59 protein-coding genes (2 of these 59 cut by a window edge) are annotated in these 54702 nt (G+C 65.5%); 23 read left to right on the top strand and 36 right to left on the bottom strand.

What is annotated here, in order from left to right; translation table 11 throughout:
- The 3 genes in view from GLR48_RS05785 to fliP are tightly spaced (at most 1 nt apart) and all read left to right on the top strand, a layout consistent with a single transcriptional unit that may run on beyond the window.
- A protein-coding gene (locus tag GLR48_RS05785; RefSeq protein ID WP_237059563.1) for a hypothetical protein crosses the window boundary here: on the top strand, positions 1–477 show its 3' portion. Its footprint begins 90 nt before the window's first position; 477 of the gene's 567 nt are visible here — the last part of the coding sequence; its start codon lies beyond the left edge, outside the window; it ends in the stop codon at positions 475–477.
- Positions 470–754, top strand: coding sequence for a FliM/FliN family flagellar motor switch protein (locus GLR48_RS05780; RefSeq protein WP_237059556.1), 285 nt, complete (start codon positions 470–472; stop codon positions 752–754). Before GLR48_RS05785 ends, GLR48_RS05780 begins: the two co-directional genes overlap by 8 nt.
- A 1-nt stretch (position 755) precedes the next feature.
- A complete protein-coding gene (fliP, locus tag GLR48_RS05775) occupies positions 756–1499 on the top strand; it encodes a flagellar type III secretion system pore protein FliP (RefSeq protein WP_237059552.1) in 744 nt (247 codons plus the stop codon).
- Between the two features lie 440 nt (positions 1500–1939).
- On the opposite strand, the gene GLR48_RS05770 is transcribed toward fliP, so the two are convergent.
- From GLR48_RS05770 to GLR48_RS05715, 12 genes are all read right to left on the bottom strand, one after another.
- On the bottom strand, positions 1940–2995 hold the full coding sequence (locus tag GLR48_RS05770; RefSeq protein ID WP_272911502.1) for a flagellar basal body P-ring protein FlgI: 1056 nt from the start codon (positions 2993–2995) through the stop codon (positions 1940–1942).
- Between the two features lie 47 nt (positions 2996–3042).
- A complete protein-coding gene (locus GLR48_RS05765) occupies positions 3043–4050 on the bottom strand; it encodes a flagellin (RefSeq protein ID WP_237059545.1) in 1008 nt (335 codons plus the stop codon).
- 3 nt (positions 4051–4053) lie between these two features.
- Positions 4054–5499 (bottom strand): flagellar hook-associated protein FlgK, encoded by a 1446-nt coding sequence (gene flgK, locus GLR48_RS05760; RefSeq protein ID WP_237059543.1) that lies wholly within the window; start codon positions 5497–5499, stop codon positions 4054–4056.
- 23 nt (positions 5500–5522) lie between these two features.
- A complete protein-coding gene (locus GLR48_RS05755; protein WP_237059542.1) occupies positions 5523–6824 on the bottom strand; it encodes a flagellar hook protein FlgE in 1302 nt (433 codons plus the stop codon).
- A gap of 78 nt (positions 6825–6902) precedes the next feature.
- On the bottom strand, positions 6903–7697 hold the full coding sequence (locus GLR48_RS05750) for a flagellar motor protein MotB (protein ID WP_237059541.1): 795 nt from the start codon (positions 7695–7697) through the stop codon (positions 6903–6905).
- A gap of 87 nt (positions 7698–7784) precedes the next feature.
- Positions 7785–8558: an FkbM family methyltransferase gene (locus GLR48_RS05745; protein WP_237059540.1), complete on the bottom strand. Its 774-nt coding sequence runs from the start codon at positions 8556–8558 to the stop codon at positions 7785–7787.
- Positions 8555–8956 carry a DUF6165 family protein gene (locus GLR48_RS05740; RefSeq protein ID WP_237059538.1) on the bottom strand — a complete coding sequence of 134 codons (402 nt, stop codon included), beginning with the start codon at positions 8954–8956 and terminating at the stop codon, positions 8555–8557. The genes GLR48_RS05745 and GLR48_RS05740 overlap by 4 nt, the downstream gene beginning before the upstream one ends.
- Complete coding sequence (locus GLR48_RS05735) at positions 8953–10308, bottom strand: tetratricopeptide repeat-containing glycosyltransferase family protein (protein ID WP_237059537.1); 1356 nt, start codon at positions 10306–10308, stop codon at positions 8953–8955. The genes GLR48_RS05740 and GLR48_RS05735 overlap by 4 nt, the downstream gene beginning before the upstream one ends.
- Positions 10309–10313: 5 nt before the next feature.
- On the bottom strand, positions 10314–11099 hold the full coding sequence (locus tag GLR48_RS05730; RefSeq protein ID WP_237059536.1) for a hypothetical protein: 786 nt from the start codon (positions 11097–11099) through the stop codon (positions 10314–10316).
- Positions 11100–11176: 77 nt separating this feature from the next.
- A complete protein-coding gene (locus GLR48_RS25920; protein ID WP_237059535.1) occupies positions 11177–12853 on the bottom strand; it encodes a glycosyltransferase family 4 protein in 1677 nt (558 codons plus the stop codon).
- Positions 12850–13908 (bottom strand): Gfo/Idh/MocA family protein, encoded by a 1059-nt coding sequence (locus tag GLR48_RS05720; protein ID WP_237059534.1) that lies wholly within the window; start codon positions 13906–13908, stop codon positions 12850–12852. The genes GLR48_RS25920 and GLR48_RS05720 overlap by 4 nt, the downstream gene beginning before the upstream one ends.
- Positions 13905–14690, bottom strand: coding sequence for a ThuA domain-containing protein (locus GLR48_RS05715; protein ID WP_237059533.1), 786 nt, complete (start codon positions 14688–14690; stop codon positions 13905–13907). Before GLR48_RS05715 ends, GLR48_RS05720 begins: the two co-directional genes overlap by 4 nt.
- Before the next feature lie 143 nt (positions 14691–14833).
- Between GLR48_RS05715 and chlG the strand changes: the two genes are divergently transcribed.
- The 5 genes from chlG (at position 14834) to GLR48_RS05690 (ending at position 19878) form a co-directional block, all read left to right on the top strand.
- Positions 14834–15736 carry a chlorophyll synthase ChlG gene (gene chlG, locus GLR48_RS05710; protein ID WP_237059532.1) on the top strand — a complete coding sequence of 301 codons (903 nt, stop codon included), beginning with the start codon at positions 14834–14836 and terminating at the stop codon, positions 15734–15736.
- 1 nt (position 15737) lies between these two features.
- Positions 15738–17021, top strand: coding sequence for a BCD family MFS transporter (locus tag GLR48_RS05705; protein WP_237059530.1), 1284 nt, complete (start codon positions 15738–15740; stop codon positions 17019–17021).
- Between the two features lie 2 nt (positions 17022–17023).
- Positions 17024–18205, top strand: coding sequence for a geranylgeranyl diphosphate reductase (locus tag GLR48_RS05700; protein ID WP_237059528.1), 1182 nt, complete (start codon positions 17024–17026; stop codon positions 18203–18205).
- Positions 18202–18732 carry an isopentenyl-diphosphate Delta-isomerase gene (gene idi / locus GLR48_RS05695; RefSeq protein ID WP_237059526.1) on the top strand — a complete coding sequence of 177 codons (531 nt, stop codon included), beginning with the start codon at positions 18202–18204 and terminating at the stop codon, positions 18730–18732. Before GLR48_RS05700 ends, idi begins: the two co-directional genes overlap by 4 nt.
- Before the next feature lie 144 nt (positions 18733–18876).
- Complete coding sequence (locus tag GLR48_RS05690) at positions 18877–19878, top strand: HWE histidine kinase domain-containing protein (RefSeq protein WP_237059524.1); 1002 nt, start codon at positions 18877–18879, stop codon at positions 19876–19878.
- 77 nt (positions 19879–19955) lie between these two features.
- Here GLR48_RS05690 and GLR48_RS05685 read toward each other — a convergent pair whose 3' ends face one another.
- From GLR48_RS05685 to GLR48_RS05675, 3 genes are read right to left on the bottom strand one after another with little or no spacing between them, the layout of a single operon-like run.
- On the bottom strand, positions 19956–21068 hold the full coding sequence (locus GLR48_RS05685) for a CaiB/BaiF CoA transferase family protein (RefSeq protein ID WP_237064392.1): 1113 nt from the start codon (positions 21066–21068) through the stop codon (positions 19956–19958).
- Positions 21065–21730: a DsbA family protein gene (locus GLR48_RS05680; protein ID WP_237059521.1), complete on the bottom strand. Its 666-nt coding sequence runs from the start codon at positions 21728–21730 to the stop codon at positions 21065–21067. The genes GLR48_RS05685 and GLR48_RS05680 overlap by 4 nt, the downstream gene beginning before the upstream one ends.
- 10 nt (positions 21731–21740) lie before the next feature.
- On the bottom strand, positions 21741–22256 hold the full coding sequence (locus GLR48_RS05675) for a DUF721 domain-containing protein (RefSeq protein WP_237059519.1): 516 nt from the start codon (positions 22254–22256) through the stop codon (positions 21741–21743).
- A gap of 58 nt (positions 22257–22314) precedes the next feature.
- Here GLR48_RS05675 and mutY point away from each other — a divergent pair, with 58 nt between their 5' ends.
- Together mutY and GLR48_RS05665 are read left to right on the top strand one after the other, a co-directional pair.
- Positions 22315–23367 carry an A/G-specific adenine glycosylase gene (gene mutY, locus GLR48_RS05670; protein ID WP_237059517.1) on the top strand — a complete coding sequence of 351 codons (1053 nt, stop codon included), beginning with the start codon at positions 22315–22317 and terminating at the stop codon, positions 23365–23367.
- Positions 23368–23412: 45 nt separating this feature from the next.
- Positions 23413–24555: an alkane 1-monooxygenase gene (locus tag GLR48_RS05665; RefSeq protein WP_237059516.1), complete on the top strand. Its 1143-nt coding sequence runs from the start codon at positions 23413–23415 to the stop codon at positions 24553–24555.
- Between the two features lies 1 nt (position 24556).
- Here GLR48_RS05665 and GLR48_RS05660 read toward each other — a convergent pair whose 3' ends face one another.
- The 4 genes from GLR48_RS05660 to GLR48_RS05645 all read right to left on the bottom strand — a co-directional run bounded on the left by GLR48_RS05660 (position 24557) and on the right by GLR48_RS05645 (position 28137).
- Entirely contained in the window at positions 24557–25588 is a 1032-nt protein-coding gene (locus GLR48_RS05660; protein WP_237059515.1) for an NADP-dependent oxidoreductase, read from the bottom strand.
- Positions 25589–25773: 185 nt separating this feature from the next.
- The gene (locus tag GLR48_RS05655; RefSeq protein WP_237059514.1) at positions 25774–26886 is read right to left on the bottom strand and encodes a site-specific DNA-methyltransferase; all 1113 of its coding nucleotides are present in this window, start codon (positions 26884–26886) and stop codon (positions 25774–25776) included.
- 89 nt (positions 26887–26975) lie between these two features.
- Positions 26976–27614 carry a ribonuclease HII gene (locus tag GLR48_RS05650; RefSeq protein WP_237059513.1) on the bottom strand — a complete coding sequence of 213 codons (639 nt, stop codon included), beginning with the start codon at positions 27612–27614 and terminating at the stop codon, positions 26976–26978.
- 106 nt (positions 27615–27720) lie between these two features.
- Positions 27721–28137, bottom strand: a complete 417-nt coding sequence (locus tag GLR48_RS05645; protein WP_237059512.1) for a hypothetical protein — start codon at positions 28135–28137, stop codon at positions 27721–27723.
- A gap of 166 nt (positions 28138–28303) precedes the next feature.
- Between GLR48_RS05645 and GLR48_RS05640 the strand changes: the two genes are divergently transcribed.
- Together GLR48_RS05640 and GLR48_RS05635 are read left to right on the top strand one after the other, a co-directional pair.
- Positions 28304–28585 carry a hypothetical protein gene (locus GLR48_RS05640; protein ID WP_237059511.1) on the top strand — a complete coding sequence of 94 codons (282 nt, stop codon included), beginning with the start codon at positions 28304–28306 and terminating at the stop codon, positions 28583–28585.
- Positions 28586–28610: 25 nt separating this feature from the next.
- Positions 28611–29261: a winged helix-turn-helix domain-containing protein gene (locus GLR48_RS05635; protein ID WP_237064390.1), complete on the top strand. Its 651-nt coding sequence runs from the start codon at positions 28611–28613 to the stop codon at positions 29259–29261.
- Between the two features lie 7 nt (positions 29262–29268).
- Here the strand turns inward: GLR48_RS05635 and lpxK are convergent, their stop codons facing one another.
- The 6 genes from lpxK to GLR48_RS05605 all read right to left on the bottom strand — a co-directional run bounded on the left by lpxK (position 29269) and on the right by GLR48_RS05605 (position 35358).
- The gene (gene lpxK / locus GLR48_RS05630; protein ID WP_237059509.1) at positions 29269–30246 is read right to left on the bottom strand and encodes a tetraacyldisaccharide 4'-kinase; all 978 of its coding nucleotides are present in this window, start codon (positions 30244–30246) and stop codon (positions 29269–29271) included.
- Positions 30247–31320: a 3-deoxy-D-manno-octulosonic acid transferase gene (locus GLR48_RS05625; protein ID WP_237059507.1), complete on the bottom strand. Its 1074-nt coding sequence runs from the start codon at positions 31318–31320 to the stop codon at positions 30247–30249.
- Between the two features lie 18 nt (positions 31321–31338).
- Positions 31339–31584 (bottom strand): DUF4170 domain-containing protein, encoded by a 246-nt coding sequence (locus GLR48_RS05620; protein ID WP_237059505.1) that lies wholly within the window; start codon positions 31582–31584, stop codon positions 31339–31341.
- Positions 31585–31681: 97 nt separating this feature from the next.
- The gene (locus GLR48_RS05615; RefSeq protein WP_237059504.1) at positions 31682–32455 is read right to left on the bottom strand and encodes a 3'(2'),5'-bisphosphate nucleotidase CysQ; all 774 of its coding nucleotides are present in this window, start codon (positions 32453–32455) and stop codon (positions 31682–31684) included.
- Entirely contained in the window at positions 32442–33785 is a 1344-nt protein-coding gene (locus tag GLR48_RS05610; RefSeq protein WP_237059502.1) for a TldD/PmbA family protein, read from the bottom strand. The genes GLR48_RS05615 and GLR48_RS05610 overlap by 14 nt, the downstream gene beginning before the upstream one ends.
- Positions 33786–33867: 82 nt before the next feature.
- Positions 33868–35358 carry a DUF2125 domain-containing protein gene (locus tag GLR48_RS05605; RefSeq protein ID WP_237059500.1) on the bottom strand — a complete coding sequence of 497 codons (1491 nt, stop codon included), beginning with the start codon at positions 35356–35358 and terminating at the stop codon, positions 33868–33870.
- 119 nt (positions 35359–35477) lie between these two features.
- On the opposite strand from GLR48_RS05605, the gene GLR48_RS05600 reads away from it, so the two are divergent.
- Positions 35478–36236 carry an SDR family oxidoreductase gene (locus tag GLR48_RS05600; protein ID WP_237059498.1) on the top strand — a complete coding sequence of 253 codons (759 nt, stop codon included), beginning with the start codon at positions 35478–35480 and terminating at the stop codon, positions 36234–36236.
- Positions 36233–36838 (top strand): enoyl-CoA hydratase/isomerase family protein, encoded by a 606-nt coding sequence (locus tag GLR48_RS05595; protein WP_237059496.1) that lies wholly within the window; start codon positions 36233–36235, stop codon positions 36836–36838. Before GLR48_RS05600 ends, GLR48_RS05595 begins: the two co-directional genes overlap by 4 nt.
- Here GLR48_RS05595 and GLR48_RS05590 read toward each other — a convergent pair.
- Both GLR48_RS05590 and GLR48_RS05585 read right to left on the bottom strand, forming a co-directional pair.
- A complete protein-coding gene (locus GLR48_RS05590) occupies positions 36829–37143 on the bottom strand; it encodes a DnaJ family domain-containing protein (protein WP_237059494.1) in 315 nt (104 codons plus the stop codon). The genes GLR48_RS05595 and GLR48_RS05590 overlap by 10 nt on opposite strands.
- A gap of 69 nt (positions 37144–37212) precedes the next feature.
- Positions 37213–37509 (bottom strand): HNH endonuclease, encoded by a 297-nt coding sequence (locus tag GLR48_RS05585; RefSeq protein ID WP_237059487.1) that lies wholly within the window; start codon positions 37507–37509, stop codon positions 37213–37215.
- Between the two features lie 61 nt (positions 37510–37570).
- Between GLR48_RS05585 and GLR48_RS05580 the strand changes: the two genes are divergently transcribed.
- Together GLR48_RS05580 and GLR48_RS05575 are read left to right on the top strand one after the other, a co-directional pair.
- On the top strand, positions 37571–38743 hold the full coding sequence (locus tag GLR48_RS05580; RefSeq protein ID WP_237059485.1) for a TIGR03862 family flavoprotein: 1173 nt from the start codon (positions 37571–37573) through the stop codon (positions 38741–38743).
- A gap of 396 nt (positions 38744–39139) precedes the next feature.
- The gene (locus GLR48_RS05575) at positions 39140–39343 is read left to right on the top strand and encodes a hypothetical protein (RefSeq protein WP_237059477.1); all 204 of its coding nucleotides are present in this window, start codon (positions 39140–39142) and stop codon (positions 39341–39343) included.
- A gap of 104 nt (positions 39344–39447) precedes the next feature.
- Here GLR48_RS05575 and holA read toward each other — a convergent pair whose 3' ends face one another.
- From holA to GLR48_RS05555, 4 genes are all read right to left on the bottom strand, one after another.
- Positions 39448–40470, bottom strand: a complete 1023-nt coding sequence (holA, locus tag GLR48_RS05570) for a DNA polymerase III subunit delta (RefSeq protein ID WP_237059475.1) — start codon at positions 40468–40470, stop codon at positions 39448–39450.
- A 10-nt stretch (positions 40471–40480) separates the two neighbouring features.
- A complete protein-coding gene (locus GLR48_RS05565; RefSeq protein WP_237059473.1) occupies positions 40481–40966 on the bottom strand; it encodes a hypothetical protein in 486 nt (161 codons plus the stop codon).
- Complete coding sequence (leuS, locus tag GLR48_RS05560; protein ID WP_237059471.1) at positions 40956–43517, bottom strand: leucine--tRNA ligase; 2562 nt, start codon at positions 43515–43517, stop codon at positions 40956–40958. Before leuS ends, GLR48_RS05565 begins: the two co-directional genes overlap by 11 nt.
- Positions 43518–43589: 72 nt before the next feature.
- Positions 43590–44099 carry a DUF3576 domain-containing protein gene (locus tag GLR48_RS05555; RefSeq protein ID WP_237059468.1) on the bottom strand — a complete coding sequence of 170 codons (510 nt, stop codon included), beginning with the start codon at positions 44097–44099 and terminating at the stop codon, positions 43590–43592.
- Between the two features lie 194 nt (positions 44100–44293).
- Between GLR48_RS05555 and GLR48_RS25635 the strand changes: the two genes are divergently transcribed.
- The 4 genes from GLR48_RS25635 (at position 44294) to GLR48_RS05540 (ending at position 46902) form a co-directional block, all read left to right on the top strand.
- Positions 44294–44842 (top strand): porin, encoded by a 549-nt coding sequence (locus tag GLR48_RS25635; protein WP_272911374.1) that lies wholly within the window; start codon positions 44294–44296, stop codon positions 44840–44842.
- Between the two features lie 40 nt (positions 44843–44882).
- Positions 44883–45491, top strand: a complete 609-nt coding sequence (locus GLR48_RS25630; RefSeq protein ID WP_272911373.1) for a porin — start codon at positions 44883–44885, stop codon at positions 45489–45491.
- Positions 45492–45592: 101 nt separating this feature from the next.
- Positions 45593–46246: a YggS family pyridoxal phosphate-dependent enzyme gene (locus GLR48_RS05545; protein WP_237059466.1), complete on the top strand. Its 654-nt coding sequence runs from the start codon at positions 45593–45595 to the stop codon at positions 46244–46246.
- An 8-nt stretch (positions 46247–46254) separates the two neighbouring features.
- Positions 46255–46902, top strand: coding sequence for a pseudouridine synthase (locus GLR48_RS05540; RefSeq protein ID WP_237064388.1), 648 nt, complete (start codon positions 46255–46257; stop codon positions 46900–46902).
- A gap of 21 nt (positions 46903–46923) precedes the next feature.
- Here GLR48_RS05540 and GLR48_RS05535 read toward each other — a convergent pair whose 3' ends face one another.
- Positions 46924–48363, bottom strand: coding sequence for an aldehyde dehydrogenase family protein (locus GLR48_RS05535; RefSeq protein ID WP_237059464.1), 1440 nt, complete (start codon positions 48361–48363; stop codon positions 46924–46926).
- 124 nt (positions 48364–48487) lie between these two features.
- Between GLR48_RS05535 and GLR48_RS05530 the strand changes: the two genes are divergently transcribed.
- Positions 48488–49138 carry a peroxiredoxin gene (locus GLR48_RS05530; protein WP_237064386.1) on the top strand — a complete coding sequence of 217 codons (651 nt, stop codon included), beginning with the start codon at positions 48488–48490 and terminating at the stop codon, positions 49136–49138.
- Positions 49135–50349 (top strand): capsular polysaccharide export protein, LipB/KpsS family, encoded by a 1215-nt coding sequence (locus GLR48_RS05525; RefSeq protein WP_237059462.1) that lies wholly within the window; start codon positions 49135–49137, stop codon positions 50347–50349. Before GLR48_RS05530 ends, GLR48_RS05525 begins: the two co-directional genes overlap by 4 nt.
- Here the strand turns inward: GLR48_RS05525 and GLR48_RS05520 are convergent.
- From GLR48_RS05520 to pncA, 4 genes are all read right to left on the bottom strand, one after another.
- Complete coding sequence (locus GLR48_RS05520; protein WP_237059460.1) at positions 50346–50924, bottom strand: L,D-transpeptidase; 579 nt, start codon at positions 50922–50924, stop codon at positions 50346–50348. The two genes, GLR48_RS05525 and GLR48_RS05520, sit on opposite strands and share 4 nt — an antisense overlap.
- A 146-nt stretch (positions 50925–51070) precedes the next feature.
- A complete protein-coding gene (locus tag GLR48_RS05515) occupies positions 51071–51904 on the bottom strand; it encodes an NAD-dependent epimerase/dehydratase family protein (RefSeq protein ID WP_237064384.1) in 834 nt (277 codons plus the stop codon).
- A gap of 17 nt (positions 51905–51921) precedes the next feature.
- Positions 51922–53103: an NAD(P)/FAD-dependent oxidoreductase gene (locus tag GLR48_RS05510; protein WP_237059457.1), complete on the bottom strand. Its 1182-nt coding sequence runs from the start codon at positions 53101–53103 to the stop codon at positions 51922–51924.
- Entirely contained in the window at positions 53100–53705 is a 606-nt protein-coding gene (pncA, locus tag GLR48_RS05505; protein ID WP_442915760.1) for a bifunctional nicotinamidase/pyrazinamidase, read from the bottom strand. The genes GLR48_RS05510 and pncA overlap by 4 nt, the downstream gene beginning before the upstream one ends.
- 124 nt (positions 53706–53829) lie before the next feature.
- On the opposite strand from pncA, the gene GLR48_RS05500 reads away from it, so the two are divergent.
- Positions 53830–54702, top strand: the 5' portion of a protein-coding gene (locus GLR48_RS05500) for an Hsp70 family protein (protein ID WP_237059456.1). The gene runs 354 nt beyond the window's last position; the window shows 873 of its 1227 coding nt (coding positions 1–873); it begins with the start codon at positions 53830–53832; its stop codon lies beyond the right edge, outside the window.

Here is a 54702-nt window from a genome sequence, read left to right as displayed (position 1 = left end):
GCGGGCCATGCAGCGGCCCTTGCGGACTGCGCCCGCACCCAGTCTCAACTGTCACAAGAGACGATCCAGGCGCTGAGCGACATCACCTTCGGCTTTGCAGAAGCGCGGCTGCACCTTCTTGCGGGCCTCGCGCCGTTGTTTCGCAACCTCGTGAACCGGATCCTCCCCGCGGCACTGGCGGACGGGTTTCCCGCCCACGTCGTCTCGCGCCTGCTGGCCGCCGCAAAGACCGACATTTCCCAGCCCTTTCGCGTGACGCTCCACCCCACGCAGGTCGCGGCCATCAGCAACGTGCTGCCGGACCAACTCGCCACGCTGCTGACGCTCGAGGCGAACAGCGCCCTGTCGCCGCACACCGCGATGATCGACGGTCCCACGGCCGAGACGGCGCTCGATCACGACGCCCTGCTGGCGGACCTGTCAAACAGCCTCTCCGCCCTCTTCGACCACATCACAGAAAGCAGATCCCATGGATGACATGACCACCACGCCGCGCGGCACACGGCTTTTGCAACAGATCCCGATCGAGGTCATGGTGTCGGTCGGCAAGGCCCGCCCCCTGGTTCAGGACCTGCTCAATCTCAGCCAAAGCGCCGTCCTCACGCTGGACCGGCGCATTGACGACCCGGTTGAGATCTACGTCGGCGACAAGCTGATCGCCCGTGGCGAATTGCAGGAACTGGAAGGCGCCGACGCAGGGCAACTGGCCGTGCGCCTGACCGAGGTCATCAGCGACGCCCGTGATCTTGCGTAACATGGCAAGATTGCTGGCGACTGTGGCGCTCTGCGCCGTCGCCGCGCTTTTGCTGGCCACACCGGCCGCGGCGCAGCAGGTCACACTCGATCTGGGCGGAGACGGCGCACTTGCCACCCGGTCGATCCAGTTGATCGCACTGATCACGGTGCTAAGCCTCGCACCCGGCATCGCGATCACCGTGACCTGTTTTCCGTTCATCGTGACGGTCCTTGCGATCCTGCGGCAGGCCATCGGCCTGCAGCAATCGCCGCCCAACATGCTGATGGTCAGCCTCGCGCTGTTTCTGACCTATTTCGTGATGGAGCCTGTGTTTACGGCCGCCTACACGGACGGAATCGCCCCCCTGATGGAAGGGTCGGTCCAGATCGAGGAAGGCTTCAACCTGACGATCGCGCCGTTCCGCACCTTCATGATCGCACGCGTCGACCCTGACACTCTTTCCGATCTCGCCAGCCTGCGCCCGGGTCTTGATCCGCAAGTCACGGCCGAAGATGCGCCGCTGTCCGTGATCGTGCCGTCTTTCCTGCTGTCGGAAATCGCACGCGCCTTTCAGGTCGGGTTCCTGATTTTCCTGCCCTTCCTGATCATCGATCTGATCGTCGCAGCTGTGCTGATGTCGATGGGCATGATGATGGTGCCGCCAGCCATCGTGTCGCTCCCGTTCAAGCTGGCCTTCTTCGTCGTCGCGGACGGATGGTCCCTTGTCGCCGCCAGCCTGGTGCGCGGATACACCGGCGGCTGACGCTACGATTGTTCGGAATGAGACAAGTTCTGAACGGCCCACCACAGGTGGCGAATAGCGCCCGCCGCGGTATCTTTACTGAACAGGCAACAAACGGGACACAGCCTGCCACCGGCAAAGCAGCGGCGCCTCTTCCCGCGATATTCAGCCCCGACAGACGACACCCGACCGCACGTCTAAGGCACCCAACAGATCTCTCTCTTCAGCCCCGCGATCCGCAAGGCCCGGTGCTGCAAAGATCCTGGCATGGTGTCCGACGACACACCCTTCATTTGGCGTCGAAGGCGCCGCCGCGCCACCGGGCGGCGCGTCGCCCGGACACACCCGACCCAAGGTTGAGCAAGGCAGGTCGTGACGCCGGCGCTGGCCTCACGACACATAAAAAACGGCGGGCGGTGCCGCGCACCACCCGCCTTCTTTCGCGTGCCGTTTGCCATCGGTTACCGGACGATAAACTCGGCGTGCAGCGCGCCACTGGCCTTGATGCTTTTCAGGATGTCGATCATGTCACGCGGTGCGACGCCCAGCGCGTTCAGGCCCGCCACGACTTGGCTAAGGGACGTGCCATCCGGCACCTCTGCCAGCCCAATTCCCGGATTCTGCTGGATGCCGACATTTGTTCTTGGCACCACGACCGTTTCGCCTGGCGCGAAGGGATTGGGCTGCGACACCAGCGGCGCTTCCTGGATCCGCAGGGTCAGGTTGCCCTGACTGACGGCCACACGGCTGATCCGCACGTCGTCACCCATGACGATCGTGCCGGACGCCTGGTCGACGACGACTCTGGCCCTCCGTTCGGGTTCGACCATCAGATTTTCGATCCGCCCCAATGCATGGGCCGGGGACGGCATATGCGTGGCGGAAATATCAAGATAAACCGTGCCGGAATCCATCATCCGCGCCACCGGCCGCCCGAAATCCTTGTTGATCACGGCTTCGATACGGCCGGCCGTGGTGAAATCCGGCGTCCGCAACGCCAGCCGCAGCGATGTGAGCGATCCGAAGTCGAAGTCGACCTCGCGTTCAGCCGTCGCACCCGACGGAATTACTCCCGCCGTCGGCACACCCTGCGTGACGCTCGCCCCCTCACCCTTGACCGAGACGCCACCGGCGATGATCGTGCCCTGTGCCACCGCATAGATGTCACCGTCCGCCGCGTTGAGCGGCGTCATGATCAGCGTGCCGCCCAGCAGGCTGTTGGCGTCCCCGATGGCAGACACCGTCACGTCGACCGGGCTGCCGGCCCGCGAAAAGGGCGGCAGGCTGGCCGTGACCAAGACGGCTGCCACGTTCTTGGGCCTGAACTGCTCTCCGGTCACATTCACCCCGAGCCGTTCCAGGATATTGGTCATGATCTCTTCGGTGAAGGGCGAATTGCGCAGGCCGTCGCCGGTCCCGTTGAGGCCCACGACCAGACCGTAGCCCACCAGATCGTTGGTGCGCACTCCGTCGAATTCGACCAGATCCTTCAACCGGATCGGCGCAGCGGTCGCCATATGCGGCAGCAGCAGCGCGCCGATGGCCAAGGTCAGCACGCGTAATATCACAGGTAATTCGCCAGGCTCAGGCGCGACAGGCGCGCGGTTGCGGTGTAGTGCAGCTCCAGTTGTTGCTGGACGCTTTGCAACAAGGTGGCCGTGTCGAAGGGATCCGCCGTGACAAGCGCGTTGCGCGCGGTCGCAAAGGTTGTGCGCTGGGCCGTCCTGCGGGTCGCGCCTTCGTCCAGGCGCTGCTCTTCCTCGCCGATTCGCGCCGCGATGGCCGTCACGGCTTTGGCCGCGCCAAAGCCCCGCTCGGCGCCGGTGCGCATCAGGGCCGCGCGGGTCGGCTTGTCCAACGTGCCCGAGAGCGCGTCGCTGACCGCGGTCAACGCCGCCGCCTTCAGCATGTCGCGAAATCCCTGATCATCCGCGCGTCCCGTCAGTGTCAGCACATCCTGAGAGCCCACCCGCTGGGTCGGCGCGGGACCCGTATCGCCGGTGTAGCCCAGTGTCACAAAGCCGCCGGCGGGATCGTCGAACCAGGCGTCGATGGACGCGGTGATCGACGCTGCATCCGTAGCGCCTCCGATCGACGTCAGGATGTCGGCCAGCATGTCCGCCCCACTGGCCACGGCCGGTCGGTCCACCGCCGCGCCTGCAAAAAGGGACCGATCGCCCAAACGGGCATTCAGCAGGTCGGCAAAGGCATCGAACCCTGCCCGCCCCGCCGCTTCGGCCGCACGAATTTCCGTGTCGCTGGAGGAGGACGAGATGCCCAGCTGCTGTGTGGCAAGGTCGATCTGTTCCGTCGTCATCCGCGACAGCACGATTTGTTTCTGTGCCAATTGTTGCTGCAATTGCCCGGCCGTCAGATCGAACCCGTCGATCACGGCGATTTCGCGGTCCAAGACCGCCAGCTGGCCGATATTGCCCTGCAGATGCGACGACAGGTCCGCAATGCGTCCCGACGACAGCTCTTGCGTCAGGGTGTTCATCCGGGTCTTGATGGCACTGCCTTGACGCAGGCTTTGAAAATGTTGCGACAGGTCGCCGATCGACTGAAAGCTCATGGCCTAGATCTCCATCAAGCGTTGAATGAGAGACTGGATCGTGTCCAGCACCTTGGCGTTCGCGGCATAGGCCTGTTCAACCCGCAGCAGCGTCTGCAATTCCGCGTCGCTGTCCACACCGGTGGCCAGTTCAGCCGCTTTCAGGCTGTCGTGGCGGGCTGCGGCAAACCCCTGTGCCTGCTCGCCGTTCAACCGTGCGGTCGCGAACAGATCCGCCACGCGCGAGACCTGTCCAAGGGCCGAGCCTGACACGATGGCCGGGTCGATGGAACGCTGCGCCTGCAGCGCGTCGGAAAACCGGTTGAGTTGCGCTGACTGACCGATCGCACCCGCGGCAGTGGCCTGCACCCCGTCACGCAGCCGCGACAAGGCGCCGCCACGCCCCGGATCGACGGACGCATTGACACTGATTCGTTGTGACAGGCCGACGATGTCGGCAGGATCGTGGGCCGCTCCACGATCGGTCAGCAGGCCCGGATCGCCCGCCGCGAGCGTCGGATCGACCGCCGGATCGGCAAACCGCGTGATTAGATCGGCCGCGACCTGATCAAGTCCGGTCTGCGCCGTCACCAGTTGGTCGTCGCGCAGCGCAAGAGAGGCACCAAGCGATCCGCCCGCCAACCGACCCAAACCATTCGGTCCGGCGGAGAGTCCGTTGAGTGTCAGGCCCTGCAGCCCGCCACTCGCAAGGGTCATGTCGGCCGTGATCGTCGGCGTCGTGGCAAAGCCGATCTGCGCGGCTTTGCCGTCCAGCAATTGCGCGCCGCTGGTGGTCCAGAGCGCCACCTTGCCCTGCGGTTGCTGGACCTCCCGGATGGGGACGATCGTGCCGATCCGGTCGATGACCTGCTGGCGCTGGTCCATCAGCGCAGAGGGATCCTGCCCCAGCGTGCCCATTCTGGAAATGTCCGCGTTCAGCCGTTCGACCTGCTGCAACGAGGCATTCAGCGTCGCCACATCGCGCCCGACGTCTGCATCCGCCTGTTGGCGCAGGGACTGCACGGTGCGGGCCGCTTGTGACAGCGTCGTCGTCACTTCGTTCAGCCGCGTCAGGACCAGTCCCAGCCGCTGGTCGGATGCCGGATCCGCGGCAGCGGCATTCATCGCCGTTTCAAGCGCCACCAGACGCCCGCCCAGCCCGGACGGATCGTCCGGCGGGCTGAAGGCCGCCTCGACCTTGGTCAGCGTCGCAGCGGTCCGGTCCGCACTGGCCATCCCTGCATCCGCAAGCCTGCGTTCCGACATCAGGCCGCGATCCACGTGACGCTGGATCCCGTCCACCTTTACGCCCGCGCTGGACCCGCCGATGGTCTGCGCCGACAGTTCGACCGACCGGCGGCCGTAGCCGTCGGTCAGCGCGTTGGACAGGTTCGAGGAGACGACTTCCGCCATGCGGGCGTTGGCGGTCAGGCCGCTCAATGCGTTCGTCAGGGATTGCGAGATACTCATGGCTCAGGTCCTTTTGATCAGGCTCAACGCTTGATGTTGGTTGTTTCCTGCAACATCTCGTCCACGGTCTGGATCACCTTGGCGTTGGAGGAATAGGCCCGCTGGGTCTGGATCAGCGCGGTCAACTCGCCCGCCACATCGGTTGTCGATTCTTCCCTGGCAAAGGAGATGACATCACCGGTGGGTCCATCACCGGCATCCCACATGAAGAATGACCCCGATGCAGGCGTCACGCGATAGGATTGCTGGTCCAGTGCCTCCAGCCCGTTGATGTTGGGCACATCGATCAGCGGGATTTGATACAGGATCCGGTTGATCCCGGTGTCGAAGGAGGCCCGGCAAAAACCGTTCTGGTCGATCTCGATCGCGGTCAGAATGCCGATCTGCGTTCCGTTCTTGGAGATGTTGACCGGGGCGAAGCTGTCGCTCAGCTGGGTCATGCCCTGCGGACTGCCGTATGTGCCGATCGTCACATTGATCGGTCCACCGGCCACGGCGACGTCGAACGTGCCGGTCGCGGCGTTGTAGGGGCCACCGGACACATCCGTGACGTTCAGCAACGTTCCGCCACCGCCGCGCGAGTCGTCGAATGTCAGATCGTATTCCCCGACGATGGCGCCGCCGCTGGCGCTGTCGGTGATGGTCATGCGCCAGGCATTCGACGATCCGGTGGCTGGCACCGTCGGCGAGAATGTGACGGTCAGGTTGGCCGATTTGCCCAGATTGTCGAAATATTCGATCGACAGCGGCTCGTCACCGGCCGTCGACCCCGCCTCGGTGCTGGTTGCGGGCAGGTTCACCGCCAGCTTCATTTCGGTCGTCGGCTCACCTGCGAACTGGTTGGCGTTGATCCGGACCGGTTTCAAACCCACGGTCGAATCCCGCGGATAGGGCGGGATCGTGCCGTCGGGATTGGCCGGCCACCCCATCAGCACCAAGCCGGAAGAGCTGCGCAGATACCCCTTGTCATCGGGCCGGAACGATCCTGTCGTCTGCAACAGCATCGGCTTTTCGCCGTTGGCGATGTTCACCGCGGCCTCTGTCGTGACGGGGAACATGCCGCGCCCCCGGACGGCGATGTCGGTCGGATTGTCCGTCGCCACCAGCGATCCCCGCTGGTCGATCATCCGCTGGGTCGTGGCGCGCACGCCGCCCGCCGAATAGCGGCCCTTGGAATTGGCGATCACCAGCGAATGAAAATCCGTTTCCGCGCGTTTGTAGCCGAAGGTGGATGAGTTCGAGATGTTGTCCGAAATCGTGGCCAGACGCGTGGCATTCGCGGCCAGGCCGGCGACGCCAGCGTTGAGCGAGGAGGAAATGGTCATGCGGGTGACGCCTTTCTAGACGGAACGGATTGCGTTGTTACTCATTAGAGCGCTGCCCTTAACGCCAGCCTAACGGCGTCACGTGTCAGAGCGCAGGACGATGATTTCCAGCCGGTTGTTGCGCTCTGACGCCGCGTCGGTGACGGCCTGATCGCGGTCCGCCTTGCCAGTGACGCGCAACAGGCGTGACGCATCCAGACCGCCCTGTTCCAGCAGCATCCGCATCCGCGCGGCCCGCCCGGTCGACAGGTCCCAGGCCACCGTATCGTTCGCGCCGGTTGCGACATGGCCGGTCACGGCAACACCGTTCGTCACCACGGCCAGAACCCGCGCCAGCATGCCTGCAATCGCCACGGTGACCGGGTCCGGCACTTCGCTGTTCGCGCGGAACAGGGGCGCGCCGGGCAGGTCGAAGACCTCGACCACCAGCCCTTCGTCGGTCAGCCGCGTGATGACATGGCGCATCGCGTTTTCCGTCAGAAAGGATTCGCCCCCCATGCCCATCAGCGCGCTTTCAATGTCGCGCAGCGCCTGTGTCTCTGCCGCCCCGGCGCTCAGCCCTCCGGTCATGTCGGCGATGCCGCCGGTGCCTGTCTGGGCCTGCGTGTCCTTGGTCATCAACGAGTCGCCGTTCAGCGACCCGGCCCCGCCAGAGGTCTGCTCCATAAAGGGAATCGCGGGCGAGAAGTAGTCGGCCAGCCCCAGCTTCTGTTCCTCGGACGCGGAACTCAGCAGCCACATCAGCAGAAAGAACGCCATCATCGCGGTGACGAAGTCCGCATAAGCGACCTTCCACGCACCGCCGTGGTGGCCACCGCCCTTCACGACCTTCTTGCGTTTTATGATGATCGGTTGGTTGGGGTGGCCTGCCATGGGTCTGATCCTCGTGTTGACGTGACACGAGGGATGGGTTCAGGCCCGTGAACGTGGCCTTAACCGCGCAATCCGAGGCAACCCGGTTTACAGATCCTTACGGACATAGATGTCGTCGACACCGCAGAATTCCGCCAGAGTATAGCCTTTATTGCGCATCAGCGCCGGCAGCTCTGAACTGCCGGTATTGTTCTCGATCGCCCAGACATCGACCGGGTGGACCACGTGATCGAACGCGGCCAGCGCCGCCAGCTCGCCGCCCTCGATATCCAGCGACACGAAGTCGACCCGGTCCAGCCCGCTTTCGCGGAAAATCGCGTCCAGCGTGCGTGTGGGCACGGTGATGCGGTCCTCTGCATGGCGCGGATCGGCCCGGACGCGCGACAGCATCGCGTCGTCGTATTCGGCTTCCAGACCGCTCATCTGGGTATAGCCGCGGGTCACGGCGATAAAGGATGCGGTGCCGTCCGCATCGGCCACCGCATAGGGCAGGCAGGGGCTGCTGCGCCACAATTCCGCCATCTCGCGGTGCTGTTTCACCGGTTCGACCAGCACCCCGGTCCACCCCAGAACCCGTTCGAAATACAGCGAATTTGATCCAGTAATCCCGTCATAGGCGCCGATATCCAGAAACGTGCCACCGCGTTTGCCGCCCAGAAGACGCTCTACCACCCGGTCCTGCCCGGCCTGGGACGCATAGGCGAATCCCGGCGTCAGCATCGCCTCGACCTCGTGCATCATCCGCATCAGGGGGCCGCGACGTCGCGACCGTTCGGTCTGCAGCGCTGCGGCAAGGTCGGCGCGCACGCCAGCCAGATCGCGGCGGGCCGTCGCGATGCGCTCTGGCAGCGTGGCCGTCATCCGTCAGACCCCGGCGCGTAATAGGACTTCTCCTCGACGATCGTGGACCCCAGCAGCAGGTTGATCTGCTTCTTGATCGCGGCGCGTTCGTCGTTGGTGACATAGACCGCGCGCGCAAGGGCCACGAAGGCGGGACCGAAATCGTGGCGCGCCTCGCAGGCGCGTATGTCGTCCTCGATCGCCCACAGGTCCGCGTTCACCTCGAACAGGGCCTCCCACAGCGTCGCCAGCGCCGCAGTGCGCGGCAGGGCCGCATCGGCGATCTGCGTCAGCACCTGCTGTTCGTGGCGCACATGTGCCAGCTTGGCCGGATCGGTCATCTGTTCGGCCTTCAGCCGCAGGATCGTCAGCTTGTCGATCAACTCTCCGGGCGAGGTCGGGACCATGATTTCGGTCACGCTGCGGCCTTCCGGTCGTGCAACGCCCGGCCAACGTCCGCCATGACCCCGTCCCAGTCCAGCGGGCGGTGCTGCCGGAACAATCGCATCTGTGGATACCATGCCGTGCTGTCTCCTGTGTGGGAATAGACCCAGAATGCGTCCCAGTGCAGGACGCACCAGACCGGCACGCCCAGCGATCCCGCGATATGGGCCGTGGCCGTGTCGGACGTGATGACCAGATCGCAGGCCTGCATCATCGCCGCCGTATCGGCAAAGTCGCGTTCCGTGCTGCCGGTGTCGACGATGAAGGCATCCGCGCCGTCCGCATGATACGCCGCAATCTCCGGCCCCTTGTAGAGAGAGAAGAGCTGGACGCCCGCAATGTCCGTCAGCGGCAGGAAATCCCGGTGACTGAACGACCGGAAGGCATTGCCGCGATAAGTGACCGACCCGGTCCAGACCACGCCGACCTTCAGCCGGTCCGCAAAAGGGGCCACCAGCGCGCGCGCGCGGTCCTTGCTGTCGTCGGGGATGTGCAGCACCGTGGGCGCCGGGATCACGGGATCGGTGGCGAAATGCAGCGCCGCCAGATCCATCATGTTGATCCAGTAGTCCACCTGCATGTCCGGGCGCAGCGCGCCCACGATCAGATCGACACCCGCCATGTCCTGCAACAGCCGCAGCAGGGCTGGCTTCACGGCCATCACGACGCGGCAGCCCCGGTCGCGCAGCACCGGCATGAACCGCCCGAACAGCACCGCATCGCCAAAGCCCTGTTCCGGCAGCACCACGACAGTCTTGCCCTCCAGCGGCTCGCCCTGCCATTCGGGAAACGGCAGATCGCGCGGCTGCAACTCGCCCGCCTCCCAGCGCGCCTTGTAGCTTTGCAGCCCCGCCGCATAGTCGCCGGCCCCCAGCTGCGCAAAGGCCAGCTGCATCCGCAGCTCCGGATCGCCCGGCAGGCGCTGCAGCGCGTCCTGCGCACAGGTTATGGCCTCGCCGTACGCACCCTTGCCCCGCAGACAGCGCACGACCATCGCCAATTGCGCAGGGTCGTCAGGTTGCAGCGCCAGCAATCTGCGCCGCAGCGCGATGCTGTCGTCATACATCCCGATGTCCGACATGACGTTGGCGGCGTTGTTCATCGTGCTGGCCCCATCCGGGTCCAGCGCCAGCGCCCGCCTGTGCGCCCGCAGCGCCATCAGATGCTGCCCAGCCCGGCGATGCAGCACGCCCAGGTTCGACCACATCCCCGCCTCGTCGGGCGCCAACGCCAAGTAGCCGGCATAGGCGGCCAACGCCTCGGCCGTCCGGTCGGCGCTGTGCGCCTCGGCCGCGGCCTTGCGCAGGGTGGCACGTTGGTCCGCCATCGCCCTCAATCGGTCCTGTTACGCTTGATCGGCTGCACCAGCTTGGCAGGGCGGCGCGCCTCTGCTGCCTCGAACAGCGAAAACGTCTGGTTGACGTAGTTCACCGCGCCCGAGATCAGGTCCATGTACTCCGTCAGCTCCTCCGTCACCTCGACCTCCGACACCACGACCGACCGATCCTGCGGCGCCACCTCGAAGGTGCAGTAAAACAGCGGATCGCCCCGGTTCACCTTCAGCGGCTTGTCCGGATCGGCCCATTCGAAGGCCCACATCAGCGGGCGCGGCCAGACGTTGATCGGGAACCGCCCGCCAAAGATCGTGCCCGGCAGCGGCGTCTTGCTGTAATGCAGAAAGGGTGCGACCTGGCTCATGTAGACCGGCTCGTCCGCGATGAAGACGTAAGGCAGCTCCAGCTGGATCGTCGGCACACCCGGATAGCGCCACTCGTGCTCTGCGGTGATATGGATCTTTTCGCGCAGCTTGTTGGCGCGGATGCCCGACATGTCGCCGTTCAGATTGCGCATCGCGGGCTTGCCGTCCTTATCGCGCATGAATTCAAGGTTCAGGTCGAACGGACAGCGCACCATGAAATAGCGGCTTTCCATGTTGATGACCGCCGGACAGCGGCTGGCGCTTTTGGCATGGGTCTTGTTCATGTCGGCGGACCGCACCCGCTCTGGCGGGAAATAGACGATCCCGGCCTTGCGCTGGTTCAGGAACCAGCCGACCTGCACCGGACCGCGCCCCGGCTCTGCGCCTTGGGTATTCTCGAACTTGACCGATAACTGCATCGCCATAACCCTTTGCCGTTCACATGAAGTCGTGTCGGCGCACTGTCCGGATTGAACCGTCCGTGGTCAATATGCGGTTAATTGGGGCCTGAATTTGTTCGGGATGGCGCAACAATCAGATAATCGTACTTCGCCAGAAACAATGCCGCACCAATCGCCAGATCGACCCGCAGGCCCGTCAGCCGGGCGGCATCCGCAAGGCTCAGCGGTCCGTGATCGGCGATGATCCGGGCATAGGCCGTTATCCGCTCTGCCGGCAGCAGCGACCGCTTGTACAGCGCGCGCCCGTTCAGCGCATCCAGCGTCGCAAGGCCTGCGGCATCCAGCGGCCGCCTGCTCTGGACGATCCAGTCGCCGTCGGGCCGGTCCGTCGGGTAGCGGCCGTACAGGTCGAACGGGTCGATCTGCATCGGCGACAGCGGCGGCCGCACCGCCACCCCCCTGCGCCGCGCGGCCAGATCATCGCCCAGCGCCAGATACTGCGGGATGACCGCCGACCAATCCAGCGTCGCCGCGACATGCGCTTGCCCGGCGCGTCCCATCCGCGCCCGCAGCGCGGGATCGTCCAGCGCCACAAAGGCCGCGACATAGGCCGCGATGTCGATCTGCGTCTGTTGCTGCATCAGCACCAGATGCTGCAGATAGCCGTCCGTGCCATCCGCAAAGCGGGCCGCCAGATCGGCCCCGATCCGGTGGCCGCCACCGGTCATCCGCGTCGGGATCAGGAACCCCGTTTCACCGTGCAGCACCGTATCGCGAAACCCGTCCCAGTCCGGCATCACGACGGGCAAACCCGCCGCCATCGCCTCGACCGGCACAAGGCCGAAGGTTTCCTGAATATTGTCCACCGGCAGCGTGAACACATCGGCCCCCGCCCAGATGTGCCGCCGCACGTCCGCCACGCGCCCGTCGATGATCTGCATCGCGACAGAGGGGCACAGCGCCGCCGCCCCGTCGCGGTGCAACGCCTCCTCCTCGGGCCGCGTGGCATAGCCCACCATCCACAGGTGCACCGGCCGCCCGATCTGCGCCGCCACCTGTTCCAGCGCGATGAACAGCGGCGCGGGGTTCGCCTTTTCGACGCTCGTCAGACGCCCCATCGTCATCACGACCAGCGCCTGTTCCGGTGCACCGAACTGCCCGCGCATCCGGTCGCGCGCCCCCGGCACCGGCGCGAAATCCGCCGCATGAATCCCCAGCGGGATCACCGGCAGCTGCGGCAGCGGCACGCGGGTCGCCCCGAACCGGTCGCGGATAAAGGCGACCTCTTCTTCCATCTGCCGCGCCACCACACTCTGGACCGCGCGAGAGGTGCAGATGATCGCGTCCCAGTCCTCGACCGGGTTCAGCATCAGGTTATGCAGCCCCTCGATCACCCGCCGTGTGGACACCGTATGCGTGATCCCCACCAGACTGCACCGGTCCGCGCCAAAGCGTTGCCGCCGCCACGCCGCCGTAAGGTACCCCGGTCCGGGAAAGAACACCGTGCCGACTGCGGTGAAATCCGCATCCCCGCGCAGGGGCCATGTCTGCACGGGCCGTGCCTCGCCCAGCGCCTTGACCGTCTCGGCAAAGGCATCCCCCGCCGCCTTGTTTTCGACGACGGCGCTGACGCGCGGGCCGGGGACGTGGGTTAGAAAACCGCGCAGGAACGACTGACCCGCCGACCGGCGCCCCACCAGGTCCTTGCCCTCGCCTTCGATCGCATCCGCGTGAAAGAAGATGGCAGGCCCGTCGCGTCCCGTATCCGTCACCCGACGGCCACGTCGCGGCAGGCGTCCATATCCGACGCGACCGCCGCATCCAGCGCCTGTTGCAGCACGGCACCGCGCGCGAAATCGGGCAAGGCCCCCTGCCCCGCCCGCACCGCCGCGATGAAGCGGACGTAATTCGTCTCGACCGGCGGGACGGGCATATCCTGCCAAGTCCCCGCCGTCAGATCCGCCTCAAGACAGGCGCGCAGGATCGACTGGTTGTTCTCCCACCGCACATCCAGACCGCCTTTCGTGCCGAAGATGCGCAGCCGCAGGTCGTTCAGATGCCCGCTGGCCATGCGCGAGGCGTGGACGACCCCGACCGCTCCACTGGCCAGTTGCACCTGCATCGTGGCCGAATCGTTGGCATCCAGATCGTATTCCCCGATCCGCCCGCCCGGCGCCTTGTCGAAGGTCCGCAACCGGCACGACATCTGCGCCGTATCCGCCCCCGCCACGAAGGTCGCAAAATCAAGGATATGCACACCCACGTCGCCCAGCACGCCAAGGCTGCCGTGCTTGCTGCTCAACCGCCACAGCCACTGCGCCTCTTCGTTCCACTTGCCCCATGCCGGCTGCGTCAGCCAGCTTTGCAGGTAGGACGCCTCGAAATGGCGCACCGCACCGATGGCACCGCTGTCCACCAGCCGCGCTGCCTCCATCACCGCGGGCACGTTGCGATAGGTCAGATTGATCATGTTCACGACACCCGCGCGACGGGCGGCCTCGGCCATCTCTGCCGCTTCGGCGTAGTTCACGGCGAGTGGTTTTTCGCACAGCACATGCTTGCCCGCCGACAGCAGCGGCAGCGTCGTCGGGAAATGCACGGCGTCCGGCGTCACGTTCGACACCGCGTCGAATTCCCCCCATTGCAGTGCGTCGATCACCGAATCAAAGGCATGGGTGATCCCGTGCCTGGCGTTGAAACTGTGCAGGTTCTCGGGGTTGCGGTCCACGCCGCCGACCAGTTCGACCCCCTCCATCGCGGCATAGGCTTCGGCGTGGGCGTTCGCCATGCCGCCTGTGCCGACGATCAGAACGCGGACCGGCGTCAACGAAAACCCTCTTCGCCGTCCGCGTGCAGCTTCAGCCCGCGCTGCTCCAACGGCTCCAGCGCCTCCTCGATCGGCACGTTCGGCGCATCGGTCACGTCCTGCACGCGGACGGCCGGGTTATGCGCCCACTTCACTGCGTTGCGCAGCACCCGCTTCACGTTCTCGTCGAAATAGGTGGGATAGGTTTCGTGGCCGGGCCGGAAGTAAAACACGTTCCCCGCCCCGCGCCTGTAGGTCAGACCGGACCGGAACACCTCGCCGCCCTGAAACCAGCTGATGAAGACCGTCTCCAGCGGCTCCGGCACGCCGAAAGGCTCGCCGTACATCTCCTCGTTCTCCAGCTCGAAGAAATCGCCCAAGCCCGCCGCGATCGGATGATTGCGCGCCGTGACCCACAGCCGCTCGCGCTCGCCCGCCTCGCGCCAAATCAGGTTGCAGGGCGTGCCCATCAACCGCTTGAAGATCTTCGAGAAATGCGCCGAATGCAGCAGGATCAGACCCATGCCGCCCCAGACCGCCTCGGCGACACGCTCCACCACCGCGTCATCGACATCGCCGTGCGCCGCATGGCCCCACCACAGCAGCACGTCCGTCTCGGCCAGCCGTGCGGCAGTCAGGCCATGCTCCGGTTCCTGCAGGGTCGCGGTCGACGCGCTGATTCCCTTGCCTGCGTTCAGCGCCGCCGCGATCGCGCCGTGAATGCCCTCTGGATAGAGTTTTCCCACCACCTCATTATGGGTTTCATGGACGTTCTCGTTCCAGATGACCGCGCGTATCGCCATGTCAGACGCCTTTTTTCAAATCATTCCGGCGACACAGTGCATCGCGCCCGAAAAGCATGCAATGCCGACCTGCCCCGCACCAATATGTGTCAGCTCAAGTTTACACTTGCCGAACGCGTAACTGTCTAACTAAACTGACACTCATGAGCATCACCGTCCACACACCTGTCGCGTCCCGCCGCTTTCCCGCGCCCGCTGCCGTCGCGCGCCTGCTCAAGCCGTGGACATGGTTCCCGCCGATGTGGGCCTACCTCTGCGGCGCGGTCTCGGTCGCGGCCAGCGCCGACTGGGGCCTGATCGCGCTGGGCGTCCTGCTGGCGGGTCCGATCACCTGCGGCATGAGCCAGGCCGCCAACGACTGGTGCGACCGCCACGTCGACGCGATCAACGAACCGGACCGGCCCATTCCGTCCGGCCGCATCCCCGGCCGCTGGGGCCTGTGGATCGCGCAGGGCATGACCGTCCTGTCGCTTGCCGTCGGCTGGTATCTCGGCCCCTTCGTCTTCGGTGCCACGATCCTCGCCTGCGCCGCCGCCTGGGCCTATTCGGTCGAGCCTGTCCGCGCCAAACGGTCTGGCATCTGGGGCCCGCTGCTGTGCGGTCTTGCCTATGAAACGCTGCCATGGGTGACGGGGGCCGCCGTCCTCGCGTCGGGCACGCCATCGCCGCAGGTGATAGGCGTCGCGACACTCTACGGCCTTGGCGCTTACGGCATCATGACCCTCAACGATTTCAAGGCGATCAAGGGCGACCGGCAGATGGGCCTGCGGTCCCTGCCCGTCATGGTTGGCCCCGACCGCGCCGCCCGCATCGCCTGTGCCGCGATGATCGTCCCGCAACTCGCCGTCATCGCCCTGCTGACCCTCTGGGACAAACCGCTGCATGCGCTTGCCATCGCCGCCCTGACCGCCATCCAGATCGCCGCCATGCGCACCCTGCTCCGCGACCCCGAAGGCAAGGCGCAGTGGTATCAGGGCATGGGTATCCTCTTCTACATCAGCGGCATGATGATCGCCGCTTTTGCCTTGCGCCAGATCGGAGCCTGACATGCAGCTTTCATGGTTTCAGATCGTCCGCCTCGGCCTCGTGCAGATGTGCCTTGGCGCGATCGTCGTACTGACGACATCGACCCTGAACCGCCTGATGGTGGTGGAACTCTCGCTCGCCGCCGTCGTGCCGGGGATGCTGGTCGCCCTGCATTACGGCATCCAGCTCTCGCGCCCGAAATGGGGCTTCGCCTCTGACGCGGGCGGCCAGCGCACCCGATGGATCATCGGGGGAATGGTGGCGTTGGCCTGCGGCGCGCTGATGGCCACGGGCGCGATCCTGATCTTCCCGCAATCCTTCGCGCTGGGCATGGGCGTCTCGATCATCGCCTACGCCCTGATCGGCCTCGGCGTCGGTGCCTCGGGCACATCCCTGCTGGCCCTGATCGCGACCACCACCGCCCCCCACCGCCGCGCCGGGGCCGCCACGGTCACATGGCTGATGATGATCTTCGGTATCGCCGTCACCGCCGGCACCGTCGGCGCGCTTCTGACCCCCTACACCCCCGCCCTGCTGCTGGAGGTCGTCTTTACCGTCACCTGCGCCGCGATCCTGCTGACCATCCTCGCCGTCTGGGGGGTCGAGCGTCGCCTGATCGCGGTCACGGAGCCCGACCCCACCCGGTTCCGCGACGGCCTGCGCGAAGTCTGGTCCGAGCGGCGCGCGCGCAATTTCACCCTCTTCGTCTTCCTGTCGATGACCGCCTACTTCATGCAGGAACTGATTCTGGAGCCATACGCCGGCCTCGTCTTCGGCTTCACGCCAGGCCAATCGACCTCGCTGTCAGGCGCCCAGAACGGCGGCACCTTCATGGGCATGCTCTGCGTCGGCATCCTCGCCACAGGCTTCAAGATCGGCGGATTGCGCGGCTGGGTCGTGGCGGGCTGCATCGGGTCCGCCTTATCGCTCGCCGCCCTCGCGCTGATCGGCCCCATGGGACCGGGCGCACCGCTGGTCCCTGTCACCGTCGCACTCGGCTTTTTCAACGGCGTCTTTGCCGTCGCCGCCATCGGGTCGATGATGGCACTGGCGGGTCAGGGCCGCGACCGCCGCGAAGGCACGCGCATGGGCCTTTGGGGCGCCGCACAGGCCCTTGCGGCGGGCTTCGGCGGGCTGTCGGGTGCCGCCCTCGTCGACGTCCTCCGCCTGACCACCCAAGACACCTCCGCCTTCGGCAGCGTCTTTCTGTTCGAGGCCACCCTCTTCCTCGCCGCCGCCGCCATGGCGGCCCGCATCATGGACCGCAAGCCGGTCATCACAGCCAACCTCGTTCCGGGAGAATAACCATGCAATATGATGTCGTCGTCGTGGGCGGTGGCCCGTCCGGTGCAACAGCCGCTGACGATCTGGTCCGGTCCGGCCACCGGGTGGCCCTGCTGGACCGCCTTGGCCGGATCAAGCCCTGCGGCGGTGCGATCCCGCCCCGCCTGATCGCGGATTTCTTCATCCCCGACAGCCAGATCGTGGCGAAAATCACCACCGCCCGCATGGTGTCCCCCTCGGGGCGTCACGTCGACATCCCGATCGAGGATGGCTACGTCGGCATGGTGGACCGCGAACACTTCGACGTCTTCTTGCGCGACCGCGCGGTGGCCGCAGGGGCTGACCTGATCGCAGGCACCTTCGTCAGGATCACCCGCGATGCAGACGGCACCCATGTCGTCTATCGCGACAAGGCGGACGGCACGGAAAAGACCCTGTCTGCCAAGCTGGTCATCGGCGCCGACGGCGCCCGGTCCAAGGTCGCGGCCCAATGCGTGCCCGGCGGCGACAAGATCCCCTACGTCATCGCCTACCACGAGATCGTGGTGGCGCCGACCAAGACGGCCACCTACGACCCCACCCGCTGCGACGTGATCTACGACGGCAAGATTTCCCCCGACTTCTACGGCTGGATCTTTCCGCACGGCGGTCAGGCCAGTATCGGTATGGGATCGCTGGTGAAATCCGTCGACGTGAAACAGGCCACCGCCGACCTGCGCGCGGCCCACGGGCTGACCGACTGCAAGACGATCCGCCGCGAAGGCGCGCCGATCCCGCTGAAACCGCTGGACCGCTGGGACAACGGCCGCGACGTGGTGCTGGCGGGCGATGCGGCAGGCGTTGTGGCACCGTCCTCCGGTGAAGGGATTTATTACGCCATGGTCGGTGGCCGGGTCGCTGCGACAGCGGCCGCAGCAAAACTGCGCACCGGCCGGATCAAGGATCTGCAACTCGCCCGCCGCCTGTTCATGAAGGAACACAAGCAGGTGTTCCGCGTCCTTGGCGCGATGCAGAACGCCTATTACAAGTCCGACGAGCGGCGAGAGCGGTTTGTCTCGCTCTGTCACGACGTGGATGTTCAAAAGCTGACGTTCGAGGCCTATATGAACAAATCACTGGTAAAGGCACGACCCATGGCGCACCTCAAGATCGGCATCAAGAACCTCGCCCACCTCTCTGGGCTGGTGGCCGTCACCCGCACATGACCGTGATGATCCCCGCATGGATCGACGGCACGCTGACGCCCGTCGAAAAGCTGGAGGCCCACGTCAAGGGCCTGCGGCACAAGGCAATCAGCGTTTTCGTCATGCGGGGCGATCATGTGCTGATCCAGCAGCGCGCGTTGTCGAAATACCACACCCCAGGCCTTTGGGCGAACACCTGCTGCACCCATCCCGCCTGGGGCGAGGACTCGGCGGCCTGCGCCGCCCGGCGTCTGGACGAGGAACTGGGCATCACCGGGCTGACCCTGACCCACCGGGACCGGATTGAATACCGCGCCGATGTGGGCGGTGGCCTGATCGAACACGAGGTGGTCGAGGTCTATCTGGCGCAGGCCCCCGCCCGCCTGCCCCTCGCCCCCAATCCCGATGAAGTCATGGCAACCCGCTGGGTGTCCCTCTCGGACCTGCGGCGCGAGATTACGACGACACCAGCGCTTTTCACGCCATGGCTGCGCATCTATCTGGCCGAGCATGCCGCTGCGATCTTCGGCGAGGCTCTTGCGACCTGACACCACGGCCTTTGACCGGTCTTGAAGTCTTGCCGTTTCGATGGGACACAGTGATTGACGTCGTTGCAACCGGAACTGGTGCAGACGACGCCCATCAATGCCAGTCCAATTGATCGGTCGGGCAGCAGGAGAGTCTAGAAAGCGATGCCAGAGACCACGATGGAATGGGACGCGCTGTTCCGGCAATTGCCAGCGCCCTGTCTGGTGCTGGACCGAGACATGAACATCGTGGCCGCGTCATCGCAATATCTGGCCTCCGTGAACAGGCAACTCGATGACATCAAGGGCAAATATGCCTTCGATATCTTTCCCGAGGATGACGACCGGCTGGCCATGTTCAAGGACGCCATACAGCGTGCCCTCGACGGCGAGGCGAACGCCCTTGTCGCGGTGCCCTATGCGATTCCCGTCCTCGATTCCGACGGTCAGCCGACCGGCCAGACGCGAGAGATCTGGTGGACCTGCCAACACAATCCCGTGGTCTCGTCCGACGGCAAGATCCGCTACGTCGTGCAGAACGCGCAGGACGTCACCCAGCAGGTGATGGCAGAGCAGCTGAAGGACACGGTGGCCAGCGAACTGCACCACCGGGTCCGCAACATCTTCTCCTTGATCTCTGCCACCGTAAAGCGGACGGCCGCCCATTCCGAGGATCTTGCGGATTTCGAGGCCAAGTTCGAAGGGCGGCTGATGGCCCTGTCGCGCACCCATGCCTACCTGACCGGAGACAACTGGGACGGCATCACCATCGACCAGATCGTTGGGCGCGAACTGGCGGAATACCACGACCTTGGCAGTGAACAGGTCAGTGTCAGCGGCACACCGATCGTGATGAACGCGACAGAAGCGCAGATCCTGACCCTCGCGGTGCACGAGCTGACCACCAATTCGGTCAAATACGGGGCGCTGAAATCCCCGACCGGACGGTTGGATATCGTCTGGACGGTGGCGGATACGGGCGGATACGACTTTGAATGGCGCGAACATGGCATCCGGATAGACCAGCAGCCCGATCGCAAGGGATTCGGGTCGTTCATCCTCGACAGTGTCGTGCCGGCGCAGTTGAAGGCCAAGGCGCGGCGGGACTTCCAGCCGGAGGCCTTCACCTACCAGCTGTCAGTGTCGGAGCGGACGACCTCGCGCTAGCGCCGGCCCCCGCGAATACATTTCAGACTCCAAATGTTTCGCACGCGATACATATTATGTAAAACGAGGGGTATTTGTTAACTATCCCCACCTTGCCGCGGCGCGGGTCCGCGCGGTGACGTGTCCGCGTCCGAGAACCGGATCGGCGTCCGCATCCCCGGCACCCCATCCAGATCGACCTGCATGCCGCGATGCACGATCTGCGGGTCGGCAAAGACCTGTGCCATGTCGTTGATCGGACCGGCGGGAATCCCGTGCGCCTCGCAGGCGGCCAGCAGGTCGTCGCGGGTGCGCAGGATCGTCTTCGCCGTCAGCAGGTCCGTCAGGCTGTCGCGGTGGGCGACGCGGTCCGGGTTGGTGATGAAATCCGGATGTTCCGCCAGATCGGGCAGGTCCAGCACGGCGCAGAGCCTGCGGTATTGGGAATCGTTGCCGGTGGCGATGATGATATGGCCGTCGGCACAATCGAAGACCTGATAGGGTGTCAGGTTGGGATGCGTATTGCCCGTCCGCGTCGGTGGCGTCCCGGTCGTCAGGTAGTTCATCGCCTGATTGGCCATCACGGCCACCGCGCAATCGAACAGCGCCATGTCGATCTGCTGGCCCTTGCCCGTCGTCTGCCGCTGGTGGACGGCGGCGAGGATCGCTGTGCTGGCATACATGCCGGTGAACAGGTCCGCCACGGCGACACCGGCGCGTTGCGGCTGTCCGCCGACCTCTCCGGTGATCGACATCAGGCCGGACATACCCTGGATGATGTAATCATAGCCCGCACGGTGGGCGTAGGGGCCGTCCTGACCGAAGCCGGTGATGGAACAGTAAATCAGGCGCGGATTGATCTCCGACAGGCTGGCATAATCGAGGCCGTATTTCGCAAGACCACCGACCTTGAAGTTCTCGATCACGATATCGGCTTTGGCGACCAGATCGCGGACCTGCTGCTGCCCTTCCGACGTGCGGAAATCGGCGGTGACAGAGGTCTTGCCCCGGTTCGTGCCGTGGAAATAGGCCGCCGTCCGCTCGCCGTCGTGGTCCACCCAGGGCGGGCCCCAGCGACGGGTATCGTCACCTTCGGGGCTTTCGACCTTGATGACCTCTGCCCCCAGATCCGCCAGCGTCTGACCGGCCCAGGGGCCGGCCAGAATGCGCGCCAGTTCGATGACGCGCAGACCTTCGAGGGGCCGCATCAGGCTGGCATCGCGTCGTCGATGATCTTCTTCATGTCGGCGTAGGACATGTTTGAATACTTCGTACCGTCGATCAGGAAGGACGGGGTGGAGTTGATGTCGTCCGCCTTGGCGTTCGCCTCGTACCAGGCGACGAGGTTCTGCGCCGTGGCCCCGTCGTTCAGGCAGGTATCCAGCATCTCGTCGGTCAGGCCGGCGGTCTTGCCCAGCTTGCGCAGGTTCTGCGCGATATTCGCGGGATCGCCACCGGCGGTCCAGTCGCGTTGCTTGTCGTACAGCATGTCGGCGATGCCGAAGAACCGCATTTCCCCGCCACAGCGCGCGATCATCGAGGCCCAAAGGCCGAAGCGGTCGAAATAGACCTCGCGGTAGGTGAACTGCACCTTGCCGGTGTCGATGTAGTCGGCCTTGAGCTGCGGCCAGACGGTGTCGTGGAATTCGGCACAGTGCGGGCAGGTGAAGCTGGCGTATTCGGTGATCTTGACCGGCGCGTCGGCGGACCCGATCGTCATGTCGGCGATGGCAGAGGGGTCTGCCGGCGTGTCGGTCTGGGCGTTGGCCATGCCGACCAGCAGGCTGTTCTGCGGGCTGTTCAGGTTCAGCGCGAAGGCGCTGCCAAGGACCAGCGTGGCGCCACCGGCGGTGAGAAGGGTTCTGCGTTTCATGTCACTTACCTCAGGTTCGGTTTTTGTGTTTTGACAGGACGTTGGCGGCCAAAGCCTCCAGTGCCGTCCTCAGATCGTCATTCGCGACGCCGCTTGCAACCGCGCGGGCGCGGTCCTGTGTTGCGGCGTCGGGCTGTGGGGGTGCTTTCGGGGCGGGCGAAAAGGCCACGCGCCCTTCGGCAAAGCCGGTGGGTGCCGTCTGCGTGATGCGCACCCGCGCGATGGCACGGTAGCCGTAGCAGGCGTTCACCTTTTCGAGGATCTGCAGCTTCTGCATCTCCAGCATCGGGGCGTTCGCGCCCGTCGTCAGCAAGGTCAGGGTCGCGCCCAGCGCGCCGCGGCCGTAGCTGACGCTCACCGGGGTTGCCACGCTGGACACCTGTTCGCCCACGAATTCGGCCCAATGGGTCAAAAGACGCGTCTCGGCAAAGCCGCGCCCTTCGCTGCCCGCGCGGATGCGCGACTGCATCAGCGTGACGGCGCGGGAAAAGCCGCGGGTGGAAGAGGTGCGGTGTGGCTGTTTCATGGTCACGGTCTAGTCTATGTCGTGCCGCACGCCAAGTCAGCGCGAGGGGGCATGAATTATGCGTGACCGATCATTGCAACTGCTGGACTGGTACGATGTCCATGCGCGGTCCATGCCGTGGCGCGTGCCGCCCGGCGATCGCAAGGCGGGGGCCTTGCCTGACCCCTATGGCGTCTGGCTGTCAGAGGTCATGCTGCAACAGACCACCGTGGCCGCCGTGCGCGATTACTGGCGCAAATTCATCGGGTTGTGGCCGACCGTTGCCGATCTGGCAGCGGCAGAGGATGCCGATGTCATGGCCGCCTGGGCGGGGCTTGGCTATTACGCCCGCGCGCGCAACCTGCTGAAATGTGCCCGCGCGGTCGTGGCGGATCATGGCGGGGTATTTCCGTCCGATCACGCGACGCTGCTGACGCTGCCGGGGATCGGGCCCTATACCGCCTCTGCCGTGGCGGCGATTGCCTTTGACCGACCCGAGACGGTGCTGGACGGCAATGTGGAACGTGTGATGGCGCGGCTTTACGATGTGCATACGCCCTTGCCTGCGGCAAAACCGGAGTTGATGACGCTGGCCGCCGCCCTGACACCAGACGAGCGGCCCGGCGACTATGCGCAGGCGGTGATGGACCTGGGTGCGACGATCTGCACGCCGAAGTCGCCGGCCTGCGGGATATGTCCGTGGCGCGACGATTGTGCGGGCCGGATCGCGGGGACGGCACCGATGCTGCCAAAGAAGACGCCAAAGAAGGCGGTGCCGGTGCGGCGCGGATTCGCTTACGTCGTGCGGCGCGCCGATGGGGCGTGGTTGCTGGAAACGCGGGCCGAAAAGGGTCTGCTGGGGGGCATGCTGGGGTTTCCGGGGTCGGACTGGTCGGATGATCCGCAACCTGCGCCCCCGGTGCAGGCCGACTGGCAGGTGCTGGACGCCACGGCACGGCACACATTCACGCATTTCCATCTGGAACTGGTGATTCTCTGGGCCGTCGTGGCGACGGATGCAGTCCCCGACCGGGGGCAATTCGTGGCTGCAGGGGCCTATTCACCGGCGTCATTACCCACCGTCATGCGCAAGGTGCATGATCTGGTCGCGGATTCTTTACCAATTCGCTGATAAAAAGGCTTAATCTGCGGGTATGACGCTGGCAGAGAGGACGCCATGACCGCCACCGCCACCACACCTGTCATCAGCCGCCTGTCGGCAGCGCTGCCGTTCTGGCTGTCGCTGCTGCTGATTCCCATCGCGTGGATCTCTGCGGTCTGGGGCGGCTGGGCGGTGCTGCTGTTGCCGGTCTGCACGTGGTACCTGTTTGGCGTGATCGACATCTTCGCGGGCCTGAACGAGGCGAACGAGGACCCCGACACGCCCGACGACCAGTTATGGTGGTATCGCATCATCACCATCGTCTGGGCGCCGGTGCAGGCGATATCCCTGTTCGGGATGATCTTCTACGCGACGCGGGCCGATCATCTGGACGGCTGGGAACTGACGGGGCTGTTCTTTGGCATGGGCGTCATCACCGGGACCATCGGCATCAACTATAGCCACGAGTTGATGCACCAGCGCCCGAAGATCGAGCGCTGGATGGGGGATATCCTGCTGGCGATGGCGCTGTATTCGCATTTCCGGTCAGAGCATCTGCTGGTGCATCACCGCTATGTCGGCACGCCGCGCGATCCGGTGACGGCGCGGTATAACGAAGGATTCCACCGTTATTTCCCGCGTGTGCTGGCGCAATGCTACGGCTCTGCCTTCCGGGCAGAGGCGGCGATGCTGGCCCGCAAGGACCGGCTCTGGCACGACCGCAGCAATCCGTTCTGGCGGTATTGGGCGCTGCAACTGGTGTTTCTGGCGCTGGCGCTGGCGGTCGGCGGCTGGCTGGGGGTGGCGCTGTTCCTGTGGCAGGCCTTTATCGCGGCGTGGCATCTGGAACTGGTCAATTACATCGAACACTACGGTCTGACGCGGGAACATCTGGGCGACGGCAAGTATGAATACGTCAAGCCGCACCATTCGTGGAACTCGGCCCAGAAGGCGTCGAACTGGTTGCTGATCAACCTGCAGCGCCATTCGGACCATCATTACAAGCCCGACCGCCGGTTTCCCCTGCTGCAGACCTACAGTGCCGAGGATGCGCCGCAATTGCCCTACGGCTATTCGATCATGGGGATCGTGGCGATGGTGCCGCCGGTCTGGCGGCGCATGATGAACCCGCAGGTGCGGGCGTGGCGGCAGAAGTATTATCCGCAGATCACGGATTGGTCGCCCTACAAGAACGCGACCAATCCGTGGCCCCGCTGACTTAGGTCGGATCAGCGCCGACGCGGACCAGTTGCTTGCCGAAGTTGCCGCCCTGCAGCATTTCGAGGAAGGCATGCGGCGCGTTTTCCAGCCCCTCGGCGATGTCTTCGCGGTAGGTGATGGTGCCGTCGCCGACCATCGGGCCGACCTGATCCATGAAGTCGCCGAACTTGTGGAAGTGTTCGAAGATGATGAAGCCTTCAACCAGCAGACGCTTTGTCAGGATATTGCGCCAGACGGCGGGCAGGGGCTGCGCATCCTTGATGCCCTGACCGGAATACCAGGCGATCATGCCGCAGACGGCAATGCGGCCGTGGATGTTCATGTTGGCCAGCACTGCCTCCAGCGTCTTGCCGCCGACGCTTTCGAAGTAGACGTCGACGCCGTCGGGGGCGGCCTGCGCGATCGCCTTGCCCAGCGATTTCGCGTCGTGGGCGTGGTGGTCGAGGCAGACGTCGTAGCCCAGCTCCTTGACGGCATAGTCGCACTTTTCGGGCCCGCCGGCGACGCCGATGACGCGCATGTTCTTGGCCTTGGCCAGTTGCCCGACCATGCCGCCGACGGCGCCGGTCGCGGCGGAAACGACGATGGTCTCGCCATCCTTGGCGCGGCCGATGTCATTCAGGCCGACCCAGGCGGTGATGCCGGGCATGCCCAGCACGCCCTGCGCGGTCGAGATCGGGGCCACGGCGGGATCGACGATCCGCACGCCTTCGCCATCGCTGATCGCGTGGGACGTCCAGCCGAAGGACCCGGCGACGATCTTGCCCACGGGGAAGTCGCTGTTCTTGCTTTCCATCACTTCGGCCACGGTGCCGCCTTCCATGACGTCGCCCAGTTCCACCGGCTTGGCGTAGGATTTGGCGTCGTCCATGCGGCCGCGCATGTAGGGGTCCAGCGACAGCCAGATCACGCGGACGAGGATTTCGCCGTCCTTGATCGCGGGCAGGGTCGCGGTTTCCGTGCGGAAGTTTTCGGTGGTCGGTTTGCCGTCGGGGCGGCTGGCGAGCACGATCTGTTTGGCTTCGGTCATCGGTCTTCTCCTTGCGATTTGTGCAGGTTCTAGCACTCAACGCATCGTCTGACAGGATGACCCCAAGGGAATCCGCATCAAAAAAAACCCCGCATGTCCTTGCGGACAGCGGGGCAAAGTTAGTGCCTGCACGTCAGCCCATGTGGGGCTGACGCGTCGATGGCACCGGCGGTAACTGTGAAATTCTAGGCGTGCTTGGCCATTTCGGCGCGGACCTGCTGGCGCAGCAGGTCGATGGGCACACGCTGCCCTTCGCGCTTGAACTGCCAGTAGGTCCAGCCGTTGCAGCTGGGCGCACCTTCCAGATGGGCGCCGACCTGATGGATCGACCCCTTGATGTCGTCGCTGGACAGGGTGCCGTCGGCGCGGACCTTGACCGTGTGACGCCCGTTGAGGGAATAGAGCTCTTCCCCCGGACGCAACATGCCGCGTTCGACCAGCACGCCAAAGGCGACGCGGGGTTCGGCGCGTTTGGACGTGCTGACCTGCAGCGCCTCGTTATCGAACTTGCGGACCTTCGCGATGCGCTTCTTCGCGACCTCGCGGTAGGCCTCCTCACGCTCGATTCCGATGAAATCGCGGCCCAGCATCTTGGCGACGGCGCCGGTGGTGCCGGTGCCGAAGAACGGGTCGAGCACGACATCGCCGGGGTTCGTGGTGCCCAGCAGAACGCGGTGCAGCAGGCTTTCGGGCTTTTGCGTCGGATGCGCCTTGTCGCCGTTGTCGTCCTTGATGCGCTCGTGACCCGTGCAGATCGGCAGCATCCAGTCGCTGCGCATCTGGATGCCTTCGTTCAGCGCCTTCAGCGCCTCGTAGTTGAAGGTGTATTTGCTGGCCTCGGACTTGCCGGCCCAGATCAGCGTCTCATGCGCATTGGTCAGCCGCTTGCCGCGGAAGTTCGGCATCGGGTTCGACTTGTGCCAGACGACGTCGTTGAGGATCCAGAAGCCCTGATTCTGCAGCTCTGCCCCCATGCGGAAGACGTTGTGATAGCTGCCGATCACCCAGATCGCGCCGTTCGGCTTGAGCAGGCGGCGCGCCGCCTTGAGCCAGTCGCGGGTGAATGTGTCGTAGGCGGCGAAACTGTCGAACTGGTCCCAATGGTCATCGACGGCGTCGACCTTGGAGTTGTCGGGGCGATGCAGATCGCCGCGCAGTTGCAGGTTGTAGGGCGGATCGGCGAAGATCAGATCGACTGATGCTTCGGGCAAACTGTTCATCCGTTCAATACAGTCGCCGTCCAGAATTTGGTTAAGCGGTAGCGTGAGGCCCTTTTGGGCCTTTGTTTTTATTGTCATGCTCTGCCTCTATCCCGGTGGATTTTTCCACTCGTTGATTGGGGACAGGATGACCGTTTGCGCCTTTGAGAGGCAATAAAGAAATTGATTTACGGCGTCTGGTTTTTTTCTTGCCACAACATCTTGTGGATAGGGGCGAAGGTCCTGCGGTGATGTGGTGACACACCGTGACATTTCAGCCCTTCATGATGTTCGCGCGTCGGATAACCGGCGTTTCTCTCCCAGCCGTAGCCGGGATGCTGTTGCGCCAATCCCACCATCCAGTCGTCCCGCCACACTTTGGCCATAATTGAGGCCGCGGCGATGGACAGGGACCGGGTGTCGCCCTTCACGATTGTCCGGGCGGGGCATGACAAGGCCGGCGGCAGGCGGTTGCCGTCGATCAGCGCGAAATCGGGCGGTTGCGGCAGATCGGCCAGGGCACGGGTCATGGCAAGGTGGCTGGCGGCGAGGATGTTGATGTCCTCGATCTCGGCCACGGTCGCCATGCCGTAACCGACTTGGGCCACCTGCGGAATCAGTGCGAACAGCGCGCGGCGGCGCGCGGCGGTCAGGGCCTTGCTGTCGGCGATGCCGGGCGGAATGCAGTCGGGGTCGAGGATGACGGCGCAGGCCATGACAGGCCCCGCCAGCGGGCCGCGACCGACCTCGTCCACGCCGGCGATCCGGGTGAAGCCTGCCGCGCGGGCGATGCCTTCGAAGGACAGGTCTGGGGGTGGATTCGCCATGCGGCCACCTTGCCGCATCGGGCGGCGCTGGAAAAGGGCGGCCGGGACGATCCCGACCGCCCGATGACGGACGTGGCAACAGGGGCAATGGCCACGCCCGAACTGGTCAGTACCGTGAACGCAGATCCGCCCGGCGCAGACAGGCGGCATCATAACCGTCGCGGATGCCGCCCCAGGTCTCGACCCGGACGCGGCAGGCCTGCGGCAGGCGTCCGGCAAGGCGCGGGTCATCGCGCAGGCAGGCCGCACCGTAGATGTCCTGCGGGCCATAGCGCGTGTCGACGCGGGCAAGGCAGCGCGCGGGCAATGCGGGCGGTCTGTCGTCGTACCGGGGTGCGACGATGACCGGGGGTGCTGTCAGCGGTCCAAGCCCGCCGTCGTGCCAGCGGTCGTGGCCGCCCTGCTGGAAAAGGCCGCGCCAGTCCGGCTCTGCCCCGGTGTAGTGGCGCCCCTCGGCCACGGACGCCGTCGGGGCGATCAGGACGGCGAGCGACAGGATGGTTGCAAACAGCGCTTTCAGCATGATGTATCACTCCTGCGGGCGACCCGGTGTGCGGGTGGCATTCAGGCCGCAGGGTCGCCGCTTTGCCCTGCGTCAGGCAATAACATCCGCTGGCGTCCCCCACCCCGAACCGATAGCATTGGCGGATATTGCATAACACGCAGGATTGCGGTCAGCCTTTCTTATGATGAAACAGCTTCTTTCCCTGATCCTGATCGGCCTGCTGGCCGGAACCGCCGCACAGGCGGACTGCTATGCCGACTACAAGGCCAAGCGCGACGCGCCGCTGCGCCTGCATTACGGTGTGGCACAGGTGAACGGAGACTGCTCCAAGTCGAATGCCGCAGCGGAACTTGCGCCGCGGTTGCAGGCGGACGGGTGGGCGCTGCTGACGGTCGTGGGCGTGTTCGATGCAAACGGTCTGGACAGCAGAAAGGGCAGCGCAGGTGAGTATTTCCTCCGCTACTGAAGCGCGAGAAATCGGCAATCGCATCATCGTCGGCGGAATCATCGGCATCGTGGTCATCCTTGCGGCGGCGGCGGTGCTTCTGTTCGTCAACCTGCCCGATGCCAACGCGTTCAATGCGCGGGTCGAACAGTTGTTCGTCGCCAACGACAACCTGACCACCGGGGCCGAGATCAAGTTGCTGGAGATTCTGGCAGGGTCCGGCACGGCGTTTTCCGACACGCTGTCGTCCTACCGATTCGTGATCTTCGTGCTGCTGGTGTTCGCGACGGCCCTGCTGGTCGCGGCGATTGCGTTTCTGGTCATGCTGATCGGGCTGACCCGGCGCATGGGCCAGATCGAGCGCAAGGGGATCGAGGTGAACAGCCTGCTGATCAGCCGCGATCAGGGGTCGGTCTATCTGAACAATTTCGAATTCAAGCTGACGGCGGCGGCGATCGAGACGCTGTCGGTGCTGGCAGAGGCGCGGATGGACGACGAGGTGCTGTCGGGCGCCGAGATCGAAGGCGTGATTTCTGGCCGCGATCCGTCGGACTGTGACGAGGCGGCGGGGGCCACGCGGATCAAGCGGTTGCGCGATACGCTGGGCAACCAGATGGTCAGCGAGTTGCTGGTCAAGAACATCGCGCGCAAGGGCTACATGCTGGCGATCGACAAGGACGTGATCCGGATGGTCTGAGCGGCTGTCAGAGGCCGAGCCGCGACAGGGCGCTGTCGAGCGGCACGGTGTCCGCGATTTGCAACCGCACCGGCAGGGTCAGCACCTTGGACCGGAACGCGTCCGGCAGGCGGACCGCATCCTTTTCGGTGGTGACAAGCTGGGCCACGCGGACCTTGGCTTCGACCTCCAGCCTTGTCATCAGCGCCTCTGTCAGGGGCTGGTGATCTTCCAGCGCCTCGGCGCGGATGACGTCGGCGCCCATGGCGCGCAGGGTGGCAAAGAACTTTTCAGGATGGCCGATCCCGGCGAAGGCGAGCAGGCGCAGGCTGTGCCACGGCATGCCGGTGACGAGCGGCACCAGTTCGCCGGTCAGGTCGGGGGGTTGCCAGCGTGTCGCAAAACCCGCCTGCGCTGCGGCGTCACCGATGGCGAGCAGCAGGTCGGCGCGGGCAAGGCCGGTGGCGACCGGTTCGCGCAGGGGGCCTGCGGGCAGCACGCGCCCGTTGCCGAAGCCGCGCTGCGCATCCACCACGACGATGGACAGATCCTTCACCACGCTGGGATTCTGAAAGCCGTCGTCCAGCAGGACGACGGATGCGCCCGCTGCCTGTGCCGCCTGCACGCCGGCGGCGCGATCGCGGGCGACCCATGTCGGCGCGAAAGAGGACAGCAGCAGCGGTTCGTCCCCGGTTTCGGCTGCGCTGTGACGGCGTTCGTCGACGCGGACCGGGCCGGTCAGGCTGCCACCATAGCCGCGGCTGACGATATGGGGGGGCTGGCCCCGGGCCGTCAGGATCTGGGCCAGCGCCATGGCGGTCGGCGTCTTGCCGGTGCCGCCTGCGTTGATGTTGCCGATGCAAATGACGGGGATGCCGGCGCGGTAACCGTCCTGCCGCAGGCGGCGTGCAGTGGCCATCGCATAGGCGGACCCCAAGGGGGCCAGCAGGCGCGCGCGCCAGTCGGGGGCATCGGGGGGCGTGAACCAGAAACCGGGGGCGCCCATCTAAAGCCCGGCCTCGTCCAGACGCGCGCGGATCAGGGTGACGATGCGGTCCGTCGCCTCTGCCCCGCGCGAGGTCACGTCCCACCCGGCGGTCGCCATGGCGGCGACCCGGTCGGCAGAGAGCAGCGCCTCGACCGCGCGGCCAAGGGCTGCGGCGCCGTCGATCTGCAGCGTCGCCCCGGCGCGCACGAGGCGGTCGTAGCGGGTGCCATAGGGCGTCGTGCGCGGGCCGTGGATCAGGACGGCACCCAAGGCCGCGACCTCGAACGGGTCCTGGGCTGCGGACTGGGTCAGGGTGCCGCCGGCAAAGGCGACCGTGGCCAGACGCAACCACAGCCCCAGTTCGTCGGCGACATCGACGACATGGACCTGCAACCCTTCGTCCGGGGCCGCGCCTTGTGACCGGAGGCTGGCGGGCAGGCCAAGGGTCTGAAAGCGATCGACGAGTTCCTGACCATCGGCCGGGTTAGCGGCGACGGCGACCAGCAGCAGGCGGTGCGACCGCCGCGCGGCATGGCGTTGGGCGGCGGCGAGAGAGGGGACATCGGCGCGTTCGGTCTGCGTCGCCAGCCAGACGGGGCGGTTGCGCAGCGCCTCTGCCAGTGCGCGGCGGTCATCCTCGACATGGCGCAGGACGGCGGGGGGGTCTTCGAGGACGCCGACGGCAAAGGTGCGGTCGGCCGGCGCACCGGCATTCACGAAGGCCATGCGACCGGCCTGATCGCGGGTAAAGGCGGTGTGAAGCCCGCCGAGTGCGGCCTTGCGGCGCGAGCGGAACCAGAGCGAGCCGAAGTCCGCCACGTCGGCGGCCTCTGCGTCGATGACGATGACGGGGACCTGCGCCTCTTGGGCGGCGCCGAGGGTCTGCGCATCCAGCGTACCGCCGACCCAAAGCAGCATCATCGGGTCGATCTGCGCCAGATGGGCGCGCACGGCGCGGCGGCCGTCCGGTTGCGGATCGGTGGTGGCCACGAAATGCACATCCTCGCCGCTCGCCTTCAGGCGCGCGTCAAGGGCCGCGACCACCGCGAGATGGGCAGGTGTGGCACAACGCGCCCAGACGACGGCCTCCATGCGCCTGCTGTCCGGGGCCTAGACGCCGAGTTCTTCGGTCGGGGAGGCGGGCGTTTCCTCGTCCCGCAGGCGGTGGATATGCGCGATGAAATAACGGGTGTGCGCGTCGTCGACGGTCCGCTGGGCGTTGGCCTTCCATGCGTTGTAGGCGCTGGCGTAGTCGGGGAACATGCCGACGATGTGGATATCCTTGACGTCCTTGAACGCGTTCTTCGTCGGGTCGATCAGTTCACCGCCAAAGACGAGGTGCAGGCGCTGGGTCATGGGAGACTCCTTGGGACAGGGTGACGATGGCGGCAACTTACGCAGGGGACCGGGGCGATACAACCGGCGGCGTGCTGCGGGTGCAGCATGGATGCGGTCAGATCAGCGCTGCCAGCAGTGCTGCGTGGACCGCCCCCGCAGCCAACACGCCGTTCACCTGCGGATGCGGGTTGTTGAACATCAGGGGCTGGCCGTTGCGGTCGCTGGCGGTGCCGCCTGCCTCTGTCACGATCAGCGCACCTGCGGCGATGTCCCATTCCCACGACGGGCGCAGGGTCAGCATCGCGTCAAACCGCGCCTCGGCCACGAGGCAGAGGCGGTAGGCGAGCGAGGAGCGGAAGCCTTTGGTGAATGCAGGGACCACGCCGCCCTGCCAGTGCTGGGGCGCGAGGTTGGGTTTCGTCGTCAGGACGTGGGCCTGCACCGGGTCGGCCGTGTCGGTCACGCGCAGGGGGCGGCCGTTCAGGGTGGCGCCGTTGCCGAGGACGGCGGCAAAGGTCAGGCCGCGCGCTGGTAGCGTCACGACACCGGCGATCACGCGGCGATCCTCGACCACGGCGATGGCGTGGGCCCAGTCCTGAGAATGATTGATGAAGGCGCGGGTGCCGTCGATGGGATCGACGATAAACTGCCGCGTCGTGGTCAGGCGGGCGGTGTCGTCGGGGGTTTCCTCTGACAACCAGCCGTAATCGGGGCGCGCGGTGCGCAGGCGGTCGGTCAGCATAGCGTTGACGGCCAGATCCGCCTCGGTCACCGGGCCCTGATCGTCGCCCTTGTCCCAGACCTGCGGGTCGGCCTTGAAATAGTGCAGCGCGATCTCGCCTGCCGCGGCGGCGGCGTCGAGGAGCAGGGGCAGGTCAGTCGCCGGCAAGGGTCAACCCTTCGACCAGCAGGGACGGCACGACGCGGGACAGGTGGGCGCGGCCGTCGTTGGCGGCGATCATGCTGCGCCACATGTCGCGCAGATTGCCCGCGATGGTGCATTCGTTGACCGGATGACTGATTTCGCCGTTCTGCACCCAGAAGCCGGCTGCACCGCGGCTGTAATCGCCGGTGTTGGGATTGATCGTCGAGCCGATCATCGAGGTGACGAGCAACCCGGTGCCCATCTGCGCGATCAGGTCGGCGCGGCTGGCGGTGCCTTGGGTCAGCGCAAGGTTCGTCACGCTGGGCTGCGGCGGCGAGGATGTGCCGCGTGCGGCATTGGCGGTCGAGGGCAGGTCGAGCTTGCGCCCCGTCGCGAGGTCGAGCGTCCAGCCGGTCAGCGTGCCGTCGTCGATCAGCGCGCGGGCTTGCGTGGGCAAGCCTTCGGCGTCGAAGACGCGCGAGCCGAACGCGCGGGGGCGGTGGGGGTCCTCGATCAGGCTCATGCCCGCGGGCAGCACCTGTTCGCCCAGCGCGCCACGCAGGAAGGACGCGCCGCGGGCGATGGCGCTGCCGTTGATGGCGCTGACCAGATGCCCGATGAGCGAGGACGCGACACGTTCGTCGAAAAGGACCGGATAGGCCCCGGTCTTGGGCCGGCGCGATCCGGCGCGTTCCACCGCGCGGGCGGCGGCGCTGCGGCCGATCTCGGCGGGGTCGCGCAGGTCGGATTGAAAGATGCGGGTGTCGTAGTCGTAGTCCCGTTCCATCCCGGTGCCGGTGCCGCTGATCGCCACACAGGACAGACCGATGTCGGACCGGGCGTAGCCACCGGAAAAGCCGTTGCTGGCGGCCATGTGGACCTGACGGCGGGAATAGCCCGCGCTGGTTTCCGAGACCTGAGAGATGCCGGGATTTTCCTGCGCCGCGGCCTCTGCCCGCATCGCGGCGTCCTGCAGGGCTGCGGGGTCCGGTTCGGGGGACGCGTCATAGAGTTCGAGGTGTGCGCTGTCGGTAGACCGTGTCAGCTGGTCGGGGTCCGCCAGACCGACGGTGGGATCCTCGGGTGCCTCGCGCGCCATGGCGACGGCGCGTTCGGCCATCGCCGTGATCGCGGCGGGGCGGTTGTCGGAGGAGGACACGCAGGCCTGCCGCTGACCGAGCAGCACGCGCAGGCCGATGTCGACGCCTTCGGAGCGTTCCGCCTTTTCCAGCTGCCCCAGACGCACGTCGATCGAGATCGAGGTCCCCTGCACCGCGATCGCATCGGCGTCACCGGCACCGGCGCGGCGGGCGGCGTCGAGGATCTGTTGGGTCAGCGCGGCAAGGTCGGTCATGGATGAGGCTTTCTGAAATATCCCCTCCGCAGGTAGTCCGGTCGGGGCCGCGCTGCAAGGTCGCGGCCCGCAGACCAAGGGGTCAGCGGATGCGCTGGCCGTTGGCCAGCACCTGCCCGTCCTTGACCTCGATCGTGGATTCCAGCGTATCGTTGCCGATATCCTTGGCGAACATGCCCAGCATCATGCGCCCCATCATCGCCTGATCGGCGGGGACCAGCCCCATGGCGATCAGCTTGTCGATCAGGCCGTTGGCGCCCATCACGGTCAGGTTGATCTGGCCGTCGGGGCGCGGCATGCCGGGGAATGTCGTGGTATCGGTGTTGCCGAAGGTGAACTGGCCCTTGCCGTCGACGGAAGCGCCGACCGCCTTGATCGTCAGCTCGTTCAGGGTCAGATCCTGCAGCTTGCCCGGAAAGCCCTGCCCCACTGCAGCCATCTGCGTGGGATCGGTCAGGGCCACGTCCAGTTGCGCGGACCCGGACACATCCAGCCGGACCGTTGCGGGGTCGCGCGGCAGGTTGGCGGCGGGGTCGATCATGGCCCAGACCTCGTCATTCACGGCAACATCCGTGAGATCGACCTTCAGGCTGAAGGGCGCGGGGGCGTCGGTGGGTGCGACGGGCGCCGAGAGGCCGAAGCCGTAGGAGGCGGCGGTCAGCTTGAAGGGGAACGGCATCTCGCTGCCGGTGACATCGGCGGCAAGATCGCTGACGGCGACGTCATAGGCCACGCCCTGTGGTCCGACCGAGGTCATCACATTGACCGGGCCGTTGGTGGTGGTGCCATCGATGGTCATGTCGCCAGAGGTCGAGAAGATGTAGGCGGACGATCCCGTCGTCAGGGTCGATTTTCCGGTGAAATCCCCGCCCAGCATCGCGGCGGGGTCGCTGACGTCGAGGTCTGCCGGCGCGCTGCTGTCGCCGGCAAAGGCGAGGCCGTCGATCTTGCCCGACAGCATGACCTTGCCGGCCTCTGGCGGGGTCACGTCGATCAGCAGGTCGAGGGCGTTCGCCTTGACGTCGTAGCTGGTCTCTCGCGTCTCGCCGGTCGATTGGTGGGTCGTGCCCGTGAGGTTGTTCAGGGTCAGACGGATGTCGCCGGTGATGTCGCCCTTGGGCGAGGTCATCTTGTCAACGTTGACGACATACTGGTCCGCCGCGACGTCGTATGTCAGATCCTCGGGCGCGCCGCTGGCGGTGATGCTGGACCCGGTGGTCGTCACGGTGAGGGCGATTTCCTTGCCGTCAGGATAGGTGATCGTCAGCGGGATCTGGGCCGTAGGCGTGATCGCCACGGTGCCGTCGGCGGCCCCCGCAAAGACGATCTGCGGGATGGTCGCGGTGACGGTCGCCGTGTCGGAGGTGCTGTTGAGCGCGAAGTCCGTGACCGTGACGGTATCGCCATCCGTGGTCACGTCGCCGGTGGTGACGTCCGCACCGGAGGCGGCATTGGCGATGCTGGACTGCCAGGCGTCCCACACCTGCTGCGCCGTCACGTCGGCCCAGGCGGCGGGCGCGATCATCAGGGCAGTGAGGCAGGCACCGGTGCGCAGGGCGAAGGTGGCTTTCATCGGGCAGATCCTTGTGTCAACGGCGGGTCATCGGTGCCGGCGGCCTTGCCGTTCCGGCCCAAGTGGGGAATTCTGGCGCCAACGCTAAAGCGTCCCGTGCGGGACGGAAAGGGAGTGCGATGAAAAACTTTGACCTGAGCGGGCAGACCGTCCTGATCACCGGGGCCAGCCGCGGCATCGGGGCCGCGGCGGCGCAGGCCTTTGCCGCGGCGGGGGCGAACGTGGCGCTGGTCGCGCGGTCGCGGGAACGGATCGCGGAACTGGCTGGCGAGATTGGCAAAACCGCGCTGGCGATCCCCTGTGACGTGTCGCGGTACTGGGAGGTCGAGCAGGCGGTCTCTGCCACGGTCAAGACCTTTGGCCGCATCGACGTGATCGTGAACAACGCGGGCGTCGTCGACCCGATCGGCGTGTTGTCGCACACGGACCCGGAGGCCTGGGGCAAGACGATCGACATCAACCTCAAGGGCGTGATGCACGGCATGCGTGCGGCGATGGGGCCGATGATCGCGCAAGGGTCCGGGACGATCCTGACCGTGTCGTCGGGGGCCGCGCATAACCCGCTGGAAGGCTGGTCCGCCTATTGCGCCAGCAAGGCGGGCGCCTTCATGCTGACGCAGGTGGCCGACCGGGAAAACCGGGGCAAGGGGTTGCGGGTGATGGGACTGTCGCCGGGCACCGTCGCGACCGACATGCAGCGCGAGATCAAGCAATCGGGCATCGGCCCGGTGTCGCAACTGGACTGGTCGGCGCATATTCCGCCCGAATGGGCCGCACAGGCGCTGGTTTGGATGTGCACCGCCGAGGCCGATCCCTGGCTGGGCAAGGACATTTCCCTGCGCGAGGACGACATCCGCAGACAGGTCGGCGTGGCGTGATCCGCACCGCGCGCGAGGGCGGTCTGGCGGTCGTGACGCTGGACCGCCCGGACAAGGCCAATGCGCTGACTGCCGCGATGCTGGCGGACCTGATCGCCGCGGTCGAGGGCGCGCGGGACGCCCATGCGCTGATCCTGACCGGCACCGGGCGCGTGTTCAGCGCGGGGGCCGATCTGGAGGATGTGGAGACGCTCAAGACCTCGTCCCTGTGGGAAGACCTGTCGGGGGCCATCGCCGCCCTGACCGGCCTGACGGTCGCTGCGCTGAACGGGACGCTGGCGGGTGGCGCCTGCGGCATGGCGCTGGCCTGCGATCTGCGGGTCGCCGTGCCGGGGGCGCGCGTCTTTTATCCGGTGATGAAGCTGGGGGTGCTGCCGCAGCCATCTGACCCGGCGCGGCTGTCGGCGCTGGCGGGTCCCGGAGCGGCGCGGCTGATCCTGCTGGGGGGCGCCAAGATGACGGCGCAAGAGGCCCTGTCCTGCGGGCTGATCGACCGCATTGCCGATGATCCGGTGGCCGAGGCGCGCGCGCTTTGCGCCGATGCGCTGGGCGCGGACCAGGCGCATGTGGCCGCGATCAAGGCGCTGCTGGGTCAGCGGTAGCGGCCCAACTGCTCCATCTCGATCGCGAGGCGGGTTTGCAGGTCGGCCAGCACGCGCATCTCGGCCCGGCGGGCGGTGTCGTCGGTCAGATCGCGCAGACGGGCGGTGGATTCGGCGATCTGGTCCTTGAGTGTCACGGCCTTGGGCTTGACCTTGGCCGCCTTGTGCATGCGGTCCATCATCGCCTCGTACGGATCGCGCGACAGGTCGAGCGGTTTGCCATAGCCGGGCAGGCGTTCGAGGGTGCCGTCCTGTGCCAGTTCGGTCATCTTCTGATCGACGAGTGAGCGGATGAAGCTGGACATGGGACTGGTGCCGTTCGGTGTGGATTGGTGCCAATCTAGGGTGGCACCGGGTCGGTGTTAAGGGCCTTTTCAGCGGCGCCGTTTCGGCACCTTCGACATGAAATCGGGCGGACGTTTTGCCACCCAGGCGGCAAATCCCGCCAGTCGCGGATGGGTCCGCAGGGCCTGCGGCGTGTTGTAGACGCGGGCGAGCTCTGCCTCTGACAGGGTGGCGTGGATTTCCTTGTGACAGATGTGGTGCAGCAGGACGGTCGGGCCGCCCTTGCCACCCTTCAGCTTGGGGATCAGGTGATGCAGGCTTTGCGGCACACCGGGCGGGATCGGGCGCTGGCAAAGCGGGCAGATCGGGTCGGGTTGCGTCGTCATCGGGCTTGCACCACCTTGCTGCGATGCCCATGAGATAGGGCGCATCCCTGCCGGAGACACCATGACCGCCCAGACCCCGCAGACCGCACTGGTGATCGGCGCAGGCCCCGCCGGGCTGATGGCCGCCGAGGTGCTGTCCGCCGCTGGCCTGCAGGTCACCGTCGCGGATCGGATGCCGTCGGTCGGGCGCAAGTTCCTGATGGCGGGCAAGTCGGGCCTGAACCTGACCAAGGACGAGGATACTGCTGCCTGTCTGGCCGCCTACGGCGACGCAACCGAGGCGTTGCGCGACGCGGTAGCGGCCTTCGGTCCGGCAGAGGTCATGGCCTGGGCGGAACGTTTGGGGCAGCCGCTGTTCACAGGATCGACGGGCCGGGTCTTTCCGGTGGCGATGAAGGCGTCGCCGCTGCTGCGGGCCTGGCTGGCGCGGCTGGCGACGCGGGACGTGCGGATCGTGACGCGGTGGACGTGGACCGGGTGGGACGGCGCGGCCGCGACATTCGACACGCCCGACGGCCCGCAGGCCATCACGACGGACGTGACGATCCTGGCGCTGGGCGGGGCAAGCTGGCGCAGGCTGGGATCGGACGGCGCCTGGGCCGCGCAGTTCGCGGATACGGCGCCGTTTCAGCCCGCGAACTGCGGCTTTCGCGTCGCTTGGTCGGATCATATGACGCCGTTCTTCGGGCAGCCGGTCAAGGCGACGGCCCTGAAGGCGGGCGGGCTTTCGTCGCGCGGAGAATGGGTAATCACCCGCGACGGGATCGAAGGCGGCGGCATCTATGCGGTGTCGCGGGCCGTGCGCGAGGGCGCGCCGCTGCATGTCGATCTGATGCCAGACATGACCGCCACGCGAATCGGTCAGCGCGTGACGGCAAAGGGCGGCAAGGCCAGCCTGTCGCAGGTTCTGAAATCCGGCTTGCGGCTGTCGCCCGTCAAGATTGCACTGTTTCATGAAATGACACGTCGGGCAGGCACCGGCGCTGGGGCGCCATTGGCCGGAACGCTGAAGGCGCTGCCCCTGATCCACGACGGCCCAGCACCGCTGGACAGCGCGATCTCGACCGCCGGAGGGCTTAGATTCAAGGCGCTTTCGGGGTTTATGCTGCGCGACAGGCCCGGTGTCTTCGCCTGTGGCGAGATGCTGGATTGGGAAGCGCCAACAGGTGGTTACCTGATCACCGCGAGCCTTGCGACGGGTCGGGCGGCGGCCTTGCAGGCCTTGGCCACCTGACTGGATCTGGCCCGCCGGACCGTCCCGAAAGGGGCGATCGGCGAGAACCCGCAGTCAGACGTCGATGTCCCTGAATAGCCGGAACTGTTGCAAGTTCGCATCGCTGCGGGGCACGCGAACGGTGCGGAAAACGCCCGCGATTTGATGAGGCACGGGAAAATGCGTGAATGGGCGGCAAACTTATCGTTTTATATCAGATACTTGCGAAGCTTTACTGCCGTGGCGCCGGCATCGTGATTGATGACGCCCGCATCATTGGATGAAAATATGTGCGAACTGGCTGTTCGAAGACGCGTGGATGCTGTTCGATTTGAACAAGCCGCTTGTTTTGCGAAATAAACGCCAGTAGACAACTTGTGATCGTCCACACAGTGCATCTAATTGGAGTACCTTACAATGCGCATCACCACCACTCTCGCAGCCGCTGCCGCAATCGCAGTGACCGGTGCCGCAGCTACCGCTGGCGGCCTGGCCCCCGAAGTCATGGAAGCTCCGGTTGTCGTCGTCGACACCCCGATGGCCCCCAAGGGTTCGGTTAACTCCGGCTTCATCGTTCTGGGTCTGCTGGCCGCTCTGGTCGCCGCTTCCGGCTCCTACTAATCCTTCATCGGATTGGACAAGATTTGAAAGGGCTGGCATCGCGCCAGCCCTTTTTGCTTTGGCGCGATGATGTGTCTGGCAGGATGCTGTGGCAGGCCGTTGGTCTAGCTGCGGGCCATGATCGCAAGGCGGATCAGCGTGCGTTCCATCAGCGCCTGCTGCGGCGCGTGGCTGGCGGACCGCATCGTCAGATCCGTGTCCGTGAGCGTGGCGATGGCCCGTTCAAGCCGGTCCCGCCCCCACTGTGAGGCCTGACGCATCAGCCTGTCGCGACGCGGGCCAAAGACCGGCGGACGCAGGCGGCCGATTCCCTGACCGGGGCCGCCGGGATCGGAGGCCACCACGTGCAACTGCCGGAAATGACGCATGGCGCCGATACAAAGCGTGATCGGCAGGACGCCCTGCGCATAGAGATCGCGCAGCACCGGGCCGATCCGCTGTTCCTGTCCACCGGCTACGACTTCGAGAATATCATCGACGTCGACATCCGCCGACTGCGGTGCGATCAGCGCGAGCTCCTCGACCGTCAGCAGTTCGGGGTCGTTCCGCTTGTAAAGGCCCAGCTTCTCGATCGTCTGGCGAAAGTCGCCGGGGGTCAGGCTGTGGGCCAGCGCGTTGATCGCATCCATGACCTCTCGATTCGGGACCTCGATCTTTGCGGCGTCCAGCAGGGTCTGGATATCCTCGGCCGAGGGCGGATCGTCGTAAAGGCCGATGGCGACGCTGGCGCGGTGGCCTTCGAAGACCTTGCGCAGGGCCGATTTCGCCGTCAGCTGGCCGGCGGTGACGATCAGCTGTGCGTCGCCGTCGCGCCAGTCATTCAGCACGTCGGTCATCAGCTTTGACAAGCCGTCAGTCGCATCCTCGACCAGCACGACGCGGGGGCCGGGAAAGAAGCCCTGCGCCTTGATGCCATCGTTGACCTGCGCGGGATCCTTGCGCAGGTCGGAGGCGGGAATACGGGTCAGCCGCATCTCGGATTCGCCCTGCGGGCCGACGAGGGCGGCCACGACCTGCACCCGCGCGGTGGCGACCCGCATCGGGTCTGCGCCATAGATCAGGATGCCTGCGCGGCCCGGATCGGGGGCGCGCAGGAACTTTGTGGCGTCCCGTCCGGCCAGTTTCATCGGCAGGCTTTCATTGCGGCAGGTCCAGCAGCATCAGGTCGGCCACGACCATGTCACCCAGAATGACCATCAGGCGACCGATGGCGTCGGTGGCCGCCGCTTGCGTGGCGACCGTCGATCCGGTGGCGGAATAGCTGGTGAAGCCTTCGACCTGCCCCTGCCCGACGGTCGTGCCGTCCGCCGTCGTCAGTTGCCACCCGGCGGCGCCCACGACGTTGTAGCGCAGCGCATCGCCCGCCTGAGAGAAGGCCGCCGCATCCAGCGCCTGATCAAGGCTGATCGTCAGGGTGAACGCAGGCTGCGTGGCGCGGCCCAGACGCTCTTGCAGCCGGCTGCGGATGGCGAAGCCGGGAATCGTGTCCGGTGCGGTGACCGTCACGCTGTCCCGCAGGGCAAAAGTCGCCGCCCCCGGCGCCAGTGCGGGCGTAAAGCCGCAGGCCCCGGTGGCCAGCAGCGCCACGAGAGCGCCGCGACGGGTGATCGCCCTAGACGACAATGTTCACGATCCGGCCGGGCACGACGATGATCTTCTTCGGCGTGGCCCCATCGAGGTTGCGCTGCACGACGTCCTGCGCCAGCACCAGTTTTTCCACGGTCGCGACGTCAGCGTCGGCGGCGACGGTGATTTCCGACTTGCGCTTGCCGTTGATCTGGATCGGCAGGGTGACTTCGGCATCGACCAGCATCGCCTCGTCCGCCTGTGGCCAGGGGGCGTTCAGGATCAGGCCGTCGTTGCCCAGCATCGCCCAGATCTCCTCTGACAGATGCGGGGTCATGGGGGCCATGAGCTGTGCGAGCGTGCATGTCGCCTGACGCCGTGCGGGCGTGCTGGCGGTGCTGCGCGAGAGGGTGTTGGTGAAGGCGTAGAGCCGGGCGATTGCTGCGTTGAAGCCGAAGGATTCGATCCCCAGCGTCACGTCGCGGATCGCGCGGTGCATGTCCTTGAGCAGGGCCTGATCCTGGGTGGCGTCCCCTGCGGCATCGCCGGTCGCCACGTCGTTGGCGATGCGCCAGACGCGGCCAAGGTGCTTGTAGGTCGCCTCTGCCCCGGCGGCGGTCCATTCCACGTCCCGCTCTGGCGGGCTGTCCGACAGGACGAACCAGCGGGCGGTGTCGGCGCCGTATTGCTTTACGATATTGACGGGGTCGACGACGTTGTTCTTGGACTTCGACATCTTGGCAGAGGGGATGACCTCGACCTGCGTGCCGTCGGCAAGGAAGGCGCCGCCGTCGCGCAGCGTGACCTCTTCGGGGTAGTGATAGACCGGGCGACCGTCGAGGGGACGTTTCGTCGTGTAGATGGCGTGGGTCACCATGCCTTGGGTGAACAGCGCGTCGAAGGGTTCGGACGCCATGGCGGGCAGGTGGCCGGTCATGTGCATCGCGCGGGCGAAGAAGCGGGAATAGAGCAGGTGCAGAATCGCGTGTTCGATCCCACCGATGTATTGATCGACGTTCATCCAGTAGGCGGCATCATCGTGGACTGTCGGCGTATCCGCGCGGGGTGCGGTGAAACGTGCGTAATACCATGACGAATCGACGAATGTGTCCATCGTGTCGGTTTCGCGCCGCGCCTTGGCGCCGCACTTCGGGCAGGTGCAGTCGCGCCATGTCGGGTGGCGGTCCAGCGGATTGCCGGGGACGTCGAAGGTGACGTCGTAGGGCAGCTCGACCGGCAGGTTCGCCTTGTCTTCCGGCACCACGCCGCAGGTGTCGCAGTGAATGATCGGAATCGGGCAGCCCCAGTAGCGCTGGCGCGACAGGCCCCAGTCGCGCAGGCGGAATTTCGTCACACCATGGCCGACGCCGTTCGCCTCGCAGAAGGCGATGGCGGCATCGACGGCCTGCGCACCGGTTTGCACATCTTCGCCCGAGAAACCGCGGACGTAAGTGACGGCGTCGGTCTTCTGCGGCACGTAAGCTTCGGTCAGGGCGTCGTCGGCATCTGCCGAGGGCAGAAAGACGGGGGTGATCGGCAGGTCGTATTTGGTCGCGAATTCGAAATCGCGTTGGTCGTGCGCGGGGCAGCCGAAGATCGCGCCGGTGCCGTAGTCCATCAGGATGAAGTTCGCGATATAGACCGGCAGTTCCCATGACGTATCAAAAGGATGCCGCACGCGCAGGCCGGTGTCGTAGCCACGCTTTTCGGCCTTCTCAAGCGCCTCTTCAGTCGTGCCGCCCTTGCGGACGTCGGCACAGAAGGCGGCAAGGTCGGGGTCATCACGTTCCAGCTGCTTTGCGAGGGGGTGGTCCGGCGAGATGCCGACGAAGGACGCCCCCATCAGGGTGTCGGGTCGTGTGGTATAGACCTCGATCCGGTCAAAGCCGTCGGGACCGTCGATCAGGCCGAGGGCGAACTGCAAGCCGCGCGACTTGCCGATCCAGTTGGACTGCATCAGCTTGACCTTGGCGGGCCAGTCGTCGAGGCCGTCGAGACCTTCGAGCAACTCTTCGGAGTAGTCGGAGATCTTGAAGAACCACTGCGTCAGCTCGCGCCGCTCGACCTCGGCACCGGAGCGCCAGCCCTTGCCGTCCTCGACCTGTTCGTTCGCCAGCACGGTCATGTCGACCGGGTCCCAGTTCACGACGGCCTTCTTGCGGTAGATCAGACCCTTTTCGAGGAAATCCAGAAACAGCGCCTGCTGCTGACCGTAGTATTCCGGATCGCAGGTTGCGAGTTCCCGGGACCAGTCGATCGACAGGCCCAGCGGCTTCATCTGGTCGCGCATGTCCGCGATGTTCTGGTAGGTCCAGTCCTTGGGGTGGCCGCCGCTGGCCATCGCCGCGTTTTCGGCAGGCATCCCGAAGGCGTCCCAGCCCATCGGGTGCAGCACGTTGTGCCCCGTCGACATCTTGTAGCGCGCGATGACGTCGCCCATCGTGTAGTTGCGCACGTGGCCGATGTGGATCCGCCCCGAAGGATACGGAAACATCTCAAGCACGTAATACTTCGGCTTGTCGCCGCTGCGCACGGCCTTGAAGGACTGGGCGTCCGCCCAGGCCGCCTGCCAGCGCGCCTCGATCATCGCGGGGGTATAGGTCGTCATCGTTCGGGGTCTTTCATCAAGCACGACGCCGGACCAAGGCCCGGCGATCGCATCAGGCAAAGAGAAGCAGTGTTACCGGCGACCGCCGGCAATGCGCAACTGACGGGCACGCGACAGGATCGCATCCTCGATCGCGCGCCGGGTATCGGCGCTGACCGGGCCGGAGCGGGTCTGCAAAGCGACATTCAGCGACCGTGCATCCAAGGCCGGGCTGCTGATGTAGACGGTGCCGCGATAGGCGGTCCCGCCGCCGGGCGGCAGTCCGTATCCATAGACGATGACACCGGTAAAGGGATCGACGCTTTCGATGGGCAGGAAGTTCAGGACGTCCAGACTGGCGTTCCAGAGGTACTTGTTGACCTCGAGCCCGGCATTCGCATCGCCGCCGATATTGAAGAAGTCCCAGATCCTGGACGCCGGCACACGGGTGCCGGAACCGCCCTTGCTGACGGGAACCGATTCCTGTGCCGCATTGGGTGTCGCAGGCGTCACACCGGGGGCGCAACCGACCAGCAGCGCCGCTGCACCGACGATGGCGGCCTGTGCGAGGTATCTTAACTTCATCTTTTCCCCCGTTTTCATTTGGCAACACCTAGCTTTTAGCCCCGGTCATGCCAAGCCATTTCTGGACCCGTCCCGCACCGCAGGAATCGAGTCGCAAACTGGCGCCGCATACGGCGAAAGACGCGCCGCGCAACACGCTCCCAGCGGTCGCCGCGGCCACCCTCTCGGATACGTGACCTGACCGGATGAATTGCAGATCATTGATAAGGTTGATGAATATGACACTCAATGGCCCTGACGAAACTGTGACATACCTGCATCATCACTTGGCTCTTTGCCATCGCCCCGGTTCTTGTCGTTGCAATCGATGGGGCTTGGGTGGAAACACACCTCATGCCGAATTCGATTTCCACGAGTTGGGCCCTGACACAGTATCAACGAGGGAAAAAATGAAAAAAATTCTGATGATGTCCGCAGCAGCGATCGTGACCGCTGGCGCCGCATCCGCTGACGTGAACCTGTCCGGTTACGGCCGCTTCGGCCTGACCTACAACGACGGCGTTGCTGCCGGCACTGCCCAGACCCAGATCGACACGCGTTTCCGTCTGAACATCGACGCAACGATGACCTCTGATGTTGGCGTCGAGTTCGGTGGCCGCGTTCGTCTGCAGTACGACGACAACAGCGCGACATCCGTCGTCGGCACGACCACGCCCGTCAACACGAACGGCGTCGTGAACACCGTTTCCGGCACGACCGGCAGCGGCGCTCAGCTGTCCCCCGGCCGACCTGTATGCCAAGTTCGCTGGCCTGCGCGTTGATGTCGGCAACGTCGGCACCGCGTTCGACAACGCTGCTCTGATGTACAACTCGGAAGTCGGCTACATCGGCAACAGTGACGGTGACCCGCTGGGTTCGTTCTACGCCTTCGCAAGCGGCCCCTACGGTGCCGATCAGCGTAACCGCATGGGCGTTGCAGTCTCCTACGCCTTCGGTGCTGGCAACGTCCGCGCATCGATCGTGAACCCGAACCAGCAGCTGGACGGCCTGCCCGGCGGTCAAGACATCGAGTACGGCATCTCCGGTGATTACGGCTTCGGCGCGTTCACCGTGTCCGCTGCTTATGTCACCAATGGCGCTGGCATCACCGACAACGACAACTACTACGTCGGTGCCGAGTACGCGATCAACGATGCTGGCACGGTTGGCCTGCAGTACTTCGACGATGGCGACGAGACCTACAACGTCGCTGGCGACAACGGCGAGCACTACACGCTGTACGGTTCGTATGTCTTCGGCCAGATCACCGCGAAGGCCTATGTGGCTCAGCGTCAGGGCGGCGCCGGCGATGACACCGCTTACGGTATCGGCGCTGACTACGACCTGGGCGGCGCACTGCTGGCCGTGTCGGTCCGCGAAGACTACGACAGCAACACGCTGGCCGACTTCGGCGTGAAGTTCAACTTCTGATCCACGGATCACTTTGTTGAGGAAAGAGCGGGCCTTCGGGTCCGCTCTTTTCTTTTAGCGGGGTCGGACCTACACATCCTGAAACCGTGGAAAGGCCCGCCATGCCCCTGAACGACATCCAGACCCGCGTCGCCGCCGCCGAAAAGCAGGCTGGACGCGCGCCCGGCAGCGTCACGCTGATCGCCGTGTCCAAGGTCCAGCCGCTGGAGCGGGTGCGTGCAGTGCTGGATCAGGGTCAGCGGGTCTTTGGCGAAAACAAGGTGCAGGAGGCGCAGGGCAAATGGCCCGACTTCCGTGCGCAGTATGACGGGATCGCGCTGCACCTGATCGGACCGTTGCAATCCAACAAGGCCCGCGCCGCGATGGAAATTGCCGACGCCATCCATACCCTTGACCGGGCAAAGCTGGTCACGACCTTTGCGCGGCTGGCGCAGGATCTGGGCCGGTGTCCGGAGGTGTTCGTGCAAATCAACACCGGGGCAGAGCCGCAAAAGGCCGGCGTGTTGCCCGACGAGGCCGACGCCCTGATCGCAGATGCGCGGCGGTCGGACCTGCCGCTGGTCGGTCTGATGTGCATTCCGCCAGCGGATGAGGACCCTGTCCCGCATTTCAAGATGCTGGGCGAGATCGCGCAGCGCAACGGGCTGACGGGGCTGTCGATGGGCATGAGCGGCGATTTCGAGGCGGCCATTGCCGCGGGGGCGACGCATATCCGCGTCGGCTCTGCCATCTTCGGCGAGCGGGTTGCCCCGTGATTCCGGATCTGGACGGCGCCTATCGCCCGCCTCAGGATCCGCTGGTCGTGCTGCATGACGATCATCAGGTGGTGCTGGTGGACAAGCCCGCGGGGCTGCTGTCGGTGCCGGGCAAGGGCGAACATCTGACGGACTGCCTGCTGGCGCGTGTGCAAGCCGTCTTTCCGACGGCGCTGCTGGTGCACCGGCTGGACCGCGACACCTCTGGCGTGATGATCTTTGCGCTGACGCCCCATGCCCAGCGCCATCTGGGGCTGCAGTTCGAAAAGCGTTATACCAAGAAGACCTACGTCGCACGGGTCTGGGGCAAAGTCGCGGAGGCCACGGGCACCGTCGATCTGCCGCTGATCGTGGACTGGCCGAACCGGCCGCGCCAGATGGTCGATCACGAGAATGGCCGGTCTGCGGTGACGGACTGGCGGCGGCTGAAGCGGTCGCCCGACGAGACGCGGATGCGCCTGATGCCGCGCACCGGCCGGTCGCACCAGTTACGCGTCCACATGCTGGCGCTGGGGCATCCGATCCTAGGCGATCCGTTCTATGCGACGGGCGCGGCGCAGGATTTCGAGCGGATGATGCTGCATTCGGAATCGTTGCAGTTCCGGCACCCCGATGGCGGGGCACCGACCAAGATCACCGCAAAGGCGCCGTTCTAGGGCGCCTTTGCGTGACTGGACCTAGTCGTTCGACCAGCCGCTGATGGCCTTGGATTCGAGGAACTCCTCGATCCCACAGACGCCACCCTCGCGCGCACGGCCCGACATCTTCATGCCGCCAAAGGGGCTGCCGGCACCGCGGCTGGTACCGTTCATCTCGATCATGCCGGCCTTCAGGGCCAATGCCATGCGGTTGCGGCGGGCGCCGTCGCCGGACTGGACGTAGTTCGCCAGACCGTAGGGCGTGTCGTTGGCGATGCGCACGGCGTCGGCCTCATCCTCGAACGGGATGATCGACAGCACCGGGCCGAAGATTTCCTGCTGGGCGATGGCCATGTCGTTGTTGACATCGGCAAAGACCGTGGGCCGGACGTAATAGCCGCGGTTCACGCCTTCGGGCAGGCCCGGGCCGCCGGCGACGAGGCGCGCGCCCTCTTTGATGCCCGTCTCGATCATGCCCTGGATCTTGTTCCATTGGGACTTGTTCACGACGGGGCCGATGTGGCGGCCTTCTTCGGTCGTGGGGCCGACGGTGATGGCGCTTGCGACCTCTGCCGCCTGTGCCACGGTCTGGTCGTAGATCGATCGTTCGACCAGCATCCGGGTCGGTGCGTTGCAGGACTGCCCGGTGTTCTGCATGCAGTGCAGCACGCCGCGCTTGACCGCCTTTTCATCCGCATCGGCAAAGATGACGTTCGCACCCTTGCCGCCCAGTTCCAGCGTCACGCGCTTCAGCGTCTCGGCTGCCGTTTTCGAAATCGCGATGCCGGCACGCGTCGAGCCTGTGAAGGAGATCATGGCGATGTCCGGATGCGCCGACAACTGCGTGCCGACCCCCTGCCCGTCCCCGTTCACGAGGTTGAAGACACCCGCCGGAATGCCGGCGTCATGGATGAATTCGGCGAAGAGGAGCGAGGACAGCGGTGCCTCCTCACTTGGTTTCATCACGATGGTACAGCCGGCCAGCAGGGCCGGGATCACCTTGAGCGTGACCTGGTTCATCGGCCAGTTCCACGGCGTGATCAGGCCAACGACGCCGATCGGTTCCAGCGCGATCCGGTCATTTGGGGCGTGATCGCCAAGCGGTTTGATCCATTCGATCTGGTCGACGGCGTCGAGGAAGTTCTGCAGGTGCCACGGCAGGCAGGTCGCCTGGCTTTCGCGGGCGAGCTTGATCGGTGCGCCCATCTCGGCACGGATTGCCTCGGCCATCTCGTCTTCGCGCTTGCGGTACTGGTCGAGGATCCCGGCGCAGTATTCGGCGCGCTTCTGCGGGGTCAGGGCGGCCCAGGCGGGAAACGCGGCCTTGGCAGCGGCGACAGCGCGGTCGGTGTCGGCCCGATCGCCCAGAGAGATCACGGCGCAGGCTTCTTCGGTCGCGGGGTCGATCACCTCGCAATCGCGGGATGCGGCGGGGGCGACCCAGGCGCCGTCGATGTAAAAGTCGCGTTTCTCGATCATGATCGTCTCCTTGGGCGAATGTGAGGCGCAGAGTGACAGCGCGGTGCGGGTTTCACAAGCATTGGCGCGCGGCATCAAAATGCCTATGTAAATGGCAACGATCACAAAGATAGGAGCGACCGACATGGCCCTGCGCATCAATGACGAAGTCCCGAACCTGACGATCCAGACGGATCAGGGCGAGATCAAGCTGCACGACTGGATCGGCGACAAATGGGCGATCATCTTCTCGCATCCCAAGGATTTCACGCCGGTCTGCACGACAGAATTCGGGGCCGTGGCGCAGCTGGCCGATGAGTGGGACAAGCGCGGCACGAAGGTGCTGGGCGTGTCCGTGGACGGCGTGGAAGAGCATAAGAAATGGAAGGTCGACATCGAAAAGGCCGGTGGCGCCAAGCCCGGTTTCCCGATTGCCGCCGATCAGGATCTGGCGATTTCCAAGGCCTTCGACATGCTGCCGGCAGAGGCCTATCTGCCCGATGGCCGCACACCGAACGATACCGCCACGGTACGGGCCGTCTTCATCATCGGGCCGGACAAGAAGCTGAAGCTGTCGATGGTCTATCCGATGAACGTCGGCCGCAACTTTGCCGAGGTGCTGCGTGCGCTGGACGGGTTGCAGACGGCTGCGGGACGCGGTGTTGCGACACCTGCCAACTGGAACGTCGGCGACGACGTGGTGATCCCGACCTCCGTCTCTGACGCCGATGCGAAAGAGAAGTTCGGCGACTTCAAGACCGTCCTGCCCTATCTGCGCATGACCAAGCTGAAGTGACGGCAGAGGCGACACAGGGCACCGTCACCCGGCGCTGGCTGAAGCTCGACACCGGCGTCCTGCGGCATTTCGATGCCGCATTGGGGGATGCCGGTGTGATCGTCGAGACGGGCACCGCCGCGATCCTGCGCGATCTGGCGCAGCGGCGGGGCTTGTCCGGCGCGGTGCGCGCGGTTGCGGTTGCGCTGCGGCAACCGGCGCATGATCTGGTCGCGGGAAACGTGACGCGCAAGCGGTTGCGTGTGCCCGCCGTGTTCGGCTGGCGCGGCGTGCGCGGCATCTATGGCTGGACCAAGGCGGTGCAAGCGCGGTTGCTGGAGGTCCGGTTGACCGCCCAGTTGACGGACGATCCCGATCTGGCGGCGCTGATCTATAACGGATCGAATTTCCCTGAATCGGTGCTGGCGCAGGTTGCAACGGATCTGGGACGGACCAAGCTGATCGTCGAGGGCGGATTCTTTCCCGATTCGATCCAGATCGACCCGCGCGGGGTGAATGCGGCCAACAGCGTGCCGCGCGATCCTGCGTTCTATCTGGACACGGCGGAGGATTTCGCCGCCGCTGGTTTACCCGCGCTGACCAAGACACGGGTTGTGAAGGCAGGCGGTGCGGCAGAGGTCGTATTGCCGAATAATTACATCTTCTTGGCGTTTCAGGTGCCGTCGGACATGCAGGTGACGCGGCACAGCCCGTGGATCACGGACATGGCGGCCTTCTATGCCGAGGTGCAGGCCGCCGCGGACCGCAATCCGGGCCTGACCTTTGTCATCAAGGAGCATCCCAGCTTTCCGTTGTCGGTGCAGGGAACGCAGCCGTCGCATCCGCGGGTGATCTTTGCCAATGGCAACGTCACGCGCGACCTGATCGAAGGCGCTGCGGGCGTGGTTACGCTGAATTCAACGGTCGGGCTGGAGGCGGTGTTTCTGGAAAGGCCCGCCATCATTCTGGGCGACGCCTGCTATGACATCCCGGGCCTTGTCCGGCGTGCCCGCGACCGGGCAGAGCTGGATGCAGCGCTGGCGGATTTGCCCGGTGCCATTCCGGACCCCGTGTTGCGACGGCAGGTGCTGGGGTGGCTGTGGAATCGCTATCTAGTGCATGGCAGTTACGCGTCACCGCCACAGGATCTGGCCGTGGTGCTGGAATGCCAGTTACGGCTGCTGGAGACACCCGGTCCGCGCGTCGCTGGCGCGCAGACCGGGACAGTCTAGAACAGGTAGACCTTGGTGCCGACCGGAACCATGTCGTAGAGCTCTGTCACATGTTCATTGGTCAGGCGCACGCAGCCGGAGGAAAACCCGGTGCCGATGGTTTCCGGCTGGGGCGTGCCGTGAATGCGGTAATAGGTGTCGACGTTTCCGGAATAGAGATACAGCGCCCGCGCGCCCAGCGCGTTGCGGGGATCGCCGCCCGGCAGACCCTTGGCGTAGGGACCATAGATTTCCGGTTCTAGCCGGACCATTTCCGGCGTGGGAATCCAGCTGGGCCATTCACGCTTGCGGCGCACGGTCAGCACGCCGGTATAGTTCCGGTCCTCGGCCCCCAGGGCGATGCCGTAGCGGCGGGCACGGCCGTTGCCCAGCGTCCAGTAGAGGTAGAAATCCTTCTTGATCACATGAATCTCGCCGGCGGCAAGGTCGGGGTTCACATCGACCTCTTGCGGCAGAAAGCGTTCTGGCATGCCGCCCTTGGGCTTTCCGAAAAGACGCGACAACGGGTTCGCGGCGGCGGGACCCGCAAATGCGGTTGCCAGGGCACCAAATGCCACGGCGCGACGATTCAACATGGAAGTGCCTCACTGCTATTGCCCGTAAGTCGGGCTATTGGACTCGGGCATAGCAGATGAGACGGATACAATTATGACAATAATCCTGTATTGCCGCGTTTTTGGGCCGTAGTGGGACACTCGGGTGACAGCTGTGGCAGAACGCCTCAGCCTTTCACGCTGCGCGCCTTGATCATGGCGACGCCGCTTTCGCCCAAGGGCACAACGGCAAAGGGGCCGCCGTGGCACATGTCCTCTGGGTTTTGCGGGTCCATGGGGGCGGCTTGCGCCAGAATGCGGGTCGCGTGGGTTTCCGCGTTGTCCTGCGGGCGATACCCCAGAAAGGACGCGCGGCTGTTGTCGACCGGCACCCGGTCGTTGTCGGAGACACCCCAGACGACGGTGAAACCGACTGTCGGCGCCTCGATCGACGCCTTCACCATGCGAATCAGATCGGGGTGAGAGAGCCATGTGCCCAGCGCGCGGGCGTTGTTCGGCTTTTCCTCGCAGGAATAGATCCGCATGCAGACGCTTTCGACACCGCGCTTGTCCCAGTAAAGGCTCGCCAGATCTTCGGCAAAGCACTTGGCGAGACCGTAGTAGGTGTCGGGCCGGTGGCGGGCGGCGGTGTCGATGAAATCGGTCTTGGGGTGCATCCCAACCGCGTGGATCGAGGAGGCATAGACGACGCGGCGGACCTTGTGGCGAAAGGCGGCCTCCCACACGGTATAGGCGCCGACGATGTTGGACTGCAGGATGTCGTCCCACGGCGCCTCGTCCCCGATGGCGCCGAAGTGGACGACCATGTCTGCGCCGTCCATCACGCCCATGACCTGATCGAGGCTGGAGAGGTCGGCCTTCGTATAGGTCTCGTTCGGAGAGAGGTCTGCCACGCTGTCGGCTATGTCGGTCGTGACCAGTTCGCGGCACATCTCGGCCAGGGGCTTGCGCAGCACGCCGCCCAGCTTGCCGGCGGCTCCGGTCAGCACGATCTTGTTCAGCATGAGGGTGGTCCTTTTCAGATGATGGCTTTTTCGACGATGGGTCGGTTCGCAGCGATCCGGGCGTAGCCTAGGGCGGTCAGGTCCAGCGTGCGGTAGGCGCCGTGGGTGATCCATTCCGCCATGCCGCGCCCCAAGGCGGGCGACTGCTGCAGCCCGTGACCCGAGAAGCCGTTAACGAAGATGAAATTGGCGACCTGCGGGTGCGGACCGACCACGGCGTTCTGGTCGAGGGTATTGTAAGCATAGTGCCCGACCCAGCTGTTGATGACCTTCACACGCTCGAACGCGGGGATGCGGGTGGCGATGGCGGGCCAGACCTTGTCCTCCCACAGGGTGTGGTCGAAGGCAAAGTCGGTGGGATCGACGGGGTGGTCATCCTCTGGCGGGCAGCCGGCCATGTAGTAGGTGCCGTCGGTGCGGACATGGACGCCGGAGGGGTCGATGGTTAGCGGCAGATCGCGGTCCAGCGGTGTTTCAGCCTGAAAGACGAAGGTGTAGCGCTTGCGCGGTTCGACCGGCAGGGTCAGCCCGGCCATCGCGGCCGTCAGCGCGCCGCGCGGGCCGGAGGCGTTGACGACCCAGTTGCAGGCGACTTCTGTGCCGGATTTCAGTTGCACCGCCGTCACGCGGTCGCCGGTGCGGGTCATGCCGGTGACCTCGGCGGTGACGAAGGTCACGCCTGCCCGCTTTGCCCCGCGTTTCCACCAGTCGAACAACGTGCCGCCGTCGAAGTAGCCTTCGTTCACCGTGTTGTGGTTGCCGGCGATGATGTCGTCGAGCGCGTAGAACGGATAGGCCGCGGCGATCTGGTCGCGCGTCATATGACGCGTGCCCGCGCCAAGGCTGGCCTGCACCCGCTGGCTGGCCTGCAGGGCGGTGGCAAAGGCAGGGGTGTCGGCCAGATACATGTAGCCGAAGCTGTGCAGGCGCAGGGCGGGTGCATCCTCCATCCCGCTGCGGGCGCGGAAATTCAGGATATACTCGGCCCCGTATTGCGAGATCTGCACATTCAGGGGTTCGGAAAACTGCTGCCGGATGCAGGAGTTGGTGTGGGAGGTCGAGGCGAATTGATACGTCGGATCGCGTTCGACCACGAGGATTGTGCCGTCGAAATCGGGATCCGTCGCGAGATGGAACGCGACAGAGGCGCCATAGATGGCACCGCCCACGATCACGACATCATAGGCGGCGTTCATTCGGTCAGCGCCACGCCCGCGTCGCGCATCCCCGCAATGGCCGCGTCGAGTGACCCGTCGGCGTCGATGGCGCGTGACAGGTCCGTGCGGACGGTCACGTCAAAGCCCAGCCGGGCCGCGTCGTTGGCCGAATAATGCACGCAGAAATCAAGGGCGAGGCCCACCATCGTCAGCCGTTCGATCCCGCGGGTGCGCAGGTAGCCTTCCAGCCCGGTCGGGGTCTTGTGGTCGTTTTCGAAGAAGGCAGAGTAGCTGTCGATCGCGGGGTTATAGCCCTTGCGGATGATCAGGTCGCCGTCGGTACGCAGATGGCCGTGGAATTCCGACCCGAAGGTGCCTTGAATGCAGTGGTCCGGCCACAGGACCTGCGGACCGTAGGGCATGTCGATGACCGTCATGGGGTTGGCGCCGGGATGGCTGGACGCAAAGGACGAATGCCCGCGCGGGTGCCAGTCCTGCGTCAGGATCACGGTGCGGAAATCATCCATCAGGGTATTGATGCCCATGACGATGTCGTTGCCGCCGTCGACGGCCAGCGTGCCCCCGGGGCAGAAATCGTTCTGCATGTCGATGACGATCAGGGCATGGGTCAGGGGCTGCATGACGGACCTTTCAACGTGGGCACGCCAAGGGGTAGAACCCCAGCCGGACCGGGTCAACGCCCGACAGGTTGAACGCAAGCCGCGCTTGGGCTAAAGGCGGCGGTTCGCACGCAAAGGACGCATCATGGCCACGCTCGGCATCGATTTCGGCACATCCAATACCGCCGCTGCCGTCATGGCCGGCGACACCGTGTTTCGCATCCCCGTGGAGCCGGGGCGCGAGACGCTGCCGACGTCCGTGTTCTTCGATATCGACCGCAAGCGGACCCTGATCGGCAGTGCGGCGAACGCAGCACTGATCGACGGGCGCGAGGGGCGGTTCATGCGCGCGCTGAAGTCGGTGCTGGGCACGCCCCTGATGCGCGAACAGCGCCAGATCGGGTACGAAAAGATGACCCTGCTGGAGGTCGTGGCGCGGTTCCTGTCCACCGTGCGCGAACGGGCCTATGACGCGACCCGGCTGGAGTTCGACACCGCGCTGTCGGGCCGTCCCGTCCGGTTCCACCCCGATCCCGCGCGCCACGCGCAGGCGCAGGTCGATCTGGCCGAGGCGTATCAGATCGCCGGGTTCAAACGTGTCAGCTTTCTGCCGGAACCAGAGGCCGCGGCCCTGACCGCCGGCCCGCTGGAGCAGGGACAACTGGGGCTGGTCGTGGATATCGGCGGCGGCACGTCGGATTTCACGCTTTACCGGCAGGATGCGGATGCGATCCATGTGCTGAACAGCCACGGCGTACGGATCGGCGGGACGGATTTCGACCGATTGCTGTCGCTGGCCCATGTCATGCCCTTGCTGGGGCGCGGCGGCGCCGTGCGCAATGCCTTCGGCGACGGCACCACGACGGCACCCAACGCGATCTTCAACGACCTTGCGACGTGGGAGAAGATCGCGTTCCTCTACACCGCCGAAACGCGGCGTCTGGTGGCCGATCTGGCAAAGATGGGGGTGGATCAGCAGGCCTTCGGTCGGCTGGACGAAGTGATCGAGATGGAACTG

This window comes from Loktanella sp. M215 (assembly GCF_021735925.1).
Lineage (GTDB): Bacteria > Pseudomonadota > Alphaproteobacteria > Rhodobacterales > Rhodobacteraceae > Loktanella.
This window is presented reverse-complemented; position numbering and strand designations above follow the sequence as displayed.

Excerpts from the sequence above, each read along its gene's own strand:
- GLR48_RS05620 (WP_237059505.1), bottom strand. The coding sequence starts at position 31,584 with ATGACCCAGCGCCTGCACCTCGTCTTTGGCGGTGAACTGATCGACCCG.
- GLR48_RS05625 (WP_237059507.1), bottom strand. The coding sequence starts at position 31,320 with ATGGAGGCCGTCGTCTGGGCGCGTTGTGCCACACCTGCCCATCTCGCG.
- GLR48_RS05705 (WP_237059530.1), top strand. The coding sequence starts at position 15,738 with ATGCAGCTTTCATGGTTTCAGATCGTCCGCCTCGGCCTCGTGCAGATG.
- idi (WP_237059526.1), top strand. The coding sequence starts at position 18,202 with ATGACCGTGATGATCCCCGCATGGATCGACGGCACGCTGACGCCCGTC.
- GLR48_RS05510 (WP_237059457.1), bottom strand. The coding sequence starts at position 53,103 with ATGAACGCCGCCTATGATGTCGTGATCGTGGGCGGTGCCATCTATGGC.
- GLR48_RS05645 (WP_237059512.1), bottom strand. The coding sequence starts at position 28,137 with ATGCTGAAAGCGCTGTTTGCAACCATCCTGTCGCTCGCCGTCCTGATC.
- GLR48_RS05555 (WP_237059468.1), bottom strand. The coding sequence starts at position 44,099 with ATGAAAACGGGGGAAAAGATGAAGTTAAGATACCTCGCACAGGCCGCC.
- GLR48_RS05545 (WP_237059466.1), top strand. The coding sequence starts at position 45,593 with ATGCCCCTGAACGACATCCAGACCCGCGTCGCCGCCGCCGAAAAGCAG.
- GLR48_RS05600 (WP_237059498.1), top strand. The coding sequence starts at position 35,478 with ATGAAAAACTTTGACCTGAGCGGGCAGACCGTCCTGATCACCGGGGCC.
- GLR48_RS05590 (WP_237059494.1), bottom strand. The coding sequence starts at position 37,143 with ATGTCCAGCTTCATCCGCTCACTCGTCGATCAGAAGATGACCGAACTG.
- fliP (WP_237059552.1), top strand. The coding sequence starts at position 756 with ATGGCAAGATTGCTGGCGACTGTGGCGCTCTGCGCCGTCGCCGCGCTT.
- GLR48_RS05675 (WP_237059519.1), bottom strand. The coding sequence starts at position 22,256 with ATGAAACAGCCACACCGCACCTCTTCCACCCGCGGCTTTTCCCGCGCC.
- GLR48_RS05610 (WP_237059502.1), bottom strand. The coding sequence starts at position 33,785 with ATGACCGACCTTGCCGCGCTGACCCAACAGATCCTCGACGCCGCCCGC.
- GLR48_RS05580 (WP_237059485.1), top strand. The coding sequence starts at position 37,571 with ATGACCGCCCAGACCCCGCAGACCGCACTGGTGATCGGCGCAGGCCCC.
- GLR48_RS05765 (WP_237059545.1), bottom strand. The coding sequence starts at position 4,050 with ATGAGCTTTCAGTCGATCGGCGACCTGTCGCAACATTTTCAAAGCCTG.
- GLR48_RS05605 (WP_237059500.1), bottom strand. The coding sequence starts at position 35,358 with ATGAAAGCCACCTTCGCCCTGCGCACCGGTGCCTGCCTCACTGCCCTG.
- GLR48_RS05660 (WP_237059515.1), bottom strand. The coding sequence starts at position 25,588 with ATGACCGAAGCCAAACAGATCGTGCTCGCCAGCCGCCCCGACGGCAAA.
- lpxK (WP_237059509.1), bottom strand. The coding sequence starts at position 30,246 with ATGGGCGCCCCCGGTTTCTGGTTCACGCCCCCCGATGCCCCCGACTGG.
- GLR48_RS05755 (WP_237059542.1), bottom strand. The coding sequence starts at position 6,824 with ATGACCATTTCCTCCTCGCTCAACGCTGGCGTCGCCGGCCTGGCCGCG.
- GLR48_RS05750 (WP_237059541.1), bottom strand. The coding sequence starts at position 7,697 with ATGGCAGGCCACCCCAACCAACCGATCATCATAAAACGCAAGAAGGTC.
- GLR48_RS25630 (WP_272911373.1), top strand. The coding sequence starts at position 44,883 with ATGTACAACTCGGAAGTCGGCTACATCGGCAACAGTGACGGTGACCCG.
- GLR48_RS05770 (WP_272911502.1), bottom strand. The coding sequence starts at position 2,995 with ATGGCGACCGCTGCGCCGATCCGGTTGAAGGATCTGGTCGAATTCGAC.
- GLR48_RS05715 (WP_237059533.1), bottom strand. The coding sequence starts at position 14,690 with ATGGCGATACGCGCGGTCATCTGGAACGAGAACGTCCATGAAACCCAT.
- GLR48_RS25635 (WP_272911374.1), top strand. The coding sequence starts at position 44,294 with ATGAATATGACACTCAATGGCCCTGACGAAACTGTGACATACCTGCAT.
- chlG (WP_237059532.1), top strand. The coding sequence starts at position 14,834 with ATGAGCATCACCGTCCACACACCTGTCGCGTCCCGCCGCTTTCCCGCG.
- GLR48_RS05700 (WP_237059528.1), top strand. The coding sequence starts at position 17,024 with ATGCAATATGATGTCGTCGTCGTGGGCGGTGGCCCGTCCGGTGCAACA.
- flgK (WP_237059543.1), bottom strand. The coding sequence starts at position 5,499 with ATGAGTATCTCGCAATCCCTGACGAACGCATTGAGCGGCCTGACCGCC.
- GLR48_RS05655 (WP_237059514.1), bottom strand. The coding sequence starts at position 26,886 with ATGACAATAAAAACAAAGGCCCAAAAGGGCCTCACGCTACCGCTTAAC.
- GLR48_RS05650 (WP_237059513.1), bottom strand. The coding sequence starts at position 27,614 with ATGGCGAATCCACCCCCAGACCTGTCCTTCGAAGGCATCGCCCGCGCG.
- leuS (WP_237059471.1), bottom strand. The coding sequence starts at position 43,517 with ATGACGACCTATACCCCCGCGATGATCGAGGCGCGCTGGCAGGCGGCC.
- GLR48_RS05780 (WP_237059556.1), top strand. The coding sequence starts at position 470 with ATGGATGACATGACCACCACGCCGCGCGGCACACGGCTTTTGCAACAG.
- GLR48_RS05585 (WP_237059487.1), bottom strand. The coding sequence starts at position 37,509 with ATGACGACGCAACCCGACCCGATCTGCCCGCTTTGCCAGCGCCCGATC.
- pncA (WP_442915760.1), bottom strand. The coding sequence starts at position 53,705 with ATGCAGCCCCTGACCCATGCCCTGATCGTCATCGACATGCAGAACGAT.
- GLR48_RS05530 (WP_237064386.1), top strand. The coding sequence starts at position 48,488 with ATGGCCCTGCGCATCAATGACGAAGTCCCGAACCTGACGATCCAGACG.
- GLR48_RS05735 (WP_237059537.1), bottom strand. The coding sequence starts at position 10,308 with ATGGCGGACCAACGTGCCACCCTGCGCAAGGCCGCGGCCGAGGCGCAC.
- GLR48_RS05535 (WP_237059464.1), bottom strand. The coding sequence starts at position 48,363 with ATGATCGAGAAACGCGACTTTTACATCGACGGCGCCTGGGTCGCCCCC.
- GLR48_RS05640 (WP_237059511.1), top strand. The coding sequence starts at position 28,304 with ATGAAACAGCTTCTTTCCCTGATCCTGATCGGCCTGCTGGCCGGAACC.
- GLR48_RS05690 (WP_237059524.1), top strand. The coding sequence starts at position 18,877 with ATGCCAGAGACCACGATGGAATGGGACGCGCTGTTCCGGCAATTGCCA.
- GLR48_RS05730 (WP_237059536.1), bottom strand. The coding sequence starts at position 11,099 with ATGCAGTTATCGGTCAAGTTCGAGAATACCCAAGGCGCAGAGCCGGGG.
- GLR48_RS05680 (WP_237059521.1), bottom strand. The coding sequence starts at position 21,730 with ATGAAACGCAGAACCCTTCTCACCGCCGGTGGCGCCACGCTGGTCCTT.
- mutY (WP_237059517.1), top strand. The coding sequence starts at position 22,315 with ATGCGTGACCGATCATTGCAACTGCTGGACTGGTACGATGTCCATGCG.
- GLR48_RS05665 (WP_237059516.1), top strand. The coding sequence starts at position 23,413 with ATGACCGCCACCGCCACCACACCTGTCATCAGCCGCCTGTCGGCAGCG.
- holA (WP_237059475.1), bottom strand. The coding sequence starts at position 40,470 with ATGAAACTGGCCGGACGGGACGCCACAAAGTTCCTGCGCGCCCCCGAT.
- GLR48_RS05745 (WP_237059540.1), bottom strand. The coding sequence starts at position 8,558 with ATGACGGCCACGCTGCCAGAGCGCATCGCGACGGCCCGCCGCGATCTG.
- GLR48_RS05520 (WP_237059460.1), bottom strand. The coding sequence starts at position 50,924 with ATGTTGAATCGTCGCGCCGTGGCATTTGGTGCCCTGGCAACCGCATTT.
- GLR48_RS05575 (WP_237059477.1), top strand. The coding sequence starts at position 39,140 with ATGCGCATCACCACCACTCTCGCAGCCGCTGCCGCAATCGCAGTGACC.